Origin of the sequence: Pseudomonas sp. B26(2017) (assembly GCF_002113045.1) — a bacterium.
GTDB lineage: Bacteria > Pseudomonadota > Gammaproteobacteria > Pseudomonadales > Pseudomonadaceae > Aquipseudomonas.
This window is the reverse complement of the sequence record NZ_NEJJ01000010.1, coordinates 56989-114659: the sequence shown is the minus strand read 5'-3', so window position 1 is coordinate 114659 and position 57671 is coordinate 56989. Positions and strand designations below refer to the sequence as shown.

General features: G+C 59.7%; 54 protein-coding genes and 1 pseudogene (2 of these 55 only partly in view). 37 read left to right on the top strand and 18 right to left on the bottom strand.

Annotated elements, in window-relative coordinates:
• A protein-coding gene (locus CAF79_RS16430; protein WP_085698657.1) for a hypothetical protein crosses the window boundary here: on the top strand, positions 1–194 show its end. It extends 373 nt beyond the left edge of the window; 194 of the gene's 567 nt are visible here — the last part of the coding sequence; the start codon falls outside the window, past its left edge; it ends in the stop codon at positions 192–194.
• A 3-nt stretch (positions 195–197) separates the two neighbouring features.
• Here the strand turns inward: CAF79_RS16430 and CAF79_RS16425 are convergent, their stop codons facing one another.
• The 4 genes from CAF79_RS16425 to CAF79_RS16410 form a co-directional block, all read right to left on the bottom strand.
• Positions 198–914: an alpha/beta hydrolase gene (locus tag CAF79_RS16425; RefSeq protein WP_085698656.1), complete on the bottom strand. Its 717-nt coding sequence runs from the start codon at positions 912–914 to the stop codon at positions 198–200.
• Between the two features lie 66 nt (positions 915–980).
• A complete protein-coding gene (locus CAF79_RS16420; RefSeq protein WP_085698655.1) occupies positions 981–2093 on the bottom strand; it encodes a succinylglutamate desuccinylase/aspartoacylase family protein in 1113 nt (370 codons plus the stop codon).
• 127 nt (positions 2094–2220) lie between these two features.
• Positions 2221–3000 (bottom strand): ABC transporter substrate-binding protein, encoded by a 780-nt coding sequence (locus CAF79_RS16415; protein ID WP_085686295.1) that lies wholly within the window; start codon positions 2998–3000, stop codon positions 2221–2223.
• Positions 3001–3254: 254 nt separating this feature from the next.
• Positions 3255–3689: a rhodanese-like domain-containing protein gene (locus CAF79_RS16410; RefSeq protein WP_085698654.1), complete on the bottom strand. Its 435-nt coding sequence runs from the start codon at positions 3687–3689 to the stop codon at positions 3255–3257.
• Positions 3690–3789: 100 nt separating this feature from the next.
• Between CAF79_RS16410 and ftrA the strand changes: the two genes are divergently transcribed.
• Positions 3790–4779 (top strand): transcriptional regulator FtrA, encoded by a 990-nt coding sequence (gene ftrA, locus CAF79_RS16405; protein WP_085698653.1) that lies wholly within the window; start codon positions 3790–3792, stop codon positions 4777–4779.
• On the opposite strand, the gene cobF is transcribed toward ftrA, so the two are convergent.
• Together cobF and CAF79_RS16395 are read right to left on the bottom strand one after the other, a co-directional pair.
• Positions 4748–5503: a precorrin-6A synthase (deacetylating) gene (gene cobF / locus CAF79_RS16400; RefSeq protein ID WP_085698652.1), complete on the bottom strand. Its 756-nt coding sequence runs from the start codon at positions 5501–5503 to the stop codon at positions 4748–4750. The two genes, ftrA and cobF, sit on opposite strands and share 32 nt — an antisense overlap.
• Positions 5500–6057 (bottom strand): histidine phosphatase family protein, encoded by a 558-nt coding sequence (locus CAF79_RS16395; RefSeq protein WP_256579286.1) that lies wholly within the window; start codon positions 6055–6057, stop codon positions 5500–5502. The genes cobF and CAF79_RS16395 overlap by 4 nt, the downstream gene beginning before the upstream one ends.
• Here CAF79_RS16395 and CAF79_RS29475 point away from each other — a divergent pair.
• The 9 genes from CAF79_RS29475 (at position 5942) to CAF79_RS16355 (ending at position 14653) form a co-directional block, all read left to right on the top strand.
• Positions 5942–6187, top strand: a complete 246-nt coding sequence (locus tag CAF79_RS29475) for a hypothetical protein (protein ID WP_227235644.1) — start codon at positions 5942–5944, stop codon at positions 6185–6187. The genes CAF79_RS16395 and CAF79_RS29475 overlap by 116 nt on opposite strands.
• Before the next feature lie 207 nt (positions 6188–6394).
• The gene (locus tag CAF79_RS16390) at positions 6395–7249 is read left to right on the top strand and encodes a MurR/RpiR family transcriptional regulator (protein ID WP_085698650.1); all 855 of its coding nucleotides are present in this window, start codon (positions 6395–6397) and stop codon (positions 7247–7249) included.
• Between the two features lie 2 nt (positions 7250–7251).
• Entirely contained in the window at positions 7252–7896 is a 645-nt protein-coding gene (locus tag CAF79_RS16385; RefSeq protein WP_085698649.1) for an isochorismatase family cysteine hydrolase, read from the top strand.
• Positions 7893–9224: a glutamine synthetase gene (locus tag CAF79_RS16380; protein ID WP_085698648.1), complete on the top strand. Its 1332-nt coding sequence runs from the start codon at positions 7893–7895 to the stop codon at positions 9222–9224. Before CAF79_RS16385 ends, CAF79_RS16380 begins: the two co-directional genes overlap by 4 nt.
• Complete coding sequence (locus CAF79_RS16375; RefSeq protein ID WP_085698647.1) at positions 9208–9960, top strand: N-formylglutamate amidohydrolase; 753 nt, start codon at positions 9208–9210, stop codon at positions 9958–9960. Before CAF79_RS16380 ends, CAF79_RS16375 begins: the two co-directional genes overlap by 17 nt.
• Before the next feature lie 87 nt (positions 9961–10047).
• Complete coding sequence (locus tag CAF79_RS16370) at positions 10048–11397, top strand: APC family permease (RefSeq protein ID WP_085698646.1); 1350 nt, start codon at positions 10048–10050, stop codon at positions 11395–11397.
• 119 nt (positions 11398–11516) lie between these two features.
• A complete protein-coding gene (locus CAF79_RS16365; RefSeq protein ID WP_085698645.1) occupies positions 11517–12533 on the top strand; it encodes an arginine N-succinyltransferase in 1017 nt (338 codons plus the stop codon).
• Between the two features lie 55 nt (positions 12534–12588).
• The gene (gene astA, locus CAF79_RS16360) at positions 12589–13623 is read left to right on the top strand and encodes an arginine N-succinyltransferase (RefSeq protein WP_085698644.1); all 1035 of its coding nucleotides are present in this window, start codon (positions 12589–12591) and stop codon (positions 13621–13623) included.
• A 160-nt stretch (positions 13624–13783) separates the two neighbouring features.
• Positions 13784–14653 (top strand): oxaloacetate decarboxylase, encoded by an 870-nt coding sequence (locus CAF79_RS16355; RefSeq protein ID WP_007956238.1) that lies wholly within the window; start codon positions 13784–13786, stop codon positions 14651–14653.
• Between the two features lie 89 nt (positions 14654–14742).
• Here CAF79_RS16355 and CAF79_RS16350 read toward each other — a convergent pair whose 3' ends face one another.
• Together CAF79_RS16350 and CAF79_RS16345 are read right to left on the bottom strand one after the other, a co-directional pair.
• Entirely contained in the window at positions 14743–15978 is a 1236-nt protein-coding gene (locus CAF79_RS16350; protein WP_085698643.1) for a M20/M25/M40 family metallo-hydrolase, read from the bottom strand.
• 84 nt (positions 15979–16062) lie between these two features.
• Complete coding sequence (locus CAF79_RS16345) at positions 16063–17136, bottom strand: diguanylate cyclase (protein WP_085698642.1); 1074 nt, start codon at positions 17134–17136, stop codon at positions 16063–16065.
• A 190-nt stretch (positions 17137–17326) separates the two neighbouring features.
• Here CAF79_RS16345 and CAF79_RS16340 point away from each other — a divergent pair, with 190 nt between their 5' ends.
• The 12 genes from CAF79_RS16340 to CAF79_RS16290 all read left to right on the top strand — a co-directional run bounded on the left by CAF79_RS16340 (position 17327) and on the right by CAF79_RS16290 (position 32886).
• On the top strand, positions 17327–18781 hold the full coding sequence (locus CAF79_RS16340; protein WP_085698641.1) for an NAD(P)/FAD-dependent oxidoreductase: 1455 nt from the start codon (positions 17327–17329) through the stop codon (positions 18779–18781).
• A gap of 16 nt (positions 18782–18797) precedes the next feature.
• Positions 18798–19736, top strand: a complete 939-nt coding sequence (locus CAF79_RS16335) for an alpha/beta fold hydrolase (protein WP_085698640.1) — start codon at positions 18798–18800, stop codon at positions 19734–19736.
• 111 nt (positions 19737–19847) lie between these two features.
• Positions 19848–21218, top strand: a complete 1371-nt coding sequence (locus CAF79_RS16330) for a VOC family protein (protein ID WP_085698639.1) — start codon at positions 19848–19850, stop codon at positions 21216–21218.
• 310 nt (positions 21219–21528) lie between these two features.
• Positions 21529–22044 (top strand): Hcp family type VI secretion system effector, encoded by a 516-nt coding sequence (locus CAF79_RS16325; protein WP_007949952.1) that lies wholly within the window; start codon positions 21529–21531, stop codon positions 22042–22044.
• 129 nt (positions 22045–22173) lie between these two features.
• Positions 22174–24216 carry a type VI secretion system tip protein TssI/VgrG gene (gene tssI / locus CAF79_RS16320; protein WP_085698638.1) on the top strand — a complete coding sequence of 681 codons (2043 nt, stop codon included), beginning with the start codon at positions 22174–22176 and terminating at the stop codon, positions 24214–24216.
• On the top strand, positions 24206–24949 hold the full coding sequence (locus tag CAF79_RS16315; protein ID WP_085698637.1) for a DUF4123 domain-containing protein: 744 nt from the start codon (positions 24206–24208) through the stop codon (positions 24947–24949). Before tssI ends, CAF79_RS16315 begins: the two co-directional genes overlap by 11 nt.
• Positions 24946–29757 carry an RHS repeat-associated core domain-containing protein gene (locus CAF79_RS29740; protein ID WP_085698636.1) on the top strand — a complete coding sequence of 1604 codons (4812 nt, stop codon included), beginning with the start codon at positions 24946–24948 and terminating at the stop codon, positions 29755–29757. The genes CAF79_RS16315 and CAF79_RS29740 overlap by 4 nt, the downstream gene beginning before the upstream one ends.
• The gene (locus CAF79_RS16305) at positions 29754–30146 is read left to right on the top strand and encodes an Imm50 family immunity protein (protein ID WP_085698635.1); all 393 of its coding nucleotides are present in this window, start codon (positions 29754–29756) and stop codon (positions 30144–30146) included. Before CAF79_RS29740 ends, CAF79_RS16305 begins: the two co-directional genes overlap by 4 nt.
• A gap of 99 nt (positions 30147–30245) precedes the next feature.
• A complete protein-coding gene (locus tag CAF79_RS16300; protein ID WP_085698634.1) occupies positions 30246–30641 on the top strand; it encodes a hypothetical protein in 396 nt (131 codons plus the stop codon).
• 164 nt (positions 30642–30805) lie between these two features.
• Positions 30806–31165, top strand: a complete 360-nt coding sequence (locus tag CAF79_RS16295) for a hypothetical protein (protein ID WP_085698633.1) — start codon at positions 30806–30808, stop codon at positions 31163–31165.
• Positions 31166–31431: 266 nt separating this feature from the next.
• Complete coding sequence (locus tag CAF79_RS28895; protein WP_139832604.1) at positions 31432–31617, top strand: hypothetical protein; 186 nt, start codon at positions 31432–31434, stop codon at positions 31615–31617.
• A 243-nt stretch (positions 31618–31860) separates the two neighbouring features.
• A complete protein-coding gene (locus CAF79_RS16290) occupies positions 31861–32886 on the top strand; it encodes a hypothetical protein (RefSeq protein WP_085698632.1) in 1026 nt (341 codons plus the stop codon).
• A 45-nt stretch (positions 32887–32931) separates the two neighbouring features.
• Here CAF79_RS16290 and CAF79_RS29450 read toward each other — a convergent pair whose 3' ends face one another.
• The 3 genes and pseudogenes from CAF79_RS29450 to CAF79_RS16280 form a co-directional block, all read right to left on the bottom strand.
• Complete coding sequence (locus CAF79_RS29450) at positions 32932–33375, bottom strand: tetratricopeptide repeat protein (protein ID WP_256579277.1); 444 nt, start codon at positions 33373–33375, stop codon at positions 32932–32934.
• Positions 33372–33908: a tetratricopeptide repeat protein gene (locus CAF79_RS29445; RefSeq protein WP_256579276.1), complete on the bottom strand. Its 537-nt coding sequence runs from the start codon at positions 33906–33908 to the stop codon at positions 33372–33374. The genes CAF79_RS29450 and CAF79_RS29445 overlap by 4 nt, the downstream gene beginning before the upstream one ends.
• Positions 33909–33960: 52 nt before the next feature.
• A pseudogene (locus CAF79_RS16280) lies at positions 33961–34412 on the bottom strand (VanW family protein); the annotation flags it as partial.
• A gap of 258 nt (positions 34413–34670) precedes the next feature.
• On the opposite strand from CAF79_RS16280, the gene CAF79_RS16275 reads away from it, so the two are divergent.
• On the top strand, positions 34671–35492 hold the full coding sequence (locus tag CAF79_RS16275) for a glycosyltransferase family 2 protein (protein ID WP_085698631.1): 822 nt from the start codon (positions 34671–34673) through the stop codon (positions 35490–35492).
• Positions 35493–35818: 326 nt separating this feature from the next.
• Here CAF79_RS16275 and CAF79_RS16270 read toward each other — a convergent pair whose 3' ends face one another.
• The 7 genes from CAF79_RS16270 to CAF79_RS16240 form a co-directional block, all read right to left on the bottom strand.
• Positions 35819–36397 carry a hypothetical protein gene (locus tag CAF79_RS16270; protein ID WP_085698630.1) on the bottom strand — a complete coding sequence of 193 codons (579 nt, stop codon included), beginning with the start codon at positions 36395–36397 and terminating at the stop codon, positions 35819–35821.
• An 83-nt stretch (positions 36398–36480) separates the two neighbouring features.
• A complete protein-coding gene (locus CAF79_RS16265; protein WP_085698629.1) occupies positions 36481–36660 on the bottom strand; it encodes a hypothetical protein in 180 nt (59 codons plus the stop codon).
• An 11-nt stretch (positions 36661–36671) separates the two neighbouring features.
• On the bottom strand, positions 36672–36914 hold the full coding sequence (locus CAF79_RS16260; protein ID WP_085698628.1) for a hypothetical protein: 243 nt from the start codon (positions 36912–36914) through the stop codon (positions 36672–36674).
• A gap of 87 nt (positions 36915–37001) precedes the next feature.
• Entirely contained in the window at positions 37002–38081 is a 1080-nt protein-coding gene (locus tag CAF79_RS16255; RefSeq protein ID WP_085698627.1) for a lipocalin-like domain-containing protein, read from the bottom strand.
• Positions 38071–40542: an FtsX-like permease family protein gene (locus CAF79_RS16250; protein WP_085698626.1), complete on the bottom strand. Its 2472-nt coding sequence runs from the start codon at positions 40540–40542 to the stop codon at positions 38071–38073. The genes CAF79_RS16255 and CAF79_RS16250 overlap by 11 nt, the downstream gene beginning before the upstream one ends.
• Positions 40539–41192: an ABC transporter ATP-binding protein gene (locus tag CAF79_RS16245; RefSeq protein WP_085698625.1), complete on the bottom strand. Its 654-nt coding sequence runs from the start codon at positions 41190–41192 to the stop codon at positions 40539–40541. The genes CAF79_RS16250 and CAF79_RS16245 overlap by 4 nt, the downstream gene beginning before the upstream one ends.
• A 173-nt stretch (positions 41193–41365) precedes the next feature.
• A complete protein-coding gene (locus CAF79_RS16240) occupies positions 41366–43063 on the bottom strand; it encodes a sulfatase-like hydrolase/transferase (RefSeq protein WP_085698624.1) in 1698 nt (565 codons plus the stop codon).
• A gap of 390 nt (positions 43064–43453) precedes the next feature.
• On the opposite strand from CAF79_RS16240, the gene CAF79_RS16235 reads away from it, so the two are divergent.
• The 13 genes in view from CAF79_RS16235 to CAF79_RS16175 are tightly spaced (at most 21 nt apart) and all read left to right on the top strand, a layout consistent with a single transcriptional unit that may run on beyond the window.
• Positions 43454–44806, top strand: a complete 1353-nt coding sequence (locus tag CAF79_RS16235) for a UDP-glucose/GDP-mannose dehydrogenase family protein (protein ID WP_085698623.1) — start codon at positions 43454–43456, stop codon at positions 44804–44806.
• Positions 44803–45840, top strand: a complete 1038-nt coding sequence (locus CAF79_RS16230) for an NAD-dependent epimerase (RefSeq protein WP_085698622.1) — start codon at positions 44803–44805, stop codon at positions 45838–45840. The genes CAF79_RS16235 and CAF79_RS16230 overlap by 4 nt, the downstream gene beginning before the upstream one ends.
• Positions 45841–45858: 18 nt before the next feature.
• On the top strand, positions 45859–46605 hold the full coding sequence (locus CAF79_RS16225; protein WP_085698621.1) for a sugar transferase: 747 nt from the start codon (positions 45859–45861) through the stop codon (positions 46603–46605).
• Entirely contained in the window at positions 46605–47252 is a 648-nt protein-coding gene (locus CAF79_RS16220) for a CpsD/CapB family tyrosine-protein kinase (protein ID WP_085698620.1), read from the top strand. The genes CAF79_RS16225 and CAF79_RS16220 overlap by 1 nt, the downstream gene beginning before the upstream one ends.
• A 21-nt stretch (positions 47253–47273) precedes the next feature.
• Positions 47274–48299, top strand: a complete 1026-nt coding sequence (locus CAF79_RS16215) for a polysaccharide biosynthesis/export family protein (RefSeq protein WP_085698619.1) — start codon at positions 47274–47276, stop codon at positions 48297–48299.
• A 17-nt stretch (positions 48300–48316) separates the two neighbouring features.
• The gene (locus tag CAF79_RS16210) at positions 48317–49909 is read left to right on the top strand and encodes a Wzz/FepE/Etk N-terminal domain-containing protein (protein WP_085698618.1); all 1593 of its coding nucleotides are present in this window, start codon (positions 48317–48319) and stop codon (positions 49907–49909) included.
• A complete protein-coding gene (locus CAF79_RS16205; RefSeq protein ID WP_085698617.1) occupies positions 49906–50997 on the top strand; it encodes a glycosyltransferase family 4 protein in 1092 nt (363 codons plus the stop codon). The genes CAF79_RS16210 and CAF79_RS16205 overlap by 4 nt, the downstream gene beginning before the upstream one ends.
• A complete protein-coding gene (locus CAF79_RS16200) occupies positions 50994–52364 on the top strand; it encodes an O-antigen ligase (RefSeq protein ID WP_085698616.1) in 1371 nt (456 codons plus the stop codon). Before CAF79_RS16205 ends, CAF79_RS16200 begins: the two co-directional genes overlap by 4 nt.
• Positions 52361–53329 carry a glycosyltransferase gene (locus CAF79_RS16195; protein WP_085698615.1) on the top strand — a complete coding sequence of 323 codons (969 nt, stop codon included), beginning with the start codon at positions 52361–52363 and terminating at the stop codon, positions 53327–53329. The genes CAF79_RS16200 and CAF79_RS16195 overlap by 4 nt, the downstream gene beginning before the upstream one ends.
• Positions 53322–54458 carry a glycosyltransferase gene (locus CAF79_RS16190; protein ID WP_085698614.1) on the top strand — a complete coding sequence of 379 codons (1137 nt, stop codon included), beginning with the start codon at positions 53322–53324 and terminating at the stop codon, positions 54456–54458. The genes CAF79_RS16195 and CAF79_RS16190 overlap by 8 nt, the downstream gene beginning before the upstream one ends.
• A 13-nt stretch (positions 54459–54471) precedes the next feature.
• Positions 54472–55473: a polysaccharide deacetylase family protein gene (locus CAF79_RS16185; protein ID WP_085698613.1), complete on the top strand. Its 1002-nt coding sequence runs from the start codon at positions 54472–54474 to the stop codon at positions 55471–55473.
• On the top strand, positions 55470–56789 hold the full coding sequence (locus tag CAF79_RS16180; protein ID WP_085698612.1) for a lipopolysaccharide biosynthesis protein: 1320 nt from the start codon (positions 55470–55472) through the stop codon (positions 56787–56789). Before CAF79_RS16185 ends, CAF79_RS16180 begins: the two co-directional genes overlap by 4 nt.
• Positions 56786–57671, top strand: the start of a protein-coding gene (locus CAF79_RS16175) for a hypothetical protein (protein ID WP_085698611.1). The gene runs 1034 nt beyond the window's last position; the window shows 886 of its 1920 coding nt (coding positions 1–886); it begins with the start codon at positions 56786–56788; its stop codon lies beyond the right edge, outside the window. Before CAF79_RS16180 ends, CAF79_RS16175 begins: the two co-directional genes overlap by 4 nt.

Below are 57671 nucleotides of genomic sequence, written 5' to 3'. Positions count from 1 at the left end.
GCCTGACCCGCAAAGGCAATGGCCTGGGCTTGCGTCAGGTCGACAGCACCGCCACCCAGGGCGGCGGCCAGACTCTCAACACCACATTGCTGGCCGGCTCCGGCACGCGCATGGCGCTGGTCCAGGTGATTTCCCGGGTCAGCGACAAGAGCGGTCACGAGGCGCTGGTGAAAACCATCCTCAAGGAAAAGTGATGCTCAGGGATTGAGTTGCTGCAGCCAGTCGTTCAGATCCCGCAGTTCGGCCGCACTGATACTGTGGCCAACGCCGGGGTAGGCATGAAGTTGCGGTTTGTAATCCAGTTTCTCCAGCAGCGCTTTGGCCGCTGTGGCGCCACTGTAAGGCACGCGGTCATCCGCCGTGCCATGGCCGATGAAGATCGCCAGCGGCGGATGCTGTTGCTCTGACTTCAGCTCACCCTTGAGCACCGGCAACACTCGCCCGCTCAACGCGGCGATGCCGCCCACCACCGCCGGCTGCCGCAGCCCGACCTCGTAGGTCATCATCGCGCCCTGGCTGAAGCCGATCAGGTACACCTTGTCCGGTAGCGCGTGATATTTCTGCGCCGCAGCGGCGATAAAGTCCCGCAGTTTCTGGCTGCTGGCCTTCAGATCATCGGTCTCGCCGTTGTAGGCGCCTTCGCCTTTCTTGCGAAACCACTGGAAACGCCCGTCTCCCAATGCCATCGGTGCCTGCACCGACAGGTAGTTGTACTGCTTGGGCAACTGGAATTTCATGCCGATCAAGTCCGCTTCGTTGCTGCCATAGCCGTGCAGGAAAATCACCAGCGGACGCTGTTCGGCGTCCGGGTGCACCTGGGCCAGGTAGTTGAGCGGCAGATCGTTTTGCAGCGAGGTCTGAGCCTGAACGGCAGTGGACGCCAGCAGCGTCAACAGCGCAAACACCTTCAACATAAGCCTTCCTTCACACAGTGCAGGGTTCGGGGCAGAGCCTAACACTGTGATCCGGATGACGGGGTATCAGTCGTTGATCAGCTTGCCCGCCCGGATCGGCTCGCGCCCCGCCACTTTCGCCTGCCAGATACCCGGCTGGGTGTAGCGACCGCGATCGATGGCGAACAACACGCCGCTGGTGCCGGCGCGCACGGTGGTCACGCGGTCGTTCAACGGGTCGACCACTTCGAACAGCGCATCGCCGCGCTCGACCCATTCACCGGCATCGCGCAGGAAACTCACCACGCCGTGGTGCGGGGCGAACAGGTATTCGGTGCCTTCGAACGGCATGCCTTCGCAGCAGGCTTGCGGCGCCTTCGGCCATTCGCCGCTGATGAAGCCCTGCTCGGCCAAAAAGCCCAGGATCGCCTCGCAATTGGCCTGAGCCTGATCGACGCGGGTGTCGCCCATGCTGCCCAGTTCCAGGGTGGTGGCGAGGTTGGCCGGTGGAATCGCAGCGTTCGGGAAGGCCCGGGCCAGGCGCAACCACGGCGAGGAGCACGACTCGTCGAACGAACTGCCGCCGGAGTCTTCACACAACAGTGCCACGCCAGCCTTCAGGCGTGCGGCGAGGGATTGCCACTGCGACCAGTGTTGCGGCAGTGCGTAAAGATGAATCGCGGCGTCGAAATCGCAATGCAGATCGAGGGTGATGTCGGCCTCACAGGCGTGGCGCAGCAACAGGCGGTGCAGCGCTTCCAGTTGCGAGGCTGGCGCTGGCAGTTCGTCGAGGATCTGGCCCATGGTCTGGCGGATCAACGCAATGTTGGCCTGGGCATCACCGCCCAACTGCTCGCCGATACGCTCGGCCACCGGCACGCTGAGTTCGACGAAGGAGCGGTTGAAGTTCTTGCCGCTGCCCAGCTCGAAGCGCCCCATGTGGCTGCCTTGCAGATGCTGATCGAGACCGATCGGGTTGGCCACCGGCACCAGTTCGACCACGCCTTGCAACTGGCCGTTGCTTTCCAGTTCGGCCAGGCGCTTTTTCAGCTCCCATGCGGTGCGCATGCCCGGCAGTTCATCGGCGTGCAGGCTGGCCTGGATGTAGACCTTGCGCGGGCCGGCGCCGTAACGGAACACGCTCAGGGAACGTTCGCTGCCCAGGTGGCTCCAGGGCAGAAGATGGTCGATGCGTTGCATGGGGAACTCCGGAAATTCTGTGGTCGCTGCCAACGCAGTGACCGCATTGAAAATGTGCTGACAGGATAAATCACGGGCGAAAAAAAAGTGGCCACCGCGTCAACGGGGCCACTTTTTCTACGGCGTATTAATGGCCGTACACGTCAAAGTCGAAGTACTTGTCCTGCACTTGCTTGTACTTGCCGTTGGCGCGGATTTCATTGATGGCCGTGTTGAATTTCTCTGCCAGCTCGGTATCGCCTTTACGCACTGCGATACCGGCGCCACCGCCGAAGTACTTGGCGTCTTCGTAGGTCGGGCCGACGAATTCAAAGCCTTTGCCTGCATCGGTTTTCAGGAAGCCGTCGCTCAGGTTGACCGAGTCGGCCAGCATCGCGTCGATACGACCGGAGACCATGTCCAGGTTGGCTTCCTGCTGCGAGCCGTAACGCACCAGCTCGATGCCGGCCGGCACCAGCACTTCGGTGGCGTAACGGTCGTGGGTACTGGCGCGCAGCACGCCGACTTTCTTGCCTTTGAGTTCGACCAGCGGGTCTTTCACGCCAGAGCCTTCCTTCATCACGAAGCGCGCCGGGGTGTGGTAGTACTTGATGGTGAAATCGACGTTTTTCTTGCGGTCGTCAGTGATGGTCATCGAGGACAGGATCGCGTCGATCTTCTTCACTTTCAGCGCCGGGATCAGGCCGTCGAACTCTTGCTCGACCCAGGTGCATTTGACTTTCATCTGCTCACACAGCGCATCGCCGATGTCCACGTCGAAACCGGCCAGTTTGCCGTCAGGGGTTTTCATCGAGAATGGCGGGTAACCGGCTTCGATACCGATACGGATCGGTTTGGCGTCTTCGGCCACGGCGGTCAGGGACAACATCGACAGTGCCAGGGCACCGAACATAACCAGCTTTTTCATTTATTACTCCCGTGTGCGGAGGCTTTTATTGGCAGCTTTCGATTGTCAGGTTCGGCCTTGGGCTGTGTCGCGCAAAGAAACCGAAGTGGCCGGCAGTCTATGGCGGCGCGCACGGGGCAAATTGTTTTTAAGCGACAAATACTTACAGAAAATCGGCGACTGCCGTCACATGGGAAAAGCGTGCGCCAGAGCGGTGCAAGCCTTGTAGGACAAAGCCGACAAAAGCTGCCGCCAAAGCGGCAACTTTCCGATTATCAGCAATCGCAGGCGATCGGGGCGGTGGCGGCGCGTGGTGTCGCAACACTCAACTGGAAGCCTTCATCCAGCCATCCGGTCACCCCGCCGATCATCTCCTTGACCGGATAACCCAACGCCGCCAACTTCACCGCGGCCTTATTGGCGCCATTGCAATGGGGACCGGCGCAATAGACCACGAAAAGCGTGTTTTTCGAGTAGGCCACCAGCCCCTCCGCCGTCAGCAAACGCCCGGGAATATTGATTGCCCCCGGCACATGCCCACGCTCGAAGGCCAGCGGCCCGCGCACGTCTACCAGGACAAAATCGACCTCGCCAGCCTGCTGGCTGCTGAAGACGTCGGAACAGTCGGTTTCGAAAGTCAGACGGTTGCTGAAATGCATCAGGGCAACGGCCGAAGGCGCTGCAGGAATTTCGCGAACCAGGCTGGGCATGTTGAATCACTCCTTTGTCTGTGGGGATGAACAGACTTTATCGAGCCGTCGCTTGCCGCTACAGTGGCGCACAAGACACTCACCGGGAATTTTCCGCCAAATGCCTGATTCACCTGGATTGGTCGCAATTCTGGCCTACGACGGCCTCTGCACATTCGAGTTCGGTATCGCCGTGGAGATCTTCGGCCTGGCCAGGCCGGAGTTCGATTTTCCGTGGTACGAGCACTGCATTGCGGCGGTCGATCAAGGCCCGATGCGTGCCATGGGCGGTATTCAGGTGCTGGCCGATGGCGGTTTTGAGCTGTTGGCAGAGGCGCGCACCATCATCATTCCCGGCTGGCGCGACCGCAGTGCGCCAGTGCCGGAGGCCTTGCTCGAAGCCTTGCGTGATGCGCATTCACGCGGCGCCCGGTTGCTGTCGATCTGCTCGGGCGTCTTTGTGCTGGCAGCCAGCGGCCTGCTCGACGGGCATGGCGCCACCACTCACTGGCGCTACGCCTCGGAGCTGGCCGAGCGCTTTCCGGCCATTGATGTCGACCCGGATGTGCTTTACGTCGATTCCGGCCAGTTGATTACTTCGGCCGGCAGTGCAGCCGGGATCGACGCCTGCCTGCATCTGGTGGCGCGGGACTTCGGCACCCAGATCGCCAACGCGGTGGCACGACGGCTGGTGATGTCGCCGCAGCGCACCGGCGGCCAGGCGCAATTCATTCCCACCCCAGTCAGCCCGACGCCGCGCAGCGACCTGTCGCGCGTGATGCAGTGGGCCCGCGAGCGCCTGCATGAACCGCTGGAGGTGCGCGATCTGGCCAGCGAAGCGGCGATGAGCGAACGCACCTTCCTGCGCAAATTCACGGAGGCCAGCGGCCAGTCACCCAAGGCCTGGTTGCAACACGAGCGTCTGGCCCGGGCCCGTGAGTTGCTGGAAAGCACGCCGCAGAACACCGAGCAGATCGCCCTGCGCTGTGGTTATCGCTCGGTGGAAAGCTTTCGTGTGGCGTTTCGCAGCGTGGTCGGGGTGCCACCGTCGGTGTATCGCGAGCGCTTCGGTCGGGAGGTCAAGGCTTGCGCAACAGATAGGTGTCCATGATCCAGCCATGCTCGGCCCGGGCAGCCTTGCGCACCCGTTCGATTTCATCGGCAACAGCGCCGAGCTTGCCATTGATAAGGATTTCATCCGGCGTGCCGAGGTAGGCGCCCCAGTAAATCTCTGTCTCCCGATCCGCCACGTGGTGGTAGGAATCTTCGGCATCGAGCATCACCACCAGACTGTCCGTGTCACTCACCTTCCCCGCTGCCAGGCGCCGGCCGGTAGTGATTTCAATCGAACGACCGATGGTGTTCAACGGCACCTTGTGCTGTGCCGCCAAGGCCTGAACGCTGGTAATGCCGGGAATGACTTCGAATTCAAACGCACATCGCCCCGAGGCCAGAATCGCCTGCAGGATGCGAATCGTGCTGTCGTACAGCGCCGGATCGCCCCACACCAGAAAACCGCCGCACTGCCCGTCAGACAATTCGTCATTGATCAGGTGTTCGAAGGTTTGCTGCTTGGCACGGTTCAGCTCATCGACACTGGCGTTGTAGTCCACATCGCCGCGCTCGCGCTCCGGGCTGTGGGCTTCGGCGAAACGGTACGTACGATCGGTGATATAGCGCTCGCAGATTTCCCGCCGCAGGTCGATCAACTTGTCCTTGCTCTGGCCCTTGTCCATCAGGAAAAACACGTCCACCCGGTTCAGCGCCTTCACCGCCTGCATCGTGATGTAGTCCGGGTTGCCGGCACCGATGCCGATCACCAGCAATCGCTTCATTGCTCTGCTCCTTCCAGGTTCATGCCGGACAAGCGTAGTCGCCAGCGCCCGGCAAACCGCAGCTCGACCGCCGCCAGCGGTTCGACATCGAGGCTGTGAAACGCCTCGCCCTGCACAACCTGAATCAATGCAGCGCGAATCACGAACGGATGAGTGACCGCCACCACATGCCCCGGCGTGGCTTGCAGTGCAACCAGCCACGCGTCCACCCTTTCACGCAGCTGCGCCACCGACTCACCGCCATGGGGTGCGGCGTGCGGATCTTCGAGCCACGCTTGCAAGGCCTCGGGTTCGTTTCGTTGCAAGTCCTTGAGCGATTGACCTTGCCACCGGCCCCAGTCGCAATCACGCAGGGCCTCATCGACGTGCGCTTCATGGCCAAACCACGCTGCCGTCTGACGGCTGCGCAGCTCCGGGCCACAAATCAGACGAGATGCCATGGCGAAACGCGAAGCCAGCGAACAGGACGCCAACTCCGTTTCTTCAACAGGTTCGTTCGTAGGAAAACACGCCAATTTTTGTGCGACGGTTCTGGCATGGCAGATCAATGTCAAACGGGTGGTCTGCACGGGGAGTCACTCGGCTGGAAGACAGGACAACCATCAACGCAATCGCGGATGGAGCGGCAATTGTGCCGTAAAACAGGAGGCTCCAAGCAAGTCGACCGGATGGCCTGAAGTGTGATAGTGCAATTGTCTGACACCACTATGGGCAATGGACTACAAGACTGATCGACAGCGGTGTAACCCTTGCGTTACGGGCATCCCGCCCCATTTTGGGGCTCGGTCTAAACACCAAAAAATTCGCTAGACATGTAGCGCCAGTTACATAAATACTGTTTTAAAGGATTATGAAGCGAATTCAACACCCCCCCATCCAGCAGGAGCCCGGATGCCCCCTCTAAGAGACCTGATCACCGACCCCGGCCTTGATCTGACGCCGTCGGAGCGCAAAGTCGTTCGCGCCTTGCTCGATCAGTATCCACGCAACGGGCTTGGCCCGATGGCGCGCCTGGCCGAACATGCCGGCGTCAGCGATCCGACCATCGTGCGGCTGGTTAAAAAGCTCGGCTTCGGCGGATACGCCGAATTCCAGGACGCCCTGCTCAGCGATATGGACCATCGCCTGCGCTCACCGCGCACGCTGTTGCAGCCGCGTTCGCATCAGAACAAGGACGATGCCTGGAGCCATTATCTGGCTCACAGCCATAACCTGCTGGCCGAAACCCAAGCCCTGACCCAACCGGAAGACGTGCGGATCCTCGCCGACTGGCTGCTCGACACCCGCCATCAGGTCTACTGCTTCGGCGGGCGCTTCAGCAGTCTGATGGCGACCTACCTGCTCAACCATTTGCGACTGCTGCGCCCCGGCTGTTTTGCGCTGGAGGACAACGCGCAGCTGCCGGATCGCCTGTTCGACCTGCAACGCCAGGACGTGGTGCTGGTTTTCGACTATCGCCGCTACCAGACCCAGGCCTTGCGCGTGGCCAGCGCCGCGAAAAACGGCAACGCCCGCGTCGTGCTGTTCACCGACATCTATGCCTCGCCGCTGCGCGAACTGGCCGACATGATCATCAGCGCTCCGGTGGAGTCGGCTTCGCCGTTCGACACCATGGTTCCGGCGCTCGCTCAGGTTGAAGCGCTGATCGCTTGCCTGACCCTGCGCTGCCCGGACCTGGCCGATCGCCTGGAAGGTATCGATGCCCTGCGCAACGACTTCGACACCCACTTGCTGGAGGATAAATAAGGATGTTCAGTCTTCCCCATCGCTCGCCACGGGACCTGCCGTTTGTCACCGACCACACCGCGCTGTTGCTGGTGGACATGCAGCGAGCCTGGCTTGAGCCCCAGTTCGACCCGCACCTCGAAGGCCCGGACGCCGCGTACTTCCTCAACCGCACGCGCTCGCAAGTGGTGCCCAATCAGGTTCGGCTGCTCAACGCCTTCCGCGACACCCGGCAGAACGTACTGCACACCCTGATCGAAAGCCTGACCGCCGATGGCCGCGACCGCTCGCTGGATCACAAACTGTCGGACATGCATCTGCCCAAGGGCAGCCCGCAGGCACAGGTCATCGCTGAACTGACGCCTGCGGAAAACGAAATCGTGCTGCCGAAGACCTCGTCCGGGGTCTTCAACTCGACCAACATCGACTACGTGCTGCGCAACCTCGAAACCCGCCACTTGATCATCGCCGGCATCGTCACCGACCAGTGCGTGGACATGGCCGTGCGCGACGCCGCCGACCGTGGCTATCTTGTCACCCTGGTGGCCGACGCCTGCGCGACCTACACCGAAGCGCGCCACGACGCTTGCCTGAATGCGATCAAGGGCTACTGCTGGATCACCGACACCGACACCGTGCTTGGCCGGTTGCAGGAGATGCAGCCATGACCGAACGCCTGTCGCCGTTGCCGATGACCACCATCGTCACCACCGACCTGATCGGCGTCACTCGAGGCCGTTCGTTTCCCACCGATGAGCTGGAGCACTATCAGGCCGCCGGTTGTGGCTGGGTGCCCGCCAACAGCGCGCTGACGCCGCAGGACATCATCGCTTCGACCAGTCCGTGGGGCGCTTATGGCGATTTGCGGCTGATTCCCGATCTGGCCAGCCGCGTCACCGTCGGCAACGGCCCGGACGCCGCCGCCCCGGCGCTGGACTTCATTCACGGTGACATCCGCGAGACCGACGGCCGACCATGGGCAGCCTGCCCGCGCACTCTGTTGCGCAACGAGGTCGAGCGCTATCGCGATGAACTCGGCTTGCAGGTCAACGCCGCGTTCGAACACGAATTCAATCTGCACGCCGGGTTTGCCGAACATCTGGCGTTCTCGCTCGAAGCCCAGCGCCAGGGCGCCGAATTCGGTGGATGGTTGCTCAGCGCGCTGCGCGCCGGAGGTGTCGAGCCGGAGATGTTCCTGCCCGAATACGGCAAGCACCAATACGAAATCACCTGCCGCCCGACCCTTGGTGTGGCGGCGGCGGATCGCGCGGTGAACGTGCGCGAGATCACCCGCGAAATTGCCCGGCAAATGGGCCTGGATCTGAGCTTTGCGCCGAAGACCGCCGCCGACGCGGTGTGTAACGGCGTTCACTTGCACGTCAGCCTGCTCGATCCGGCCGGTCAGCCGATGCTCTACGACGCCGGCACCAGCAATGGTCTGTCGACCCTCGGCCAGCACTGGGCGGCGGGCGTGCTGCATTATTTGCCGGCGCTGTGTGCGTTCACGGCACCGACGCCGGTGTCGTACGAGCGTTTGCAGCCGCACCACTGGAGCGCGTCGTACGCCTGCCTCGGCCAGCAAAATCGCGAAGCCGCGCTGCGTATTTGCCCGACCGTGAGCCTGGGCAACACACCCGTGGCAAAGCAATACAACCTGGAATTCCGCGCCATGGACGCCACCGCCTCGCCGCATCTGGCAATGGCCGCGCTGCTGATCGCCGGACGTCTGGGCATCGAACAGCGTCTGGCACTGAACGCGATCACCGATGAAATCCCCGATTCACTCAACCATGAACAACGCAAGGCCCGGGGCATCGTTGCCCTGCCCGCCTCCCTGGCCCAGGCACTGGATTGCCTGCGTCGCAGTGAAGCGCTGATCGAAGCGCTGCCAAGCGCGTTGCTCGAGACTTTTTTCGCCCTTAAAACCGAGGAACTGGCGCTGACGGAACAGCTCTCGCCCGCTGACCTGTGTGAGCACTATGCACGCCTGTACTGAATCCGCCGAGTTGGGGTTGTACACCCGACCGGTCTACAACCTGAGCCGTGAAGATTCGACGCACCCGCTGATTCTGGTGTGCGAACACGCCAGCCGCTACATCCCGGAGGCCCTGAACAATCTGGGCCTGGATGACACCGCGGCGCGCGAACACATTGCCTGGGACATCGGTGCGCTGGAACTGGCCGAGCAACTGTCGGAAAAAATCGGCGCCACACTGCTGAGCGCCAACTATTCGCGTCTGCTGATCGACCTCAACCGCCCCCGGCATGCACCCGACAGCATCCCGGCGCAGAGCGAGATCTATCAGGTGCCGGGTAACCGCGAGCTTGACGAGGCCACCCGCGAATACCGTCGCCAGTGCCTGTTCAAGCCGTTTCACACGCGGCTGCAGCAACTGATCGATGCACGTCTGGCCGAAGGTCGGCCGGTACGCGTGGTAGGCATTCACAGTTTCACCCCGGTGTACTACGGCCAGCCGCGCGAGCTGGAAGTCGGCGTGTTGTTCGGCCAGGCCAAGGCCTATGCCCGACAGATGCTCGACGGTCTCGGCAAGCACCCGCTGAAAGTCGCCGGTAACCAGCCGTACAAGATCGACCCGCTGGGCGACATGACCGTGCCGGTGCACGGCGATGCGCGAGGCCTGGAATCGGTGTTGATCGAAGTGCGCAACGACCTGCTGCGCAGCCCGGAAGCGGTGACCCGCTGGGCGAATTATCTGGCGCCATTGCTGTAAGAATTGTTGTAACCACTGCTGACGCTGTAAACGACGGACCGACATAACAACTAAAACGAACGATTGGCTGACAAGGAGTTGCGCTTCATGGAAATAGAAGAGTTTGGCTACAAACAGGAGTTGAAACGTAGCCTGACACTCACCGACCTGGTGGTGTACGGGATGATCTTCATGATCCCCATTGCCCCGTTCGGGGTGTATGGCTACGTCAACGCCGAGGCACCGGGGATGGTGCCCCTGGCGTACATCATCGGCATGGTGGCAATGGTTTTCACCGCGCTGAGCTACGGCAGCATGGCGCGGGCCTTTCCGGTTGCCGGATCGGTGTACTCCTACGCGCAACGGGGCCTGAATCAACACGTCGGCTTCATCGCCGGCTGGCTGATGCTGCTCGATTACCTGCTGATTCCGCCGCTGCTTTACGTCTACGCGGCAATGGCGCTCAACCACCTGTACCCGGACATCCCTAAAGTCGGTTTCATTCTGGCGTTCCTGGTCAGCGCAACCTTCGTCAACCTGCGCGGCATTACCTTCACCGCCCGCATGAACATCCTGTTCCTGCTGGCGCAGCTCGTGGTGCTGGGGATTTTCCTGTTCTACGCCTGGAACGCCCTGCACAACGGTGGCGGCAACGGTCAGTTGACCCTCGCGCCGCTGTATCACCCGGAAACCTTCAACTTCGCCTTGCTGATGCAAGCGGTGTCGATTGCGGTGCTGTCGTTCCTCGGCTTCGATGCAATCTCCACCCTCGCCGAAGAGATCAAGGGTGATCCGGGCCGCAGCGTCGGCAAAGCAGCGTTGATTACTCTGGTAGTGATGGGCGCAATTTTCGTCGTACAGACCTGGATCGCCACCGATCTGGCCGCCGGCATGGGCTTCAAGTCCGCCGACACCGCGTTCTATGAAATCGCCGAAATGGCCGCCGGCAGCTGGCTGGCGACTTTGACCGGCGTGGCCACGGCCCTGGCCTGGGGCGTGGCGGTAGCGATCACTTCGCAAGCGGCGGTCTCGCGCCTGCTGTTCGGCATGGCCCGCGACGGCAAGTTGCCGAAGGTGCTGGCCAAGGTCCACCCGAAACACAACACGCCTTACCTGAGCATTTATCTGGTGGCGGTGCTGTCGCTGGTGATCTGCTACCTGTTCATCAATTCGGTGGACACCCTGACTTCGCTGGTCAACTTCGGCGCCCTGAGCGGCTTCATGCTGCTGCACCTGACCGTGATCAATTACTACTGGCGCCGGCAGAAGTCCGGCCAGGTGATTCGTCACCTGATCTGCCCGGTGATCGGCTTCATCATCGTCGCGGCCATCATGTACAACATGGGCGTCGATGCACAAAAACTCGGCCTGATCTGGATCGCCCTGGGTCTGGTGTATCTGTTCTTCCTGAACAAACTCGGCGCCAGTACCGCGCTGCCCGACCCGAGCAATGGCTGACAAGAAAAAGGGCGGCGTCTGACAACAAATCAGGCGACCGCCGCTTTAACGCGTGGAAACCGACAGTGATAGTCAGGTTCGGCGAATGGGCCGAACCTTTTTGATACAGGAGTGCATCCATGCTGGTCTTACGTCCAGTCGAGCCAAACGACCTGCCTCAATTGCAACAATTGGCGCGCGACAGCCTGGTGGGCGTCACCTCCCTGCCGGACGACAGCGAGCGTCTGGGCGAAAAAATCGCAGCGTCCTGCGCCTCGTTTGACAGCGATGCGGCGGTCCAGGGCCCGGAGAATTACTTCTTCGTGCTGGAAGACCTGGACAGCCGCCGCCTGGTCGGATGCTCCGAAATTCTCGCCACCGCCGGCCACGACGAACCGTTCTACAGCCTGCGCAACCGCCACTTCACCAGTGCTTCGCGAGAGCTGAACATCGAACACGGCGTGCCGGCACTGTCGCTGTGCCACGACCTGAGCGGACATACGCTGCTGCGCGGTTTTCACATCGATGAAGCGCTGGTCCGCACGCCGTTTTCCGAATTGCTTTCGCGGGCACGCCTGCTGTTCATCGCCGCCCACGCGCCGCGATTTGCCGAAGCGGTGATTACCGAAATCGTCGGCTACAGCGACGAGCAAGGGCATTCACCGTTCTGGGATGCGCTGGGCAAACATTTCTTCGACCTGCCCTACGTCGAGGCCGAACGCCTGTGCGGCTTGCAGAGCCGTACGTTTCTCGCCGAACTGATGCCGCAATACCCGATCTACGTGCCGATGCTGCCGCAGGCGGCGCAGGACTGCATCGGCCGCGTCCACCCGGACGGCCAGGAAGCCTTCGACATTCTTGAGCGCGAGGGTTTTGAAACCAACAGCTACATCGATCTGTTCGATGCGGGCCCGACCTTGTATGCACGCACCGCCAACATCCGTTCGATCGCGCAAAGCCAGACCGCTACGGTTCAGGAAGCTCCCCTGATCGATGCACGCGGCCACTATCTGGTGAGCAACGATGCTCTGCATGGCTTTCGGGCGGTGGTCGCCGAGCTGGATTACCAGCCCGATCAGCCCCTGGCACTGGACCCAGCCCTGTGCGCGGCACTCAACGTCCGCGCTGGCGGCACGATCCGGGTGATCGCCCTGTGAACCGCGCCTCTACCCAACGACAGTGCCCGAGCAGGCGCGCAAAAGGAGTTGCAGCATGATTGTCCGTCCGGTTCAAGTCAGCGACCTGCCTGCATTGATGACACTGGTGCTACAGGCCGGGCCGGGGTTCACCACCCTGCCCGCCAATGAAGATCGCCTGGCCCACCGGGTACGCTGGGCACAGCGCACCTTCGCCGAGCAGGTCGAGCGGGCCGATGCCGATTACCTGTTCGTGCTTGAAGACGACGAACAGCGAGTGGTCGGCGTCAGTGCCCTGGCCGGGGCTGTCGGCCTGCGCGAGCCCTGGTACAACTATCGGGTCGGGCTGACGGTCAGCTCGGCGCCGGACCTGGGCATTCAGCGGCAGATCCCGACGCTGTTCCTCAACAATGAACTGACCGGCCAATCGGAGCTGTGCTCGCTGTTCCTGCGCCACGACCAGCGCCACGGCAGCAATGGACGTCTGCTGTCGCTGGGGCGCTTGCTGTTTGTCGCCGAATTCCCGCACCTGTTCGGCGAGAAAATGATCGCCGAACTGCGCGGCACTGCCGACGAACGAGGCTGTTCGCCGTTCTGGGACAGCCTTGGGCGGCACTTCTTCCAGATGGACTTCAGCCATGCCGACCACCTGTCCGGGCTGGGCAACAAGGCCTTCATCGCCGAACTGATGCCGCGTCAGCCGCTGTACACCTGCCTGCTCACCGAACAGGCCCAGGCCGTGATCGGTCAGGCCCACCCCAACACCGAACCGGCACTGAAAATTCTCCAGTCCGAGGGCTTCGCCCATAAAGGCTACATCGACATCTTCGACGGCGGCCCGGTGATCGAAGCACCGATCGGCAGCATCCGCACCGTGCGTGACAGCCTGGAACTGACCCTGAGCATCGGCACGCCGGACGAACAGGCACCGCTGTGGCTGATCCACAACCGGCGTCTGGAAAACTGCCGCATTACCGTCGCTCCGGGACGCCGGGTCGGCAGCAATCTGGTGGTTGACCGCCTCACCGCCAAACGCCTGCAATTGCAGCCGGGCAACTCCGTACGGGCGGTGCCGCTGCCCAATCAACAGCTGCAGGCAGTGGCGGCCTGAGCGCCTCTGCCTGCAGCAAGAAAGCCTGAACAGGTTTTTCCTGGTTAACTTCCTCGTTAATTCGTCATGATCCTTGACCCATTGGCGTGATAGCCTTTTCACCTTCGGCGTTGACACCTTTGCTCAAGCCTTTCCATTCCTTTGTATTGGTGGAACTCGTATGACCAGGCTTTCTCATCAAGATTTGCGCCGTAACTTCCGTCAGTTGCTGGCTTCCGACACCTGCTATCACACCGCCTCGGTGTTCGATCCGATGTCCGCCCGCATCGCCGCTGACCTGGGTTTTGAAGTAGGGATTCTCGGCGGCTCGGTCGCCTCGTTGCAGGTTCTGGGCGCTCCGGACTTTGCCCTGATCACCCTCAGCGAATTCGCTGAACAGGCCACCCGCATCGGCCGCGTCGCCCAATTGCCAGTGATCGCCGACGCCGACCACGGTTACGGCAACGCGCTGAACGTGATGCGCACCATCGTCGAACTGGAACGCGCCGGCGTCGCTGCGCTGACCATTGAAGACACCCTGCTGCCAGCACAATTTGGCCGTAAATCCACCGACCTGATCACCGTCGCCGAAGGCGTCGGCAAGATCCGTGCGGCACTGGAAGCCCGGGTCGATTCGGAAATGGCGATCATCGCCCGAACCAACGCCGGCATCCTGCCGAATCAGGAAATCATCAGCCGCACCAAGCAGTACCAGGCCGCTGGCGCTGATGGTATCTGCATGGTCGGGATTCAGGACTTCGATCAGCTCGAGCAGATCGCCGAACACCTGACCGTGCCGCTGATGCTGGTGACCTACGGCAACCCGGCGCTGCGCGACGACAAACGCCTGGCCGAACTGGGTGTGCGAGTAACCATCGACGGCCACGGTGCCTACTTCGCGGCGATCAAGGCGACTTACGACAGCCTGCGCGAACAACGCCAGATCTTCACCCAGGCCTCGGACCTGAGCGCCACCGAGCTGACCCACACCTACACCCAGCCTGAGGAATACATCCTCTGGGCCAAGGAATACATGAGCGTCAAAGAGTAACCTCGCAACACGCGACAAAGAGGCAGAGCGGCCCGACGCCATTACGAGTCCCACTCGCATGGCGCCCGCCGCAAAACCGCTAGCTGCCGTTACTGTTTCGCCAACTCCATAATCATCCGCGACAACAGATAAATCCGCGGCGCAACGCTTTCCACCTCCGCATATTCCTCCGGCGTGTGAATGTTGCCGCCAACAATCCCGAACCCATCCAGCGTCGGCGTACCCACCCCGGCCGACAGGCTCGCATCCGCCGCCCCGCCGCTGCCTTCTTCAGTCAACTTGCGGCCGATCTCGCCGTAGATCCCTTGAGCCATCGCCATCAAACGATCCGACTCCGCCGTCTGCGGCATCGGTGGCAGGCCGCGTTGCAATGAAGTCTTCACTTCGGTGTCAGGAATCAGCTTGTCCTGAGACACCCGCGCCAGATCCTTCTCGATCCGGTCGAACTCTTCCGGCACTGCCGCCCGCACGTCAGCCTTGGCCGTGGCCTGATCCGGGATCACGTTGGTGCGATCACCCGCCTTGAGCACGGTGAAGTTGATGGTGGTTTTCCTGGCTTCATCGCCGAGCTTGCCCAGTTGCAGGATCTGATGCGCCGCTTCCATCGCCGCGTTGCGTCCCAGTTCCGGCGCGACACCGGCGTGGGCAGCCTTGCCCTTGACCTCGACCAGTGCGGTGGCGCTGCCCTTGCGCCACACCACCAGCCCATCTGCCGGACGGCCCGGCTCGAGATTGAGCGTCACGTCGTGCAGCCTGGCGGTTTTCTTGATCAGGTCAGTGGCGACGTCCGAGCCGGTTTCTTCACTGGCATCGAGCAGAAAAGTGATTTGCGCGTAATCCTTGAAGTCGAGGTTCTTGAGGATTTTCAGCGCGTAGATGCCGGCGACGATCCCGCCCTTGTCGTCCATCACCCCCGGCCCGTAAGCGCGACCGTCCTTGATGTGGAACGGTCGCTCGGCAGCGGAGCCCTCCTTGAACACCGTGTCCATATGCGCCATCAGCAGGATCTTCGCCTTGCCGGTGCCTTTGAGCGAGGCGAGTACATGGTTGGTCTTTTCCGGGGAGTTGGGCACCAGTTCGATGGTGGCGCCGAGCTTTTTCAGCTCATCGATGGCGATTTCGCTGACTTGTCTGAGGCCTTTTTCATCGCCGGAACCGGAGTCGATATTGACCAGGCGTTCCAGCAGTTTCAGGGCTTCGGATTTGTATTGCTCGGCGTCGGCCAGCACTTGTTTGTGCGGTTCGGCGAAGGCGCCTGCGGTGGTGAAAGAGAGGGTCAGACCGAGACCGGCGGCCAGCAGGGAACGGGGGAATTTGAACGTCATGAATCAATCCTTGTTTCGTGTCGGGTACTGAACCGTACCTCACATACCCCCAAGGCTCTATCCCGGATGCGACACCCGATCCGTTCAGACCGAATCGAATACCTGGCGCCGTGGCTTGTCGTCGCTGCAGCAAATCACCCGGTTACGCCCGCCGGCCTTGGCCTCGTACAGCGCCTGATCGGCGTCATCCAGCCATCGTGTCGCATCACCGTGGGCGGGATCGAGCGCCGCCAGACCGATGCTCAGGCTGACTTTCAGCGCCGGGTTCTGTTCGTACACCAGAAAGGAAAAACGCTCACGCAACGCTTCCATCGCCTGCGCCGCGTTAAACAGCGGCAAGTCCGGCAACATCACGCAAAACTCATCGCCGCCGTAGCGCCCCGCCACATCGGCCATGCGCAGGTTCTGCTTGAGCATCTTGCTCAACTGACGCAGGACGAGATCGCCGGCCACGTGGCCGTAGGTGTCATTGATCGCCTTGAAGTGATCGATGTCGATCAGCGCAATCGTCGCGCCGGTCTGCTGACGTTTGCAGCGTTCAAACTGGATTTCCAGTTGATCCTTCCAGGCGCCGTGATTGAGCAGACCGGTGAGGCTGTCGGTGCGGCTCAGGGTCAGCAGTTCACGTTTATGCAGGCCGAGGGTGTAGGCCTGGCGAAAGCAGATCCAGCCCAGCGCCAGCGGATACAGCATCAGCAGCGGCAGACAGGCATAGAGTTGCGCCGGTGTGGTCATCGGGACGAACGCGGGCGCAAATACCACCAGCCCGACACCGACGCCAAGCAACTGTGCCGCCGCCCCTGCCACCAGAAAACGCAGGCCGCCGATGGCGACGTTGTTCATCGCCATCATCGAAATGGTCATGGCACTGGGCAAGGGATTGAAGTGCATGGCGGCGACCCAGAAGCCACCGAGGAAAGCGTCGATCAACAGGTTACGGTGTTCGGCGTGATAGGGAACCTTGGCCCGGCGGGCCCATTGATACGCAAGGTGCGGCCAGACCAGGCCGTTGAACAGCATCAGCGCCCAGACCCAGGTCGGCGGGACGAGTGGGTACATCGCGACGCTCACGCACAATAGCCCCAGGACCAGCCCGAGGGTTCGCGATGTATAGAGCCTCCTGGCCAGTGAAAGTCCTTTTCCTCCCGATCTTCCCATAGGGGCCTCGACCACTCGACGGCACTGCGCAGACCGCAGACCGTATGTGCTGGGAGTCTAACAGGGCAACGTTAAATAGCCATCACCGGCCAGCGGGCCGAATGCCCCGTCATCGGCGACACACGGCGGGCAAATGATTGGCTATACATGAAAGGAAGAAAATGGAAAAAAGACTCTAAGAAGGAGGCGCATGCAAACCTACCAAGTGCTGATCATCGGCAGCGGTTTTGGCGGCCAGTGCGCGGCGGTCAATCTGCTCAAGGCCGGTATCGACGACTTTCGCTTGCTGGAACGCCGGGACTTCTTCGGCGGCACCTGGTGCCAGAACACTTACCCCGGTGCAGCGGTGGATGTGCCGTCGCCGCTGTATTCCTTGTCGTTTGCACCTTACCGCTGGACCCGGATGTTCGCTGAACAAGCCGAACTGCACCGCTACACCGATCATGTGGTCGAACGCTTCGGCCTGCGCGACCGGGTGGAGTTGCAGGCCAACGTCGAATGTGTCGAGTGGGACGATGCCGAAAAACGCTGGGCCGTCCATACCGGCGCGAAAGGCACTTTTTATGCGCAGTTCCTGATCAATGCCACCGGGCCGTTGAGCCAACCGGTCATCCCACACTTCCCCGGTCAGGATCGCTTTCAGGGCAGGACCTTTCATACAAACAATTGGGATCACAGCTATGACTATCACGGTAAACGGGTAGCGATTGTCGGCAGCGGTGCCAGTGCGGCCCAAGTGATTCCGGCAATTGCACCGAAGGTCGCCCGGATGCACGTGTTTCAGCGTACAGCGCACTGGGTGCTGCCCCGCGCCGACCGCACGTTCGGGCGATTCCAGCGTTGGCTGCTGGGTCTGAAACCCGCCTACAAACTGCTGCGCTGGATGATTTACTGGCAATTCGAAACCCGGGTCATCGCCTTCAAGTATTCGAAACCGGCGATTCACATGGTGCAACGCCAGGCCCTGAAGTTTCTTGAACGCCAGGTGACTGATCCCCAGTTGCGGAAAAAACTGACACCGGACTTCACCATCGGCTGCAAACGGGTGTTGCTCTCCAGCACCTACTACCCGGCGCTGACCCGACCCAACGTCACGTTACACAGCCGCGAACAGGGTATCGCCAGCCTCGACGAAACCGGCATCGTCACCACGGACGGCCAGCACATCGACGTCGATCTGATTGTCTGGTCGACCGGTTACGACGCCACCGACGGCGTGATTTCCTATCCGGTCAGGGGAAAAAACGCCGTGCAACTGCGCGATGTCTGGGCGCAATACCCACGCGCCTACCTCGGCACCAGCCTGCCGGACTTTCCCAACCTGTTTATCGTCACCGGGCCGAACACCGGCATCGGGCATACGTCGGCGCTGTTCATCATCGAATCGCAGATGAACTACATCCTCGACTGCATCCGCACCTTGCAGGCCAAAGGTCTGCGCAGCATCGAAGTTCGCCCCGAAGCGGAACGTACCTACACTCAGATGATTCACCGGGAAATGGAGCGCACGGTCTGGAAAACCGGCGGCTGCCACAGTTGGTATCAAAGCAGGAGCGGTCATGTGATCGCGATGTTTCCCGGCTTCAGTTTCAGCTACCACCGATTGACCCGGGCGCTGAAACCGGCCGACCACATTCTGTCTTGAACAAGGAAGATCCACGATGCTTTTGCTGTTTGTCGCCCTCGCGGTTTTCGTGGCCTGGAGCTGGTTGAGTTATCCGGCGGTCGGCCACTGGCTCTACGATCTGAGTGCGGCCCTGGAGGCCAGGCTGTACCGGTTGCACAAGATTGAAGTGCCGATTACCGAAATGACTGTGTCGACCTGGCAAGGCGGGCCTTATGAAGCGTCGAGCAGCATTTTGATGCTGCACGGCTACAGCGCCGAAAAAAACCTGTGGTTGCGCTTCGCCCGGCATTTTGTCGGCCAGTACCGAGTGATCATCCCGGACCTGGCCGGCCACGGCGAAACCGGCTTCAAGGCCGGCGGTGGCTATGACATTCCGGTGCAAGCCAAGCGCATGATCCAGTTGCTCGACGTCTGCGGCGTCGAGAAGGTCCACGTGATCGGCAACTCGATGGGCGGCTACATCGCCGCGTGGCTGGCGGCGACCTACCCTGACCGCATCGCTTCGGTGGCGCTGATCGACCCGGCGGGCGTCACTGCGCCCGAGGCCAGCGACATGGAGCGTCACCTGGCTCGTGGGCACAATCCGTTCCTCATCAACTCCCGGGAAGAATTCCGACGTTTCTATGCCATGACCATGGCCTCGCCACCGTGGGTGCCGGGTCTGGTACTCGACGCCATTGCCCAGCGCTACGAGCAACAGCGAGACGAACTGGAAGAGATCTTCCGCGATTTTCGCGCCAGCCCGCCGATGGAACCGAAGTTGCCGGACATCAAATGCCCGGCGTTGCTGCTCTGGGGCCGCAAGGACCGGTTGATCGATGTCAGCAGTGTGCCGGTGTGGAGCAAGGGCATCGCCAATCTGAGGGTGGATGTGTGGGATGGCGTCGGGCATATGCCGATGGTCGAGCAGCCCTCGAACACAGCGCGTCTGTACCAGGAGTTTCTGGGGGAGCATTCACGTCAGGACAGGTAAACGGTCAGTCGTTGGCAGAATGAAGTCCGTAGGATTCTTCGTTTGCCCGCGTCGGCGAAGGCTGCGATCTTTTCCGACATCCTTTACGTGACCGTGCCAGGAATTTTTTTCATGACCGTGCAGCCTTTCGTCAGCCCCGACCTGATCCGCCAACGCTTCTCCAAAGCGATGTCCGACATGTACCGCGAAGAAGTGCCGCTGTACGGCGCGTTAATGGAATTGGTGGAACAGACCAATCGCGACGTGCTGGCACGCGAGCCGCAAGTCGCCAATCAACTGCAAAGCACGGGCGAAATCGAACGGCTGGACATGGAACGCCACGGTGCGATCCGCGTCGGCACCGCTGCTGAACTGGCCACCCTCGCCCGCCTGTTTGCAGTGATGGGCATGCAGCCGGTGGGTTATTACGACCTGACGCCCGCCGGGGTGCCGGTACATTCCACGGCATTCCGTGCGGTGCATGAAGAGGCGCTGCAGGTCAGCCCGTTCCGGGTGTTCACTTCGTTGCTGCGACTGGAATTGATTGAAGACCCCGAGTTGCGAGCCTTTGCTGCATCGGTGCTGGATAAGCGTTCGATCTTCACCTCGGCGGCGCTAAAGCTGATCGAACAGGCCGAGTCTGCTGGTGGCCTGAATGAAGCCGAGGCCGGGGAATTTGTCCTGCAAGCGCTGGAGACGTTTCGCTGGCACCACAGCGCTACCGTCACCGCCGCGCAGTACCAGACCCTCAGCGCCCAGCATCGTCTGATCGCCGATGTCGTTGCATTCAAGGGCCCGCATATTAACCACTTGACCCCGCGCACGCTGGACATTGACATTGTTCAGGCGCAGATGCCGCTGCATGGCATTACGCCCAAAGCGGTGATCGAAGGCCCACCGCGCCGGCAACATCCGATTCTGTTGCGTCAGACCAGCTTCAAGGCGCTGGACGAGCCAATCGCCTTCACCGACCAGACGCAAACCCGCGGCAGTCACAGCGCCCGCTTCGGCGAAATCGAGCAACGCGGCGCAGCGCTGACCCCCAAGGGCCGGGCGCTGTACGACCGCCTGCTGAATGCGGCGCGCGATGAACTGGGGGATTTCCCCAACGAAGCCAACGCCTCACGCTACAACGCGCTGATGGCGCAGCATTTCAGCGAATTCCCTGACAGCCTCGAGGGCATGCGCGAGCAGGAATTGGCGTACTTCCGTTACTTCCCGACAGACAAAGTAGGTCGTCCCGCAGATGTAACGCTGCAAGGGTTATTACGCGACGGCTATGTGAAAGCCGAACCGCTGGTGTACGAAGATTTCCTGCCAGTCAGTGCGGCAGGGATTTTTCAGTCGAACCTGGGGGATGCGGCGCAGACGCACTATGGCGAGCATTCCAACCGACAGGCGTTCGAGCAGGCGCTGGGGCGTTCGACCATTGATGAATTGAGGTTGTATGCCGAGACGCAGCAACGCTCGATTGAGGACTGCCTCGCGGTGTTGACTCGATAACGCGGCGATTAGCCATACTGCGCAAGAAGTTGCGCAGTTCTCCGTATTAAACTTCCTACAAAACCTCTGAAACCCTTGCGCTACGAGGCCTCCAGCCAAGTGCGCAAGAAGTTGCGCAGCACTGCGCAACTTCTTGCGCACTTTTTGCCTTAATCCCCGCCCGCTTTCGTCAAAACCGGCACCAATCAGCTCCAACCCGTTGATTTATAAGGCTTCTAAAAAACTGGCACGCTCCTTGATAACAGTCAGGCACCCACCGGGCGATTTCGCCTCCCGGGCACCCTAACTTTATCCGCAAGGAGCACCTCCCATGGCAACACCAGCGTACATGTCGGTTACCGGCGAAAAACAAGGCCTGATCACTGCCGGCGCTTTCACCGCCGACTCCGTTGGCAACACCTACCAGGAAGGCCACGAAGACCAGGTCATGGTTCAGGCTTTCACCCACGACGTGATCATCCCGCGTGACCCGCAATCCGGTCAGCCAACCGGTCAGCGCGTTCACAAGCCAGTTGTGATCACCAAGGTCTACGACAAGGCTTCGCCTCTGCTGCAAGCCGCTCTGACCTCCGGCGAGCGCATGAGCGAAATCGTTATCCAGTGGTACCGCACTTCGGCTCAAGGTACCCAAGAGCACTACTACACCACCAAACTGGAAGACGCGATCATCGTCGCCATCAACAACAAAATGCACAACTGCCAGGATCCAGGCAACGCGCACTTCACCCACCTGGAAGAAGTGCAGTTCACCTACCGCAAAATCACCTGGACCCACGAAGTATCCGGTACTTCGGGTTCCGATGACTGGCGTGCTCCAGTCGTTTAATTACGGCTGATCGTTTCAAGCATCGGCCAGCTCTGCTGGTCGATGTTGTTTACGCCCCTCCAGAATTTCGCGTGCGTTGACCGGTTTTTCCGGTCGACGGGCGCCGCTGTACAGCACGAGGAACAAGGGATGTTCGCGCCGGCCAATGAAACCCACTTTGCCCTGACCATCGAAGGGCTTTCCGCCGATTTCCAGGTGTTTACCCTCACCGGTCGGGAAGCCATCAGCCAGCCGTTTGCCTTCGAGGTGGAGCTGGTCAGTGAGCAGCCGTCGCTGGACCTCGAAACCCTGCTGCACAAGCCGGCTTTTTTGCAGCTGTCGCCCGACGGCAGCGGCATCCACGGCCTGATCTACCGCGCCGCGCAAGGCGACTCCGGCAAACGCCTGACGCGCTACTCCGTGACCCTGCGCCCGCAACTGGCGTATCTGGCACACCGCATCAACCAGCGGATCTTCCAGAACCTCAGCGTGCCGAAAATCATCGGCAAGGTCCTCGAGGAACATGGCATCCAGAGCAATGCCTATGAATTCCAGACCGGTTCGATCTACCCCGAGCGTATCTACTGCGTGCAGTACGACGAATCGGACCTGCATTTCATCCAGCGCCTGTGTGAAGAAGAAGGCATTCACTACCACTTCCAGCACAGCGCCACGGCGCACAAACTGGTGTTCGGCGATGACCAGACGGTGTTTAAAAAACTGCCGCCGGTGGCCTATCAGCAGGACTCCGGCATGGTCGCCAGCGACCCGGTGATCAAGCGCTTCGACCTGCGCCTGGAAACCCGCACCAGTCGCACCACCCGCCGCGATTACGACTTCGAAAAACCGCGCCTGACGCTGGAAAGCGAAAACCGCGGCGACGCTCTGCCCGACCTCGAGGATTACGACTACCCGGGCCGCTTCATCGACCGCGAGCGCGGCAAGCATTTGGCCAAACGCGCCCTCGAACGTCATCGCAGCGACTTCCAGCTCGCCGAGGGGCGTAGTGATCAGCCGTTGCTGGTCAGCGGCCATTTCCTCGCGCTGAAAGAACACCCGAAAGCCAAGTGGAATGATCTGTGGCTGCTCACCGAAGTCCACCACGAAGGCAAGCAGCCGCAGGTGCTGGAAGAGTCGGTCACCAGCGACACCACGGCGCTTAAAGACGATTTCCATCAGGGCTACCGCAACCGCTTTCAGGCCACCCCGTGGGACGTGCCCAACCGCCCGCCCCTGCGCCACCCGAAACCGCGCATCCTTGGCAGCCAGAGCGCCGTGGTCACCGGCCCGAAAGGTGAAGAGATCCACTGCGACGAATACGGCCGCGTGAAAGTCCAGTTCCACTGGGACCGCGAAGGCCAGGCCGACGACAAGACCAGTTGCTGGCTGCGCGTGTCGTCTGCCTGGGCCGGCGCCCAGTACGGCGGCATCGCCATCCCGCGCATCGGCATGGAAGTGCTGGTCACCTTCCTCGAAGGCGACCCCGACCAGCCTCTGATCAGCGGCTGCCTGTACCACAAGGAAAACACCGTCCCCTATGCCCTGCCGGCGAACAAGACCCGCACCACCTTCAAGACCCTGAGCTCCATGGGTGGCGGCGGCTTCAACGAACTGCGCATCGAAGACAAGAAAGGCCAGGAACAGATCTTCCTGCACGCCCAGCGCGACTGGGACGAGAACATCGAACACGACCAGAAAATCCGCGTCGGCAACGAACGCCACGACGTCGTGGAAAAGAACAGCTACACGGAATTCAAGGCCGAGGAACACCACACCGTCTACGAAGACCGCAAAGTCGAAGCCCGCGCCAACGACCATCTGACCGTGGGCGTGAACCAGCACATCAAGATCGGCACGGGGCAATTCATCGACGCGGGGCAGGAAATCCACCTGAGCAGCGGCATGAAAGTCGTGCTGGAGGCCGGGGCTGAGCTGACGCTGGTCGGTGGCGGCAGCTTCATCAAGATCGATGGCGGCGGCGTGACCATGAGCGGGCCGGCGATCAATATCAACTCCGGCGGTGGCCCGGGCGGCGGCTCCGGCGCTGCCCCGTTGCTGCCCGGCGTGCTGAAACAGGCCGACGCCGACAAGGCCGGTGCCGTGCTGACCCCGGCGCAAATCAATACGCTCAAACGCAACGCGCCGTTCTGTGAAGAATGCGAAAAATGCAAGGCAGGTGCCTGTGCCATCTAATCGACTGACACCCAAGGACTGGCTGGCACAACAGCCGCTGAAAAAAGACGAACGCCTGTACCTGATCGTCAGCGCCGCCAGCGATGCCGACGCACTCAAGAACCTCTACCAAAGCGAACCCACCGTCCAGGCCATCCCCATTTGGGGCGGCACGCCCTACGCCACCTGGCAACCGGTGATGCCCTACGTCGCCGAACTCAAGGCCAACTCAGCGTTCCTGCCCTGGATCACCGAAACCGACGCCCTCGACTGGGGCTGGCTGGCCGTCTCCCGCTCCGAACCCAACGAAGTTTTCGAACATCTGCGCAGTTTGACCCAGGTGAAGATGCCAGACGGGACCGAAGTGTTTTTCCGGTTCTGGGATGGACGGCATATCTATCCGATTCTTGAAGGGCTGGGGGAGACGGCCGGGGAAGTGCTGCCGGTGTTTGAGCGGTATCTGATCAATGGCAGAACGCTGGAAGTCGGACCGAGGGTGGTGCCGAAGGTGAGGGATTGGCCGTGGTGGGAGGTGCCGAAAGATCTACTGGACAGCCTGATGGCCGAAAACCCGTCGACCATCATCGGCAACATGATGCAGTGGTTGCAGGAGGAGCATGCAGACCTGTACTTCTCGTTCCCGGAATCAAACCTGCAAAAGAAAGTGGCGCGCTTCGTAAAACGCACGCTACTCACGGAAGAAAATTTTACCGGCCTGCTGAAGGCCCATCTGGAAAGTGAGGTGGCTGTATGAGCATTTTGATGGGTGAGATTGTTGCCAATCTCAATGCAAAACAGCCTGATGCTCAGGCCATCATCAGCGATTTCAAAAAGTGCCTGAAGGATTATCGCGAGCATGCCGAAGCTTGGTACGGCGGCATTCTGGATGCAGAGCAGCAATTCAAGGTCGGTGACGAAGTCGGCACCGCAGACAAGGACAGTAAAAAGGCCAATACCCTTTATGCCAACTGCCCTGCCAACGGCAAACTGAAGCTGGTCCACAGTTTCGAATCTGCGCGTTTTGTCCCTATCGGCAATACGCCTGTGCGGCTGGTGCCGGTGGAGGATGGCAAGCTCTACGGCAAGAACGAAGTCGGTCAAGCCATCAACGTCAAGATCGGCCCAAGCGGAATTCTGGAGGTCACAGGCCTCAAACCGCATCAACAATACGAAATCACTTTCTTCCCCAATCCTACCAAAGCTCAGATCGACAGCCTTTTCAACTCCTATCAAGGCGTCATAGGAGATCTGAGCGCCTGGCTGCAAACCGAGTGGACCACCGATTTTCTGCCGCTCTGGCAAGCGCACACCAATGCATCCATGGGTGGACGGGCATTGCAACAGCTGGAGTCGGCCTGGAAAGGATTCCTCAAGGCAATCATGGGGCTGTGGGGGGACATCAAGAGCCTCTACGACTTGGTTGCGCATCCTCGGGAAAACTACGAGAAACTCAAAAAATTCTTCACCGAAGAACAGATAAAGAAGATCTATAACGCTTCGAAAGAAGCCATCCAAACAGCACTGCTAATTGCCAGTGACGAACCACTCATGTGGATCTACGTCGCGGCGATCGTCGCGTGGGTCAAGATGCTGCCTCCGCAGACCTGCACTGAGGTCTTGTCGGAACTGACCACGGAAGTGCTGCTGAACATCCTGATCGGTATCGTCTTGACGGGCGGGATCGGTCTGGCCGTCCGTATCGGCACCAAAGGCCTGAATGCCGCAAGAAACAGCGGCAAGGTCATGAAGCTGATCGAAGACTTCACCTCGATGCTGATGAAAATCAGCAAAAAGAATGCGACAGGCCACGCCGATACCGCAAAGCCCTTGATGCTCAACGGCAACTCGCCACTCAATCAGGCGCGGAAGGCAAGTATCGAAATCGCGCCTCCAAAACCCGCAGAAACCGCCACACCACCGAAGAAAAAGCCGCCCGTCTCGGGTGGGGCCGTGGAGACGGATGCACAGATCCATGCTCGCGGCAAAAAAGAAAACAACACTCGAGTCCAACAGCAGGAAAAAGTAGACAACGCACCTGATCAGTCGAAAAACCCCGCCGACAAACCCGCTCAGTGCGCCGATAAAACCTGCACCAACGGTGAACCGGTATCGATGGTTACCGGCGAGGAATTGCTGACACTCACTGACGGTGTATTGGGTGGTCTGCTGCCGATTGAATGGACGCGCCTCTACCGCAGCAGCGCGGTTGAAATCGATGGGCGTCTGGGCCATGGCTGGAGTCACTCTCTGTCCCATCGCCTGCAAATCAACGATGAGGGCGTGCTGTGGACTGATAACGAAAACCGTCAGACCCGCTTCCCGATGCCGACGGAACAACGGCCGGCCATCACCAACAGTCTGGCTCAAGCAGCCATTTTTCTGGGCGAGGCACCGGGTGAACTGATCCTCACCCAGGCAGGGGCAAAACCACGCTTTTATCATTTCCGCGCAGACCGCCTGACGACGGTCAGTGACTCATACGGAAATCAGGTGCATATCAGCTATGACCTGGTGGGGCGGATCCAGCGCATCGATAACGGTGCTGGCCGCGCGTTGCTGTTGCGTTACGATGACCGCCATATCATGGCCGTGGATCAGCAACAACAGCGTTCCGAGTATGACGAACGTGGTGAACGCCAGGATCCGTGGCTGACCATTCAGACCCTAGTCACCTACCGCTACAACGCTCGCAATCAATTGATCTCGGCATCCAATGCCGCAGGTGAAACCGAGCATTACCGCTACAACGATCAGCACGTCATCCTTGAGCGGCAACTGGCCGGTGGCGCCAGTTTCTTCTGGGAATGGGAACGTGAAGGCAAACTCTCCCGTTGCGTACGTCATTGGGCCAACTATTCGCAACTGGAAGCTCGCTACGAGTGGGATGACAAAGGCACGGTTACGGTTCACAACGCCGATGGCAGTGAACAGGTTTACGTGCATGACGAAAATGCACGCCTGATCAGTGAAACCGCTGCCGATGGTGCGGAAACGCAAAACGCCTATGACGATGAAGGGCGTCTGGTTGCTGTAAAAGATCCTATGGGGGCCATTACCGAGTATCAATACAGCGATGCCGGACGATTGATGGCTGTCATCCCGCCGGAAGAAGAACCTACCCACTACAACTATTTCGATGGCCAACTGATTGAAGTCAAACGTGGCAAGGCCCGTTGGCAATACGACCGCAATCAACAAGGCGACATTACCCGGCAAATCGACCCTCAGGGCAACGAAACCCATTACAGCTACGACCGCCAGGGCCGCCTGCTGGAAATTCACCATACTGATGGCAGCCGCCATCAACTGGGCTGGAACAGCCTCGGTCAGTTGCTGGAGGAACGTCTTCCGGACGGTGGTCAGCGCAAGTACCGCTACGACGCACTTGGACGCCAGATCACGCGTCAGGACGAATTCGGCGCCATCACCCATTATCAATGGGACGCCGTCGATCGCCTTACCCAGATCACCCTCCCCGGCGGCGCCACCCGTGCTTTCACCTACAACCCGTACGGACGCGTCACCGCCGAACGCGATGAGCTCGGCCGCATCACCCGCTACGAATACGCCGACAACCTGCATCTGGTCAGCCGCCGCATCAATCCCGACGGCAGCCAGTTGCGCTATCGCTACGACAACGCCGGCCTGCTACTCACTGAAATCGAAAACGAGCGCGGCGAGCACTACAAACTCGACTACTACGCCAACGGTCTGATCCAGCAGGAAACCGGTTTCGACGGCCGCCGCACCGCGTACGAATACGACCTCAACGGCCAGTTGCTGAAGAAAACCGAATTCGGCGATGACGGCAGCGAACTGGTTACCGAGTATCAGCGCGATGCTGCCGGTCGACTGCTGGTGAAAACCCTCGCCGATGGCGAAGAAATACACTACAGCTACGATGCCCTGGGCCGTTTGGTGAATGTCGACGACGGACACTGGCCGCTTGCCTACGAATACGACGTGCAGGATCGCCTGATCACCGAGCATCAGGGATGGGGCACCACGCGCTACGAATATGACAGCGTCGGACAACTGAGTCACTGCCGGCTCCCCGACGGCAGCACACTCGACTACCGCCACTTGTACGGCGGACGTCTGAGCAGCATCGACCTCAACGGCTCACGCCTGACCAGCCACCAATTCAGCGCCGGTCGCGAACAGCAGCGCCAGCAAGGCCTGTTGCTCAGCCAATACCAATACGACGAACAAGGTCGCCTGCAAGCGCACAGTGTCAGCCAGCGTGAAAAAAACCTGTTCCAGCGCCGCTATAACTACGACGCCAACGGCAACCTCGCCGGCATCGACGACAGCCGCAAAGGCAGCCGCAGCTACCACTACGACCCGCTCGATCGCTTGATCAGCGTTCGTGGCGCTACGCCGGAGAGCTTCGCCCACGATCCAGCGGGTAACCTGCTCGGCCAGAACAACGAAGGCACAGCCAACCTCGCCAACGTCAAAGGCAACCGCCTGCTGATGCAGGGTGACCGCCACTACGACTACGACGCCTATGGCAACCTGATCCGCGAACGCCGTGGCACCGGACAGAAACTCGTCACCGAATATCGCTACGACTGCCAGCATCGACTGATCGGCGTCAGCCTGCCGGGTGGCAGCACCGCGTCTTACAAATACGACGCCTTCGGTCGCCGAATCGAAAAAAATGTCGACGGTCACACCACTGAGTTCCTGTGGCAAGGCGAACGCCTGATCGCCGAAAGCGGCGATAGCCGTTATCGCACCTACATCTACGAACCCGGCAGCTTCCGCCCGCTGGCCATGCTCGACGGCGAAGGCCCGCGCAAGGCAACGCCGTTCTACTACCAACTCGATCATCTGGGCACACCGCAGGAACTCACCGACTACAGCGGTGAAATCATGTGGTCCGCGAAGTACCGTGCGTACGGCAACCTCGCGGCACTGGATGTCAGTGAAATCGACAACCCGTTGCGATTCCAGGGTCAGTATTTCGATGCAGAGACGGGCCTACACTACAACCGGCATCGCTACTACAATCCGGGGACTGGGCGTTTTCTGACTCCGGATCCGATCAAGCTTGCTGGTGGGTTGAATAACTACCAGTACGTGCCTAACCCTACGGGGTGGGTGGATCCGTTGGGATTGAGTTCTAATTGCCCTGGAAAAAAAGATAATCCAGTAGAAAGCAAACAGAGTGAGCCTTCACCACCAGAACTTTCTCGTAGCGGCGCCTTTAGGCAGGCAAAATCAGAGGCTGGGATTCCAAGATCGCAAAACCCTGACCCAGTATTTGACCCTACGACAGGAAAAACACAACAATACAAGTACGTGCGAATGACGGACAAGTCTGGAGAGAGCATCTTAAACAGTGATGGGAAACCAGTTCTTACTAGAGAATATCAATTCACACGTGCTGATGGCTCCAAAGTAGTCATCCAAGATCACTCAGCAGGGCATCAGTATAATGAGCCGGGAAATAAAGGTGACCAAACAACACACTTCAATCTCAGGCCAATTGAAAATACGAGAACAGGCAAGGTTCCTGGTGCAAGAGATCACTATTATTTCAAGGAAAAAAAATGAATTCCTGGAACGAATTAGACGGAAGCACTTTTTTTAACAAGGTATTCACCTCACCCATCCCAATCGGGGAGATAGAACTGTTCTCCATAAATATTGACAACAGTAGACCAGTTATAATAATGGAGTTTGATATTCCAGATTACCCAGATGCACCGCCAGCCAAATGGAAGCAATCTGGATTTAACACCTGCCGCATAGGTTTAAATTGCAGCAACATCGAAGACCTTTTAATAAAAAACATTCCCACCCATGAAAAAATGACAATCAAAATCACATCCAACGAACAAAAATTCAGAGTAATTGCATCCAGTGAAAATTCATTAATTGAATTCACTACTAAACATCCGCTACTTTGCGGCCCATCCGCTTACTTGAACGCCCCAGAATAACCAAAAACCAAAGGGGACGAATAAATATCAAAACGGGGGCAGATTTATTTTCTTTGAAAAATGAATCCGCGCCCTTCCCAGTTAACTTGAAGAACAAAAATGAGCTTCCAGAAGACAATCCTTAGAAAAACATGGTGGGGTTTGGAGGCAAAATCATATACGGAGATTGCGCAGGAATTACCTTCGCAGGATGAGTCACTTAGAAAGTGGATCGCAATCTACGCTGTTTATCATTTAAACTTTGAAAATAGACACCCTGGAGAGAGTTACTACAAGTTTCTAGAGAATGCAAAAAACTCTAAATACGTCATTATAGAATTCACTCTTCCAATCCACTTTCTCGAAACAAGAGACAGCATTGGCGCCAACGACACAACAATCACAAAGTGCAAAACCATGGAAACAGAGGAAGAAATAAACTCATTTCTTTATGAAAACAACATAAACCCCGAGCTATTTACACCCCCATGGACATGCGAGTACCCGCTAGACTGAACTTAACAAAAATGAAGACAAAGGAGAAGACAAAGGGGACAGACAAAGGGGACCAGACAAAGGGGACAGATTTATTTTTACTCACAACGGTATAAAATTTCGAATATATTTAGATGAAACACTAACAACTGTCACAAACTTTCACCCCTCAATGAAGTGATGACATGACTATGAATACGCTGACCACGGATCAAAAAAACACAATTCACAATTGTTTACTTGACCTCTTGGATTCCTCATCACTGAACAACTCTAGCTTTCTTCCAAAAGCACTGGAAAGCCTCCTCCAGTCACAAGGATTTGGAATTGAGATGTCTGGGATATACATCAGTTCTGATGATGATCTAGATAACATTCCAGAGTATCTAGAGGATGGTATTGCATTTGAATTCATGGAGAGCCACGTTTCGCTGCCCTTTCACGAGGCCGTGGAGTGCATCATGGAGTGGTGTCAAACACAAAAACTTACAGAAAAGTTGCATCTAGAGGCCACACTGAAGGCATCGCAAGAAAAATACAAATAACATTCAAATGCAGACAGATTTATTTTTCTCCTCTCGATATAGAAAATATATTTATCCCCTTTCCAATGACTATACTACTGATTAGGACAAAGCGAAGACTCCCACTGGAATGAAGACATTACAGAACAGGTAGCCAAACAATTTCTAGCAAAGTCCAGAGTCAAAGGGGACAAACACCAAAGGGGACGGATTTTTTATTGAAGAATATGAATCCGCCCCTTTCTCTTAATACAATAAGTTTACGTACACCAACAAGGAGCCGTGACTTGAAAATCATTTCAGTACCACTTTCACTAGACGCGGTGCACCGGCTTGACGTAGATGATTCTCTTCCTGGCGACTTAAAAGAGATTCCCCTTACAGATGAAGCATTTCGAAAATTATCCAATACAGGATTATTTGAAGAATTGAACTCTAAGCTTGGAAAAATAATTGATGAGCATGAAGATTAAAGCATCCAAGGTCAGACCGACCTAACAGCCTCACTAAAGATATTAGAAAACATTAGCAAAAAAATGACATAGAAGTTCTTTACAAAATAAACAACCTCATAAAAACAGCAATAGACAAAAAGACGGGCATCTTCTTTTACTTCTAAAAAACATTTCACAACCAAACTGGACATATTTATTTTTGATTTACACCAGAAAAATTAAACATCGAATCCGTATTTAGCCACCACAAAGGACTGTCTTTTGATACATCCAACACGCCTCCTAACCCTATTTCTCGCACTGTTTTTTTCAGTTAACGCAACTGCCCTGTCTCTACGCTCAGAGCACCGTTCCGACGGTACAGTTGCTTTATTACTGACAAATGATCCCTCTTCGCCAAGTCTGTCGAAACTCAACGATGATCCGGCGATCCGTTCCGCATTGGTTGATTTCCTCGGCTATGCAACAGGCAGCTATACAAACGACAACACAATGATCGTGCAACAGGTTCTCGAATCACTGGATTCAGAACTTTCATCTTTTGACGAAGGAGTTCCTGCCGGAAAATCCATGATCACGGCGATGAACGACGGGAACAACGGCCTCGAACGGGCTGCATTGCTGCTGGATGAAAAGGGTCAGCTGGTTGCGGTTGGACTGGTAAACGGACACTGCACAGTAAAATCCCGAGAAGAAGCGTTGACCTGCAATGATCTACCGAACACGGTGTTGACTATTTTCCAGCCCAAAGGCTCGAAAAAAGATGATGCCGCTTCTCTTGTAACCTGGAGCAAACAGTTACCGCCCATGCTGGCCATCCGCGCCGAAAGTGATGACCCGGAAACACGGGCCAGTGCGCAGAAAATTGCGACTGTCGAATATGTTTCTACAGATCCGGAAAAAGGGGCGTGGACCACCTCTCAACTTCCCGCCGACTTCCCCAAACCCATGCTCTCGATGCTTCCACAACGGGCTCACTTGATCGGAGCCGGAGCACATGGCGAATTCACGACACCCGGCATGGAGGGCACGCCCATGGAGGGTGACAGGGATGAGATGGCTGGCCGGCCTCAACATGAGTTCGAAGTGATCCTGCGTACCTATACCGACTACGCAAGCGTACTGGACTTTTACAAGCAGCAAGCCAAAGACGCCGAGATCAGCGGCAATGACAAAAAAGCACTGGTCGAAGGTTTTATCGGTGGTGGGACCTACAAAGTAGAAATACGCAACAAGGAAAAAGAAGGCACCGTGATAACACTCTCAGCCTGGAAACAAGAAGTCTGATGGCTAACAAGGGGCGACCTCTGTCGCCCCTTGTCGCTTACAACTTCAAAGGCTGTTTAACGCCTCCTCTGCCCCTGGAGCCGAACGTTCAACTGCCTTGAGCATCCAGAATTTCGCCTTGGCTTTGCTCTTGGTCAAACCACCTCTGCCCTGTGCGTACATGTTTCCCAACGCCAATTGGGCTTTGCCATATCCGGCATCGGCCGCCTTGCGATAGAGACTGGCAGCTTCACGTTCATTGCGCTTCGTTCCACGGCCCTGTTCGAGCATCCGAGCCATTTCATACTGGGCGTATTCATTTCCCTGAGCCGCAGACTTGCCAAACCAACCGAAGGCACTGGCTTCATCCTTTTCGACACCACGCCCCTCAGCCAGGACCTCTGCAATATAAAACTGCCCGGATGCATTTCCTGTCTCGGCAAACTTGCGGAACCATTTGGCCGCCGCTTCATTATCCTGTGGAACGCCATCTCCTTCCTGATAGATCATCGCCAATAGCATGTAGGCATTGGGATAACCGCCCCCTCGGCGGACTGGCGGTAGAAGGCCAGAGCCTTGTCCATATCCTTGAGATTTTTTATCGAGCGACCACCACGATGGTAAATCTGCGCCAGTTGGAATTGCGCTTTCGCATTGCCCTGCTCTGCTGCTTTCAGATTCCAGTAAACCCCAGCGTCTTCACCTTCTACGCTCCAGTCTGAACTCAGTTCCTGGGCAAGTTCGGTTTGTGCCTCAGCATTACCTTGTTCTGCGGGTTTGCGAAACCACTCCTCAGGCATACCAGGTGAAAATTGTTCCACCACCCCGCAAAGGTCCTCCTGAATGGCTTTGCCAAATTCCAGTTGTGCTTGCAGGTCGCCCTTTACCGCGTCCTCATGCAAGCGCTCCGAGTTAGGCGAACAAACCCCGCCCTTCATCGCCTCGAACAATGCTCGCGGCGGCTGTGCCCATGTGTTGCCAGCGCTGAACAGAATAAAAATTGCCACGCTGGCAGGGATAAACGTCTTGAAACTACGGTTCATTGAAACGTCCTTGTGAATCGATCAAAGTAAAATCAACTACAAACCAACAGATCTACGTCACCTCAAAAGCCTCCTCTTCAACCTCATAATTAGCCACAACCCGACTCCCATTCAATTTCTCCCGCTTCACCAACGCCCCACCTGCCCCTTCTCCCTCACCTCCCGCCAAATCTCATTCTCCCGATACACCCGCTCCCGATCACACAACAACTCCCCCTCCAACTGCGTCTCCCCGACCGTCAACTTCAGCTGAAAGCTGCGATCCGTCGGGTTGTGCAGCACCAGGTCGATGTAGTTGTAGAAGATCGCCGCGCCGGAGCCGAATGGCAGGACGCGGCCGTCTTCCAGGACCGGGTCGAAGCTGTGGTTGGCGCGTTCGATGACGATCAAGGGTGAGTGAATGGCCATCCAGTGGATGTGGTTGCTGAGTTGGCAGATGCCGCCGCCGATGCGGGCTTAGCCGAATGAGAGTTCCATGCCTTCGACGTAGCCTGGGTGTAGAGAGAAAGTGGTTTCTTCCCTGGCGAACGGCGCGAGCCGTTGTCTTCCTTGAGCTTGTAATGGCGGCGCATCTTACCGTGGAACCGCGCTTGATCGCCAAGCGCCTCGCCTGCGTCGCAAGCCGTAACAAGTCACCCGGACCGGGCGCTCGAAAATTAAGTTTGAACTAAGGTTGCGTCCCTACCATCCGGGCCACAAAGCAACGGTTCTGTGTGCTGATTGCTGTCAGCAGAACCCTTCACCTTGAAGTGAGCCCGGACCATGAGTGCGATCGATTCCACCTCAAAACAACTGCCCGCCTTCAGCCTTGTATTGGTCAATTACAAGACGCCGGAAATAACCCGGATGTGCCTGGAGTTTCTCCAGCAATACGTCAAGGAGCATCAAATTCCGGTGTGGGTGGTGGACAATGATTCCGCCGATGAAAGCCTGGTCTACTTGCGGTCTCTGGACTGGATCAACTTGATCGAGCGCCCTTCCCCCGGCAAGGAAGCGGGGCATATTGCTCATGGCAAGGCACTTGATCTGGCACTTGCAAAAGTTGAAACCGATTACCTGTTTTTGCTGCATACCGATACTTTCGTTTTTGACAGCACTGTCTTTTCGATGATGATGAATGAATGTATGCAATCTTTGGATACAGCAGCGGTCGGTTGCGTCGAGCAATTAGATCGCGGCGTCCTTAGAGACACCTGGCGCTTGTCTTCGCGTTACTTCAAACACTATTTCCGCCGGGCAAAACAGCACTTGGGGTTGCCCTCCCGAGATCCGAAACCCTACCGGGAAACTCACCTGAAAAGCTTCTGCACCTTGTGGAATGCACGGTTGATCAAAGCTCACGGGCTGCATTTTTCGATGGACGACCGGGTCCCGGGATACACGCTGCAGGATCGTTTAAGCACCCTTGGCTACGGCATCAAATGCCTCTCGCCGCGCACCATCTTCCGCTACCTGGATCACATTCAGGCCGGCACCGTTGCCGCAATTGGTGGATACGGCACACAGCACCGCCGCACCACCATGTATCAGGAAACGCTCAAGCGCCTTCAGTTACAACGAGGCATGCGACCTGCCAAATCGTAAGGCAATTAAAAAGGGCGACTTTAAAGTCGCCCTTTTTGCATCTGAATTCTTTGGCCTCTACTCCGAGGAGGTGTTCGCCCAGTGTGATGGCCTGGCAATCCATGCACCGGTAAAGAGCCCTGACACTGGGCGAACGGGAGGGATTTTAATGGAAGTTGGCGGATATGTCGTGCTAATTGAAGATGAATTTTATGTACTGAAAAGTTAAAGAATATTGCTCATCGATATTTCCCGACAAACTTTCTGAATTCACTGCCTCGAACACTTCATATGACTGCTCTCATACAATTACTTGTACAAGAACAGTCACGCTGTAGAGTCAATACTCAACTTTCATGCTGACTGGTCACTTTTAATACATCGGTGTAAGTGACGATGACGCTCTGCCCCACTTTCAGGTTTTTCAGTTTGGCCTGAATCTCAGGCTTTTCGACGTTGAGGGTTTTGGACTGGCCCGACGGGTTTTCCAGAGTGACCCGGTTTGTCGCCAAATCAATTTTGGTGATTTTCAATTGCACCTGAATCTGGCGGAAGGCCTCGCCACCGGGATTGCTGCTGCCCACAGCGTTGCGCAGTTCACCTGTGCGCTCAGTGGAGCCAGGCAGACCTTTATCCACATCGGTGTCCAGGAAAGCGGCGATCGAATGTTGAACCTCGATCTTGACCAGATCACCCACCTTCAGATTTCCCAGGTTTTTCGCCTTGTCGCTGAGCTGAATGTGCACCTGGCGACCTTCTTCGCCTTCAAGGACAACCTGATGATTGGCCGCATCAACTGCCAGCACCCTGGTGGTGACCTGATCCTTCTCGACAGCCGCCGACAACGGAATATCGGCAGCGAACGCCGTGGAAGCAGAAAAAACAGTGGCAAGTGCAATGGCGTGCGTCAGTGCTTGGAGCTTCATAAGCGGTACGTTCCCTGTGATGGATGGCAGCCCCCATCGCCAACGTATTCAGCGATTGGAGTGCCACTGAGCATAGACGCGCATCAGGGTTTGTTCCGCGATCGCTGCGCGGTGTCCTGCGCCGTGGACTCGCCACTGGCGGTGCCTTTCCCGGAACGCTGCCGCTGTTTGGGATCGGTGGGACGCAGTGCATCATTGTCGCGTTCGGTTTCACCCGGCGGACGAGGTTCGTCGGGGTGCTCGTTATCAGGGACAGAATTCATGCCAGGCCTCCTCAGGCTTCGGGGTCATCGAGTTCCCGCGCAACGTTCACGGCGGGCGAGTCCTTGTGCAGTTCATCGGCCTTGGCTTTGAGCAGCTGCCACTGCTCAAGATCGATCGCACCCTGCCCCAACAGATCGTCAGCGATGCGCTGCAAATCAAAGTAATGGGCATCGGGGGATTGTTGCCAGTACGTCTGATCGTCAAACATTTGCTGCCAGGTCGTCAGGTCTGGCGGTTTCAGTTCCTCGCTCATGGATCGGATCCTCGGCCATGTTCCTCGGTAGAGGCGGCATTCTGGAGAGAGTTCCAATCGATTTCTTCTCCGGCCCGGAGCGCGGAATCAGTACCCGGTCATCTCCAGATAGCCCTGCCCGCCCCGGTTGCCGCTCAGGCGCACCGGCCCTTCCCAATACGGAATGCGCAGGTTCATCCAGGCATCGGGATTGATTGCATCGAGGGTGATCTGCAGATCTTTTTCCGGAATGCCGATCGACCAGCGAACCGGCATCGAACGTCCGGCTACCTTCGCAGTGTCCTGCGGGGTCAGCTTGATCTGCCCGGCCTGCAGCGTTTCAGTCTGGCCATCGGCAGCAATCCACGTACCGGTGAGATAAGGCGCACCTTCCTTCTGACGCATGCGGTAGAGCATGACGTGTTCGCCGCTGTCCAGATGCAGGGAGAACCAGTCCCACCCGGTCTGGTTGGCGGTCAGCGGCTGGCTGCTCCACTCGCGATCAAGCCAGGCCGGGCCGTTGACGGTGTAGGTCTGACCGTCGATCTGCAGGGTACCGCTGGCCTGGAAAAACGGCTGGCTGTAGTAATACGACGCCTGCCCCTGTTCGGATTTCTGGCTGAAACCCTTGTCACCCTGCAGCACCAGCGGACGGCTGGAAGTCAGGCGCAGTTGGTAGCTGAAGTTTTTATCCCGAGCGCTGAGTTGCAGGTCGGCCAGCGGATCGCTTGCCTGACTGACGAAACGCCAGTCATCGATCCACGCCTCGAACGGCACTGCCTGCACCCCGGCCTGCCCGACGCCGCCACGGGCGTAACGCTCGGCAGCGTGGTGGACGCTGGCTGAGGTCACCGCCGCATGCCCGAGCCAGATCGTCTGGTTGGCCCAGCCCGGCTGCGGCGGCGAGGCGTTCAGAGCGCTGCGAAACAACGTCCACTGCACGCCGAAATCGTTGCCCTGCGCATCCTTGAGATTGGCCGTCACATACCACCATTCGATACGGAAACCGTCATGGGCGCCGTGATCCGCCGGAAAGCTGAACACTCGCCCCGGCACCACCGGCGTGAAGGCCTGCGCCTGGGCGCCCATCCCGGCGAAGCCCTTCTGTTCCGGTGCGGGGTTGTCGCAACCACTGAGCAACGACGCCAGAAAAACCGCCAGAAACACCACCGCAAACCTAGTCCTCATGGGCAAACGTCCTCAACAAGTCCGCCGGTTGCGTGCGGTACAGCGAATACAGCGGCCACGCCGAGGCCAGCAACGTCGCCAGCAGCGCCAGCCCCATCAGTTGCAGCAACTGCAATGGAAACACCCGCAGCGGCAGACGCCAGCCAAAGGCCTGCACATTGATGACCGCGTCCAGACACCACGCCAGACCGATGCCCAACGGCAAGGCCAGCACCAGCGTCAACAGCGCCAGCAGCCACGTTTGCCCAAGGTTGAGCAGCATCAACTGGCGTCGCGTCACGCCCAGGGCCCACAACGGCGCGAGCTGGCCGAGGCGGCTTTGGCTCTGGGTCAGCAGGCTGATGAACAGCGCCACACCGGCGACGGCCAGCGTCAGGCTATTCAAGGCGGCGGTCGCGGCAAAGGTGCGTTCGAAGACTTGCACCGACCAGCCTTTGAGCCGAGCCTGATCGACGATGCGGCTGTCATCAAGCTGAAAGCGCGCCTGCAAGGCACTGAGCAGCGCCGGGATATTCGGCGGGTCGATGCGCAGGTTGAAACGGTTCGGCGTCAGTTGCGGCCAGCCGCGCAAAAGATGATTGCTGTTGACCAGCACATGGCCCTTGGGGTTGCCGTAGTCGGCGTAGATGCCGACGATGCGTGGCGACCACGACCCGCCCGGCGTGGGAATCGTCAGGTGATCGCCCGGCCTCACTTTCAAGCGACGCGCCAGTTGTTCGCTGAGCATCACTGCATCGTCCTTGGCCAGCGCCGCCCACGGGTCATCGCCCCGCGCTTCGAGCAACGGCCAGTGCTGACGATAGTGCGGATGATCGATGATCCCGAAGACGTCCGCCGGCCAGCCTTGCAGCGTCACAGAGACCTGCCAGTTGGGCATGATCGCGGTGACGCTCGATTGCTGTTTGAGCCAGGTGTACAGCTCCCGCGCCTGAGCCGGGTTGCTCGGGTTCAGATAAAGCTCGGCGGTGAGCCGTTGTTCGAGCCAATCGTCGAAGGTCTGGCGGAAACCGGCGGTCATGCTGCCGGCGCCGATGTTCGCCGCCATTGCCAGCAGCAGCGCCATCAACGCCAGACTCAGCGCCGGCAATTGCTGGCGGCAATCGGCGAGAAACCACTGCCCGAGCACCGAGCGACTGCGCCCGAGCAACCCGTTGAGCAACGCACTGAGCAACACTGGCAGCGCCAGCGCGGCGCCGAGCAACAATCCCGCCATCAACACAAAACCGCTGGCGAGACTGTTGCCCCACACCAGCGCGGCCAACGCAATCGCCGCACATACGCCGGCCACCCAGCCCTGACGTCGCAACCAGCGCGCATGTTGTTGATGCCAGGCCTGCGGATCCGCCACCGCCAGCAACGGCAGACGCGCCGCCCGCAGCAAACTGTTGGCCCCGGCCAGCAACGCGCCGAGCAGGCTCAAACCGATGCCGCTGAACCACCACCATGGACTCAGACGCAACTGCCCCGCCACTTCCGCGCCGTAGAGACCGCGCAGGCTGGCCGCGACGTCCGGCAACAGCACGCTCGCCAGCCAGTAACCGCTGACCACGCCGAACAACCCGCCGATCAACGCCAACGCGCCGAGCTCGACGATCAGGCAAGCGATCAGCATCCGCGCGCTGACACCGCAGGCTCTCAAGGTGCGCAGCAATCCCCGGCGCTGTTCCAGCGCCAGACCGATAGCCGCGTGAACAATGAACAAACCGACAATGAACGAGAGAAACCCGAGGGCATCGAGGTTGAGGTGGAAGCTCTCGGTCAGTCGCGCCAGATTGTTTTCCTCGCCGCTGCTCTTGAGCTGTAACTGGCTGTTGAACGCGGCCGGCACCTCGGCGTGAAAATCCTTCGGCAGCAGCAGACGTGACAGCTGATCGGGTTGTTCGAGCACGCGCTGAGCGACGCCGATGTCCACCAACAGCACGCCGGGGGCCATGTCGGTTTGCGCTCGCAGCGGCGGCAACGTCTGCCCGGATTCGGTGGTTGGCGTCGCGCCGTCGGCGAGGTTCAGCGCCCGCAAGGTTTCGGGAGAAATCCAGGTGCTGCCCGGCGGGCTGAAGAACTCGACAATCCGCTCGATCGGCATCGCCTGCCCGGCCACCGCGCTGTCACCGGGCAAGGACACGGGCTCGATGCCCATCAATTGCAGACGCTGGTTTTCGTGATTCTTGAGCGTCAAGCGACCTTGCAGCACCGGCGACACCGGCCAGCCCTGACGCCGAAGGTCAACGAACCATTGTTGCGGGAAGGTCGCGCCGTTCGGCGTGCTGAGGCTGGCCTGGGGTTCGCCGCCGATCAACTGGCTGGCCCGGGCGTAACTGTCCCGCGCCTGACTGTTGAGCGCTTCGACTCCGGTCAACAGGCTGGTGGCCAACCACAACCCGGTCAGCACGCTGAAAAACTGCACCGGATGGCGCCGCCAGTGACTGAGCAGCGCCGTCAGCGCGTGGCGGAAAACCTTCACGTCAATCGACCGCTGGACAACACCACCCGCTCCGCCAGCCGCGCTGCCACGCGCTGACTGTGGGTGACCATCAGCAGCGTGGTCGGTGTGTCGTCGAGTAATTCCAGCAACAGCCGCAGCACTTCATCGCTGGTGTTTTCGTCGAGGCTGCCGGTGGGCTCGTCGGCCAGTAGCAGTTTCGGTTGTGCGGCCAGTGCCCGACCGAGCGCGACCCGCTGTTGCTGGCCACCGGAGAGTTGTTCGGGATAGCGCTTGAGCAATTCGCCCAGCCCCAGGCGTTGCACCAGATGATGCTGCCAGCGCGGGTCATGCCGACCGGCGAGCCGCGCCTGGAACGCCAGGTTGTCCTCGATCCGCAGACTGCCGATCAGGTTGAACTGCTGGAACACCAGACCGATTTCGGTGCGCCGCCAGTTGGCCAGTTGCGCCTCGTTCATCCGGTCCAGACGGTGCTCGCCGCTGCTGATGCTGCCGCTGTCGACCTTGTCGAGCCCGGCGATCAGGTGCAGCAGCGTGCTCTTGCCGCTGCCCGACTCGCCCATCAGCGCCAGGCTGCTGCCAGGCTTGAGCGTCAGGTCGATGCCTTGCAGCACCGGCAACGGGCCTTGCGGGGTGAGGTAGCTTTTGAAGACGTTTTGAACCTGGAGCATGCCGCCATCCGATCGATCCGTGTCGGCCAAGGATAGCGGATACAAGGAATGGATCTGAACTCTGCTTTGTCTGATCCGCCCTCATCGCGAGCAAGCTCGCTTCCACAGGAAACTGCATTCCAAATGTGGGAGCGAGCTTGCTCGCGATGAGGCCAGCCTGGACAACCCATAAATCACTGACCCACCGCCACACTCGTCGGCGCCTCACCCGGCGTCACGATGCTGCTCAGGTCGATGTGTTTCCACTCGGGTTTGGCCCCCAGCCGCGCGTTGAAGCGGTAGTTGAAGGTGAATTCATCCGCCGTCGCCACGCTCAGCGGTTTGCCGTACACCGCTTCGATTCCCGGCAGGTCGTAGCCCATCAACTGCAGCAGGGTCGGGAAGATGTTGTAGTGACTGGAACGGTCCTTGTTCGCCGCCAGTTGCGCCGACCAGTCGAGCGTCTGTAACTGATCGCCCTGGATCACCACCAGTGGCACCAGCCCTTCTTCTTCCACCGGATCGCCGCCGCAGTGGGTGTTGAGTCCCGAATTCCCACGCTCGTGCAAATCCTGGCCGTGGTCGGAGGTGTAGATCAGCAGCGCGTTGTGCAGATTGGCCTGGGCAAATACCCGCGAGAAGAACTCGCCGACATTCCACAGCACGGTGTTCTTGTAGGCGTTGCGATACAGCACCCAGTCATCCGGCTGGCCGTTGAAACCGGTGCGTTCGCCGGTATCGGCGACTTCCGTGAACTGCCCGCGAGGCAAGGTCGGGCGGTAGGCCATAAAGGCGTCGGGGTATTTGTCGTGCACCGGGAAATGCGCGCCGACCTTGTTGATCAGCACCAGCTCCGGCTTGTCGTCGTTAAGCAGTTCGATCAGCTTGGCCGCGGCGGCCATGTCGCGGTCGCGCACGCTGGTCTGGTCAAATTGCACGAATTCGTCGATGTCCTTTTTCTCGGCGTCGTTCATCAGATTCTGCAGGTTGCCGCCGGTGCGCTGCGCGTCGATGTAGACCGTGCGCATACCGGCCTTTTTGGCGTACTGCCAGATTGACGGCAGTGTGCTGTTGATGCGCATGTAGTCGGCGCGGGTGCCGCCGTAGCGCAAGGTGATGTTGGTGTCTGCGCTGCAATTGGCGATGGACGCCGCGTAACCGTAATTAAAGATTTCGACGCCCGGACGGGCCTGCTTGAGGTTGCTGTGCACACCGAACGGCGCATTGATGTCCAGGTAATTGCCGGAAATGCTTTCGTCGATGATCAGCACGATGTCATGACCGACCGCCGGGCCATTGCGTGCCAGGGTCACCGGCTCACGCGGGCCGACGGTGTTGTGCAGCGCTTCGTAGCCGAACAGGTTCAGATAGGCCAGCGGCGTATACATGATCGGCAATCCGCGCGCGCCCTCGCCGGCCCGCACGAACAACACGGCGCTGAGCAGCAACACACCGCACACCGGCGCAGCGATCCGCAGGGCATTGGGTACCGCAATCGCGTGCCGTGGCTTGAGGCCGATCCCGAACAACAGCAACAACCCGTTGAGCAGCCCGTGGATGATCGCCCCCCGGTACTGATACGCCGCTTCCTGGATGAAGCCGCCGGAGTACACCAGCGAAACGAAACTGCTGTAGGTCAGGTAATCGGCGGTCACCCTTGTATACACATCGAAGAACACCGCCGAAACAAACATTGTTAATGCGAACAAATGCCGAATGAAAGTCTGACGTATATAGGCCGTTAGTAATAACGCAAACGTCAGCGTCAAAAACATCGCGCCAAAAAGAATTACTGCCAACCCCATACCCATCGCATTTAAGCGGTCAAGGTAATATTCGAAATAAAGCAGCAGATAAATAATTAAAAGCAGTTCTTTCAGATATCGAAACATGGCAATTCCGGGCGTTTCCGACGAAGCATTGTCAAGGGATTGTCGGTCAAAATCTGACACTAGCACCGGGCCATCAAAGCGCAAGAAATGTCGGACATAATCAAAAAGCGTCAAAAAACTGTTGACTCAAATCTGACACACCCAAGTCGTTAAAACCCTTGAATTTCGCGGCCTACGACCGTTTATCGTTTTCTTCGAATTGTGAAAAACATGTCAAGGACGGGACAAATCCATCTACAGCAAGCACTTGATGGCCATTCGCCCCCAAAATTGGGGGTGTTATACACCTGCAACATGTCATTTTGCTGACACGCTTTTCCCACGCTGCGCTATACCCCTTTTGACAGTTCAATTTCGATCTTCCATCACCGTCTTACGAGGCACGCCAATATGGACGTGAGCGTATTTGGTACGGGCTATGTTGGCCTGATACAAGCAGCCGCACTTGCCGATGTCGGACATCGCGTATTGTGCGTCGATATTGACCCGAACAAAATTAAACAACTGCAACAGGCAGTACCGCCTATTAGCGAACCGGGTCTCTCGGCAACTTTGGAAGAAAACATCAAGGCCGGGCGTTTGTTATTCAGCACCCAGGCCAGCGATGCGGTAGAACATGCCGGACTGATCTTCATCGCCGTGGGCACGCCAGCCGACGAAGACGGTTCCGCCGACCTCAGCCACGTGCTCAACGTGGCACGGCAGATCGCAAGCTTCATGGAGGACGATCGCACGCTGATCATCAAATCCACGGTGCCGGTCGGCACGGCGGATCAGGTGCTGCACACCGCTGAAGAAGAACTGCAACGGCGCGGCAAAAGCGCTCTGGCGGTGCGAGTGGTGTCCAACCCCGAATTTCTCAAGGAAGGCAGCGCCCTCGCCGACTGCATGCGTCCGGACCGGATCATTGTCGGCACCCGCGACGACCTGGCCCGCGAGCAAATGAGCGAGCTGTACGCGCCGTTCTGCCGTAACCACGAAAAACTGATGTTCATGGACAACCGCAGCGCCGAGCTGACCAAGTACGCGGCCAACGCGATGCTCGCCACCCGCATCAGCTTCATGAACGAGCTGGCCAACCTCACCGAACTGCTCGGCGCCGATATCGAAGCGGTGCGCAAGGGCATCGGTTCCGACCCGCGCATCGGCTATCACTTCATCTACCCCGGCTGCGGTTTTGGCGGTTCGTGCTTTCCCAAGGACCTGCGCGCCCTGCTTCACACCGCCGAACACAACGGCATGCCGCTCAAACTGCTGCGCAGCGTCACCGACGTCAACGACAGCCAGCGGCACATACTGTTCAGCAAGCTCAAGGCGCAATTCCCTCAAGGCCTGGCCGGCAAGTCAATCGCGATCTGGGGTTTGGCGTTCAAGCCGAACACCGATGACATGCGCGAAGCCCCCAGCCGTTATCTGATGGATGCGCTGTGGGCCGAAGGCGCCAGCGTGCAGGCCTACGATCCGGAAGCAATGTCCGAATGCCGGCGCATTTACGGTTACCGCAATGACCTGCACCTGTGCGCCACCCGCGACGACACCCTGGAAGACGCCGACGCACTGGTGATCTGCACCGAGTGGAAGAATTTCCGCGTGGTGGATTTCGAGCTGCTGGCCAGCAAGCTGCGCTCGAAAGTCATCATCGATGGGCGCAACCTCTACAACCCGGAACAAGTCGCAGCCGCCGGCCTGCACTACAGCGGCATCGGTCTGCGCCACATCGCGCCTGACGGGTTGCGGCCATGAAAATCCTCGTCACCGGTGCGGCCGGGTTCATTGGTGCTCATTGCGTGCTGCGGCTGGTGCGCGACGGGCATCAGGTGATCGGCCTGGACAACTTCAACGGCTACTACGATCCGCAGCTCAAGCACGATCGGGTGGATTGGGTGCGCGAGCAGATCGGCGACTTTCAGCTCGCCATGATCGATCTGGCGGACGCGTCGGCTCTGCAAGCGTTGTTCGCAAGCGAACGGCCGCAAGTCGTGGTCCACCTCGCGGCGCAGGCCGGGGTGCGTTATTCGCTGGAAAATCCACGGGCCTATCTGGACAGCAACCTCGACGGTTTCCTGAACATCCTGGAGTGCTGCCGCCGGCACCCGGTCGAGCACCTGATCTACGCCTCGTCCAGTTCGGTATACGGCGCCAATCAGCACACGCCTTACTCGGTACAGGACGGCGTCAATCACCCGCTGTCGCTGTACGCCGCGACCAAGAAAGCCAATGAATTGATGGCCCACAGTTACAGCCATCTGTTCGGCATCGCCTGCACCGGGCTGCGGTTTTTCACGGTGTACGGGCCCTGGGGCCGGCCGGACATGTCGCCGATCCAGTTCGCCAGGGCAATCAGTGAAGGCTCGCCGCTGAAGCTGTTCAACTACGGCGAGCATCAGCGTGATTTCACCTACATCGACGACATCATCGAAAGCATCGCACGCCTGATCGAGCGCGCGCCCCGGGCCAATCCCGAGTGGAACCGCGAACAGCCCGACCCGGCCAGCAGCATGGCCCCGTGGCGCCTGTTCAACATCGGCGGCCAGCACCCGGTCGAGCTGAAGACCTACCTCGCACTGCTGGAAAAGCACCTCGGCCAGAAAGCCGTGGTCGAGCTGCTGCCGCTGCAACCGGGCGACGTGCTCAACACCTGCGCCGAGGCCGGCGATCTGGCCCAGGCCACCGGGTTTCAGCCCCGGATCGAGCTGGATGAGGGACTGGGGCGGTTCATCGCCTGGTTCCGCGATTACTACCCCACTGCCTATCGCCCACGCGCCGCACGCGGCTGACCATCAGCGGAGGACTCCATGACTGGACATGAAAAAGGTGTACCGATCCAACATCTGGTGCGTGACAAACGCATGGATCCGGAACAGCGAATGCGCCTCGACGCGGCGATCCATCGTCAGGGCCAGGGCTGGGTGACCGGTCGCGAAGGTGGCCGGCCGTGGCAACTGTCGCGCACCAACCGGGTGGTGGCCTGCCTCGGCGCACTGATGATTCTGCTGCTGATTTCGCCGCTGCTGATCGGTCTGGCGCTGGCCATCAAGTTCACCAGCAAAGGCCCGGTGATGTTCGTGCAGAAACGCACCGGCTACCGCGGCCGCAAGTTCGGCATGTACAAGTTCCGGACCATGGTCGCCAACGCCGAAGAGCTCAAGGAGTCGCTGCGCCATCTGAACAAGCACGGTGCCGACGCCATCGATTTCAAGATCGACAAGGACCCGCGCATCACCGGGATCGGCGGTTTCCTGCGGCGTACCAGCCTCGATGAATTGCCCAACCTGATCAATGTAGTGACCGGCGACATGCGCCTGGTCGGCCCTCGCCCGACCTCGTTCAACGCCTACCGCTACAAGGACAGTCACCTCGCTCGTCTGGCGATCTACCCCGGCATGACCGGCCTGTGGCAGATCTCCGGACGCAGCAACATCGACTTCGACCAGCGCGTTGAGTTGGACCTCAGCTATATCGCCGAGCAGAGCCTTTTGCTTGATCTGAAGATTCTGTTGAAAACCCCCTTCAAAGTATTCAGCGGCCACGGAGCAAGCTAATGGACGGTTCAACCAACAAAAGCCTGAGCATTGCCAGCCCCAGCGAGTCGAACCTGACTTCGACCGTGCTGGACCTGGATCTGCGGATCCTGTTCCTGACCGCCGCCAACCCCGGCGCCGGCACCACCACCAGCGCGCTGGCACTGGCCAGTCAACTGGCGCAAATGAGCAGCGGCCAGGTGCTGTACGTCGACGCCAGCCAGTCGGCGAGCAACCTGACCCAGCAACTGAACCTGAGCAAGGAGCGCGGCCTGCGCGACCTGCTGTTCAATCCGGACAATCCGCCGCTGTTGCAGGACTGCGTGGTGCAGGTGTCGAGCCTGCCGTTCCACGTGCTGCCCAACGGCCGGCCGATCCGCACCATGGAACACCTGACCGCCGAGCGCCTGAGCCCGTTGCTCGATCAACTGGGCAGCCAGTACCGCTTTGTGGTGATCGACGGCGACGCGGTGTATTCGGCTGCCGACACGCTGGTCATCAGCACCCAGGTCGACGGCGTGGTGTTCGTGGTACGGGCCGAAGACACCCGCTGGGAAGTCGCGCAAGCGGCGGTGCAGCGGTTGACCCAGGCCGGGGCGAAAGTGGTCGGCAGCGTGTTCAACCGGCGCAAGTACTACATGCCCAAATGGCTTTACAAAAACCTGTAAGCAACCGCGAGGGATGACGCCATGAACGCCAAGATACTAGTTCTGCTGATGCTGCCGCTTGCAGGTTGCTCAAGCACTTCCGAAACCCAGAACATGCCGGTGAATATTCTCACCGCCACCCCGGCCAACGCCCAGGCGACCGACATGCCCAAGGTCGAACAGACCCTGCGCCCGCAAGACGTCCTGGACGTGATCTTCCACATCAGCACCAGCGGCTCGGACGCCTACCGCGTGCAGTCGGGTGACCAGATCGGCCTGAACTTCACCGCCGCCAGTCAGCTCAACGGCAACCAGTTGGTGCTGCCGGACGGCACCATCGAACTGCCGGGCGCCAACACTTCGGTGAAAATCGCCGGGCTGACCAGCGACGAAGCGCGCCAGGAAATCCAGCGCGCCTACCAACGCAAACAGCTGTTCCAACCCAACCGCAATCAGTTGACGGTGCAGATCATCAGCCCGCTGACCAACGAGCAGAATCTGAAAAACGCCCTCAACCACCCGGCCACCGGCATGAGCCGCGAGATCACCGTCGGCACCGACGGCTACGCGAGCTTCCCGGAAATCGGCGCGGTGCCGCTGCAAGGCATGACCGTCAACCAGCTCGAAACCTTCCTCAACAAGAAGTACGCGCAACTGCCGGGCCGGATGACCGTGGACGTGCTGCTCAAGTCCACCGCCGGCAACGAGATCTACGTGCTGGGCGAAGTCGGTCAGCCGGGCTCCTACCCGATCCGCCGGCCAGTGTCGGTGCTTGAGGCGCTGACCCTGGCGCGCGGCACCAACGTCAAGGCGCGGCTCGATTCGGTGGTGATCATGCGGCGCAACGGCAATCAGGTGCAGGCCGTGCGTTATGACGTCGAGAAAGCGTTGTCGGGCGAGGCGCCGCAAATCGCCTACCTGCAACCGGACGACATGCTGTACGTGCCGAAAACCAAACTGGCCAGCGCCGGCGAACTCGCCCGGCAACTGGCCGACGTGGTGCTGTTCCAGGGCGTGGGCTTCAGCTTCGGCTACCGCGTCGACAACAAAGACAGCAACAACAACTGACTCTCAGGTGACCGACCATGAATCCAAAGGAAAACTACCTGCATGAGTTCTTCAGGATCTTCTTCGCCAACAAGCAACTGGTGAAGCGCGTCTTCCTGATCTTTGCAGTGATCGCCCTGGTGCTGCCGCTGCTGCTCAAACAGAGCTTCGATATCACCGCCCAGGTGATCGTGCAGTCAAAAAAACTCTCCCAGGGCGACGCCACCACGTCGCTGACGGTGGACAACGCCACCTTCATCCCGCCGTCGCTGGCGGACATGGAAACCGAGAGCAATATCCTGCGCTCGCCGGCGCTGATCCGTCAGACCATCAGCGAGCTGCGCGACAAGGGCGAATACACCCCGTCGCCGGGCCTGTTCAGCAAATTGGTGGGCGAACCGTTCAAGCGCTACATCAGCTCGCCGCTGCGCCAGTACGTGATCAACCCGGTGCGCAACACCCTCGGGCTTGAAACCGATCCGGTGCGCGACACCGCGCTCGATGCGCTGACCCAGCAAGCCATCGACAGCCTGAAAATCGAGACCCTGCCCGGCTCCAACGTGATCTCGATCGTCTACAGCTTCCCCGATCCGCATCAGGGCACGAACTTCGTTTCTGCCCTGCTGCAAAACTATCTGGTGAGCCGTCAGGCGCTGCAATCGATCGATCTGCCGCAGTCCTTCTACGAGACCAAGAAGCATCTGTATCAGGTGCGTCTCGATGGTCTAGAGGGCAATCGCCAGGCGCTGCTGGAAAGTGTCGGCGCGTCGGATCCGAAGGAGGAAATCACCTTCCGCCTCAACGCGATCAACACCGAGGAGCAGGCGCTGAACCTATACCGCGACCGCCTGCTGCAGAGCCAGCGCTGGCTCGAGTACCTGAAGACCGCGCTGGCCGCCGCCAGCAACAGCAAACTCAACGACTACACCTTCCCCTACACCTTCACCACCACCGTCGACAACGTGGCGTTCGAGGACCGGGAAATCAAACAGATGGGCGAGCAACTGACCACCCAGGTCAGCCGCTACATGAACGATCTGGCGGTGTTCCAGCCCGGCAGCGAACCGATGCTGCTGACCCGCGAACAGATTGCCCGCACCCGTCAGCAGTTCCTCAAAGTGGTGAGTAACCGCATCCAGGAACGCACCAATGATCTGGCGGTGGTCCAGCAGGTGATCGATCAGAAAACCGCGCGCATCGCCGACTTCAAGGCGCGTATCCATGAGTTGCAGCAGACCCAGAGCAAGCTGCGGCAGATGGACACTGAAATCGATGCCCTGCACGCCGCGTTCTCGACCTACGCCCAGCGCTTTGCCGAAAGCAGCACCACCCGCTCGCTGAGCGACGACTTGTCCAACGCCCGGGTGTTGAGCCCACCGTTCGAGCCGACCGAAGCAGCGTTTCCCAAACCGATGCTGATCATTCCGTTCGGTTTGTTCACCGGCCTGTTGCTGGCGATTGCACTGGTCTACGTGCGTGAGTTCTTCGACCACCGCTTCAAACACCCGGCGCAAATCAGCCACGAACTGGGCCTGCCGGTGCTGCTGGTGATCAACGACCAGAACGCGCAGCCGAGTAATCCGCACAAGAACTGGACCGTGCCAAGCTTCGTGCACTGGGTGCGCAATTGAACACGCCCGCCACCCCGAACGCCGCCCTGCCGATCGTGCATTTGCTCAGCAGCGGCGGGTTCTACGGGGCCGAGCGGATGTTGCTCGATCATTGCCTGGCGACGCCGGGGCAGCACCAGGTGCTGTTCCTCGATGCGCCGCCGGAACTGATCGCGCGCTTTCGCGAAGCCGGCGTCGATGCACAAGGCTGCGCAGGGCTCGCTGCCCTGCTGCGGCACTTGCGTCAGCGGCGCGGTGAACGTCCGTTGATCAACACTCACAATTTCAAAGGCCTGTTGTTCGGCTGGGTCGGCGCCACGCTGTTGCGCCTGCCACTGGTGATCACCCAACACGGCTTCACCCCGCGCAGCCGCAAGCAAAAGTTCTACACCTGGCTGAGCCTGCAACTGTGCCGCACGGCGTCGGTGGATCGGGTGGTGTGCGTCGCCGAAAGCATCGCGCAGTTGCACCGTCAGGCCAGCGTGCGCGCGGAGAAGTTGCAGGTGATTCCCAACGGTCTGCCGGCAGCCGCCGCGCTGCTTTCCGAAGCGCCCCGGCAACGCTGGCTCGCCGGTTACGTCGGGCGTCTGAGCAGTGAAAAAGGCCCGGATCTGTTTCTCGACGCGCTGATTCCGCTGTCTCACCAACACCCGCAACTCGATGCGGTGATGCTCGGCGACGGCCCGGAACGCGAAGGCTTGCAGGCGCGAATCGACGCCGCCGGGTTGCAACAGCGCATCCGCTTGCCGGGTTATCAGACCGACATGCGGCATTGGTGGCAGCAACTCGATGCGCTGGTCATCAGCTCGCGCACCGAAGGCACGCCGATGATTCTGCTGGAAGCGATGCAGGCCGGGGTGCCGGTGGTGGCATTCGGCGTCGGCGGAATTCCCGACGTGCTGGAGAACCGCCACAACGGTTTGCTCGCTGCCCCGACCGATAGCGCCGCCCTCGCCCGCCAGCTCGACACGTTGCTGTCCGAGCCAGGCCTGGCACGGCAACTGCGCGACAACGCAAAACGCACGCAACAGGACCGCTACGACCTCAAGGCCCTGGCCGAACGCTGGTCGCAGCTGTACATCCGCACGGCACGGGAGGCACGCGCATGATTTTCCCGCTCTCGATCGTCAGTCTGCTGGGCCTGGTCTGCATCGCTCTGCTGGCCAGCCCCTGGCCCTATCTCGCGCCGGGCGCCGTGCTCGGCCTGGTGGGGTTCGCGGTGTTGTACCGCAAACCGACCTGGGGCCTGCTCGGCATTGCCGCCCTGGTACCGTTCGAGGGTTTCTTCAAGGACAGCTCACTGTCCGGCAGCAAACTGATCGGCGCTTCGCTGGCGGTGATCCTGATGCTGCAACTGGCGATGCACCAGATTCCCTCGGATCGTCTGCGCAGCAATATCTGGCGCTTTCTGATCGCCTTCATGACCCTGTACTTTCTGAGCCTGCTCGACACCGATGACATGGGCATGTCGCTCGGCCACCTGCGGGAAATCAGCGTCGGCCTGATCCTGTTTGTCATCACCCTGCTGATCGGCCGCGAGCTGAATCTTGACCTGTTCGCCCGGCTGGTGACCCTGGCCGTCAGCATGACCTGCGCCATGGCCATGTTCTCCACCAAATTCCAGGATCAGGGCCGCGCCGCCGGTCTGCTCGAAGACCCCAACGCCTTCGCCCTGCTGATCGCGTTTGCCATTCCATTGGGGCTGCTGCTGGTGATCCGCAGCCCGAACTTGCTGCATCGGCTGTTCTGGGGCGGTTGCTGCCTGCTGCTGCTCGGCGGCATGACCAAGACCGAATCGCGCTCCGGGCTGGTGGTGCTGGCCTTGAGTCTGGTGATCGGTTGCTGGCACTACCGCGCACAACTGACGCGCATTCGTCCCCGTCACCTGGGCTTTGCCATGCTCGGCGCGGCGATCGTGATTCCGCTGGCGATCTATGCGATGCCTGCCGGTTACATCGCGCGCATCCAGTCGCTCAGCGTATTGAGCGCCGGGGCCAAGGGCCACAACGACGAATCCCTCGGCCGCCGCGCCTCTTATATCGTGGTCGGCAGCCAGATGATTCGCGAGAACCCGCTGCTCGGTTCCGGCCCAGGCACCTTTCCGCTGCACTACGCCACCACCGGCTACGCCAAGGCATTTTCCGCCAACCGCAAGATCGGCGACCTGTATCGCCGGGCGCACAACACCTACCTGGAAATCTTCAGTGAACTGGGGGTTCCCGCCGGCCTGATGTTCGTCGGCATGCTCGCGCTGGGCCTGTACAACCTGATGCGGGCACGCAAGGAATGGATGCAGCGGCGCAACTGGCAACAGGCGGATCTGATGACCCACCTCGGAGTGAGTTTCCTGTCGCTGACGCTGTTCCTGATGTTCCTCAGCGCGCCGAACCAGAAATACCTGTGGATCATGCTCGCGCTGACCAGCGTCCTGCGCCTGAAAGCCGAGCAGGCGCCGATGACGGAGGCCAAAGCATGAGCCGGATCAGTATCGTCATCCCGATGTTCAACGAGGCGCGGCACATTGGTCGCACCCTGCTGGCCGCGCAGAAAGCCGCCCACGCCGCCGATGTCGAATGCGAGCTGATCGTGGTCGACAACGGCTCCAGCGACGACGGCCCGCAGATCGCCCGGCAGTTCGGCGCCCAGGTGCTGGTGATGCCGGGACTGCTGATCGGCGCGTTGCGCAATCGCGGCACGGCCATTGCCACCGGGGAATGGCTGGCGTTCATCGACGCCGATATCGAGATGCCGGAAGACTGGCTGCGGCCGTTGTTCGACATCGAAGCCAGCGGCCAGGCCGACGTCTTCGGTCTCGATCTGCACACGCCCGCCGCCGCGCCGTGGTACGCCACCGCGTGGCAGCGCCGTACCTTGCGCCCGACCACGCACACCAGCCATGTCGTCGACTGGCTGCCCAGTGCCAACCTGCTGCTGCGCCGGCGCTGGTTCGACAAGGTCGGCGGTTTCAATGAAAACCTGCGCACCGGCGAAGACAAGGAATTCACCCTGCGCCTGCACGAACACGGCGCGCGGCTGCTGTCGATCAATGAAAACGTCGCGCTGCACTGGGGCTATGAAATGAACTGGCGCGAATGGATGGGCAAGGAACTGTGGCGTCAGGGCAGTCATCTGCAATTGCTCCGTACCCACGGTTTCAGCCTGCGCCTGCTGCGGTTTCCGATGCTGTCGATCCTGGTCTGGATTCTCGATTTTCTGGCGATATCCGCCCTGCTCGACGGTTTCCCCCATCACGCCGCGGTCATGGTGATGCTGACGCTGCTTCCGGGGCTGTTACTCAGCGTGCGCCAGAGCCACCGGCAACATGACCTCGGTTTCACCCTGCAACTGTGGGGCCTGCACTGGATGCGCCTGCACCTGGCGGGCGCCGCGTTCATTCTCAGTCTGTGTCATTGGAACGCCAGGAGGCCTGCCCGTGGCTGAATTCATTTTCTGGATGTGCCTGCTGCTGCCGGTGTACGCCTATGTCGGCTATCCACTGCTGCTGACGCTGCTCGCTCCGCTGTTCCCGGCGTGGCGCCACAGCCCGGCACCGCCGCTGAACATCAGCATCGTCATCGCCGCCCACAACGAGGCGCGGCACATCGAACACAAGCTGCGCTCGCTGCTGTCGCAGGACTATCAGCCCGCCTCCCTGCAAATCATTCTGGCCAGCGACGGATCCACCGACGACACGGTGGCCTGCGCGCACAAAGTCGTCGACCCGCGAATCACCGTGCTCGACCTGCCCCGCCAGGGCAAGGCTGCCACGCTGAATGCCGGTACAGCGCTGGCCACGGGCGACATTCTGGTGTTCACCGACGCCGACAACCAATGGTCGCGGGAAACCCTCGGCTACCTGCTGGCGCCCCTGAGCGATCCGCAAGTCGGCGCTTGCGCCGGGCACATGGTGATCCCGGTTACCGGTGGCGGCTTGAGCGTCGGTGACAGCCTGTACCGGCATTACGAGGGCTGGTTGCGCCGGGTCGAGAATCGCACCGGTTGCATGGTCTCCGCCGACGGCGCCCTGCTCGCCCTGCGCCGCGAACTGTTCGAGAACGTACCGGCGGAGGTCAACGACGATTTCTTCATCAGCACCTGCGCGCCGGTGAAATTCAAACGCATCGTCTACGTGCCCGAAGCGCAAGTGATCGACCACGGCGTTGATGAAGCCGACAAGCAGTTTCGCCGTCGCCAGCGGGTCACCGTCGGTGGCCTGCAAAGCCTGGCGCAACGCAGTGAACTGCTCAATCCGTTCAAGCATGGGCTGTATTCGATTGCGTTGATCAGCCACAAGTTGATCCGCCGCCTGGCGCCGATCCTGTTGCTGCCACTGCTGCTGAGCAATTTATGGCTGTGGGAAGAGCACGGTTTCTATCGCGTCTGCCTGATCGCGCAACTGGTCGGCTACGCCATCGCGATTGCCGGCCTGCTGGATTCGCAACACCGCTTGCCCAAACCGTTTCGCCTTGCGGCATTCCTGCTGGTGACACTGGCGGGCATGAGTATCGGCCTGTGGCAGTTCCTGCGCGGCCAGCGTTACGCCCAGTGGAACCCTGACCAAAACCGTTGAGAGGGACAGCGCCATGGCGATCAAACAACTGATTAAACGCACCAGCGGCTGGCTCTATCTCAAATCGTCCGTGGGACGAAACCAGTTGCACGGCGCCGGCGTGATCCTGATGTTGCACCGGGTGCTGTCCAACGACCGCGCCGCCGACCTGCCGCACCGCAACGAACTGTGCGTCGGGCCCAAGGCCTTCGAACATTTGCTGGTGTGGCTGCGCAGGCATTTCGATTGCGTGCCGCTGATGGAGATCCTGCAGCCCAACGCCTTGCGCACCGAGCGTCCGCAAGTGGCGCTGACCTTCGACGACGGCTGGCGCGACAACGCCGCCAACGCCTTCGCGCTGCTGCAGAAACATCAGGTGCCGGCGAGCATTTTTCTCTCCACCGATTTCATCGGCAGCCGTCAGCGTTTCTGGTGGGAAAGCATCGGCGAAACCCTGTGGGGCAGCCATGGCGAAAAAGCCCGCACGCACCTGATCGAATGCCTGCGATCGATCGGCCAGCCGTTGCCAGTACTGCTGGACGACATCGACGTGGATCGGCGCAGTCTGACTCTGTTGCATTACCTGCAAGGGCTTAAGGCACTTGACCCGATGATGCTCGAACACCTGACCGACCAGTGCCCGCAAGAGTCGCAACCCCAGGCGCTGGACTGGCATCAGGTGCGTTTGATGGAGGCTTCAGGCCTGGTGCGTTTCGGCCCCCACGGCGCCAGTCACGCCATCCTCACCGGCCTTGACGATGTGCGCCTGGGCGAAGAAATCAGTCGCAGCCGCGATGCCCTGCTCAATGGCTGCAACCGGCCATTGCCGGTGTATTGCTACCCCAACGGTGACAACGACGCACGGGTTCGCGAACAGATTGCCAGTCACGATTACCCGTTCGCGCTCGGCACCGGCAGCGGCATTTATCGTGGCAACAGTGATCCGCTGAATCTGCCGCGCTTCGGCGTCAGCCAGCGCACCGCGCGCAATCCGGAACTGCTGTCGTGGCGGATCTATCGCGGGGCGCGGCCATGAGTCGAGGCAATTACCTCAAGCACCTGGCGCTGAGCATGGGCACCAAACTGGCGATGATCGGCCTGCGTCTGCTGAGGAATGTGCTGCTGGCGCGGATCCTCGGCCCCAGCGAACGGGGCCTGTTCGCCCTGCTCAGCACCCTGCCCGATCTGATCAGCGCGGCCACCAGCGGCGGTCTTAATTCGGCGGTCGGTTATCAGGCGGCCAAGCAACGGCCGATGGGGTTGCTGCTGGCTCAGGTGCTGGTGTTCGGTTGCTTGCTCGCGGGTTTGTTGACCTTGCTGGTGGTGGCGCTGGTGCGCGAGTTCGGCAGTGAACTGGACGTGACCATGCAACTCGGTCTGCTGGCGTGGCTGTTGCTGTTGGCGGTGCCGTTGACCGTACTCAAAAGCGGCTTGCTGACCTTGCACAATGCGTCCGGCGGGGTGGTCGCGTTCAATGCCTTGCGCCTGGTGGAATCGTTGGCGCCGCTGCTGCTGTTTCTCGCGCTGTTCTGGATGTGGAAAGAAGCGGCGCTTGAAGCGGCGCTGATCAGTTGGCTGGCCGGCATCAGTCTGGTGGTACTGGTCGGCTGGCTGTGGCTCAAACGCGCGCAGCCGTTGCAGTTGCAATGGGACCGCGCCAGCCAGAACGAACTGCTGCGCTTCAGTGCGCGCAGCCATCCCGATCTGCTGTTCCAGCAGGTGATCCTGCGTTCCGATTACCTGTTCATCGGCGCCCTGCTCGGCAGCACCGCCCTCGGGCATTACGCGATGGCCAGCGCCGCCGCCGAGTTGCTGCTGATCGTCCCGGAAGCGGTGACCACGCCGCTGATGAAACGCCTGCTGCAACAGGACGAAGGCATGGACAAGGTCACCCCGCTGGCCCTGCGCCTGACCGCCACGGTGATGCTCGGCGCCTGCCTGACCATGGCCGTGATCGGCGAATGGCTGATCGTCACCCTGTTCGGCGTCGCCTACCAACCGGCGTATCCGGCGCTGCTGGCGTTGCTGCCGGGGCTGCTGGGCCTGTGCTACGCGAGCATCCTGCGCCTGGACCTGATCGGCAAGAATCGCCCCGGCACGGTGTCGTTGATGATGGGGATCGGCGCGCTGCTCAACCTTGCGCTGAATCTTTTGCTGATTCCGGCCTACGGCATCGTCGGCGCGGCGGCGGCTTCGTCGATTGCCTATCTGGCGGTGACCGTGGCGATGCTGGTGTTGTACTGCCGGTTGAGCGGCGTAGCGTTCTGGCAAACCCTGATCATTCTGCCCAACGACCTCACGCCGATGTGGCTGATGTTGCAGCGTCGCTTTTTACAGCGGAAATCGGCATGAAAGGCCTGGCCCTGCTGCTCGGTCTCGGTCTGTCGCTGGACGCCTTCGCGGCGTCGATGCGCTGGGGCGACATTCGCGACGGCAGCCTGTACCTGCAAGCCGATCGCCCCGATACGGTAACCGTGCGCTGGGCGCCGGCGTGGCAGGCGCAGGCCAACGAAGAGCACATTTACCTGCTCGACGGCCGGGGCCAATTGCAGGGCGACCGCTTCATAAAAGCCAGCGAAACCCGTGGCAGTCAGAGCTGGCCATTGGCGCCGGGCGCCGCGAGTTATCAGCTGGAAATCCCCGGCTACAGCTTCCGCATATACCGGGTCGAACACGACGAAAACACCGTGGCGCTGTTCGCCCCGGCCAAGGTGCATTTCAGTGCGCAAACCCGTAACGGCGATGAACTGTATTTCAAGGTCGCTGCGGGTGAGCATGCGATATTGGCGGGCAAGTTCCACGGCGGTGTCAGCGGCCTGCAGGCGCAGCGAATCGGCGATGGACAACAGCTGTCATTGGCACTCAAACCCTATCGCGCCTATTGGCAGTTTGATCAGGTGGCGTTGCCGGTCAGCGAACGCGAACAGGTCTGGCGCCTGCGTCTGCAAGGCAGTGGCAAAGCGGCGTTCTGGCTCGATGGCACGGCCAATCTGTTTGCACAGACCCCGCAACAGCTCAAACCGCTGCGCGAAGACGACGGCCAGACGCGCCTGACCCTGCACGACAAAGTCCTCGGCCGCACCCCGGATCTGGGCATCGCCCTGCCCTACGTGATGCCGCCGCCGGCCAGTCATCCGCTGCTCGATGCGCTGAAACCGACAGCCGCCAGTTACTACAGTTTTGTCGACGTGACGGCGAAAAATCCGCACTTCGAAGATGCGTTTCGCCAGGTCT

What these genes read in the sequence shown, in the direction of transcription:
- CAF79_RS16425 (WP_085698656.1), bottom strand. Translation starts at nt 914, where the DNA reads ATGTTGAAGGTGTTTGCGCTGTTGACGCTGCTGGCGTCCACTGCCGTT.
- CAF79_RS16420 (WP_085698655.1), bottom strand. Translation starts at nt 2,093, where the DNA reads ATGCAACGCATCGACCATCTTCTGCCCTGGAGCCACCTGGGCAGCGAA.
- CAF79_RS16415 (WP_085686295.1), bottom strand. Translation starts at nt 3,000, where the DNA reads ATGAAAAAGCTGGTTATGTTCGGTGCCCTGGCACTGTCGATGTTGTCC.
- CAF79_RS16410 (WP_085698654.1), bottom strand. Translation starts at nt 3,689, where the DNA reads ATGCCCAGCCTGGTTCGCGAAATTCCTGCAGCGCCTTCGGCCGTTGCC.
- ftrA (WP_085698653.1), top strand. Translation starts at nt 3,790, where the DNA reads ATGCCTGATTCACCTGGATTGGTCGCAATTCTGGCCTACGACGGCCTC.
- cobF (WP_085698652.1), bottom strand. Translation starts at nt 5,503, where the DNA reads ATGAAGCGATTGCTGGTGATCGGCATCGGTGCCGGCAACCCGGACTAC.
- CAF79_RS29475 (WP_227235644.1), top strand. Translation starts at nt 5,942, where the DNA reads ATGGCGAAACGCGAAGCCAGCGAACAGGACGCCAACTCCGTTTCTTCA.
- CAF79_RS16390 (WP_085698650.1), top strand. Translation starts at nt 6,395, where the DNA reads ATGCCCCCTCTAAGAGACCTGATCACCGACCCCGGCCTTGATCTGACG.
- CAF79_RS16385 (WP_085698649.1), top strand. Translation starts at nt 7,252, where the DNA reads ATGTTCAGTCTTCCCCATCGCTCGCCACGGGACCTGCCGTTTGTCACC.
- CAF79_RS16380 (WP_085698648.1), top strand. Translation starts at nt 7,893, where the DNA reads ATGACCGAACGCCTGTCGCCGTTGCCGATGACCACCATCGTCACCACC.
- CAF79_RS16375 (WP_085698647.1), top strand. Translation starts at nt 9,208, where the DNA reads ATGCACGCCTGTACTGAATCCGCCGAGTTGGGGTTGTACACCCGACCG.
- CAF79_RS16370 (WP_085698646.1), top strand. Translation starts at nt 10,048, where the DNA reads ATGGAAATAGAAGAGTTTGGCTACAAACAGGAGTTGAAACGTAGCCTG.
- CAF79_RS16365 (WP_085698645.1), top strand. Translation starts at nt 11,517, where the DNA reads ATGCTGGTCTTACGTCCAGTCGAGCCAAACGACCTGCCTCAATTGCAA.
- astA (WP_085698644.1), top strand. Translation starts at nt 12,589, where the DNA reads ATGATTGTCCGTCCGGTTCAAGTCAGCGACCTGCCTGCATTGATGACA.
- CAF79_RS16355 (WP_007956238.1), top strand. Translation starts at nt 13,784, where the DNA reads ATGACCAGGCTTTCTCATCAAGATTTGCGCCGTAACTTCCGTCAGTTG.
- CAF79_RS16350 (WP_085698643.1), bottom strand. Translation starts at nt 15,978, where the DNA reads ATGACGTTCAAATTCCCCCGTTCCCTGCTGGCCGCCGGTCTCGGTCTG.
- CAF79_RS16345 (WP_085698642.1), bottom strand. Translation starts at nt 17,136, where the DNA reads ATGGGAAGATCGGGAGGAAAAGGACTTTCACTGGCCAGGAGGCTCTAT.
- CAF79_RS16340 (WP_085698641.1), top strand. Translation starts at nt 17,327, where the DNA reads ATGCAAACCTACCAAGTGCTGATCATCGGCAGCGGTTTTGGCGGCCAG.
- CAF79_RS16335 (WP_085698640.1), top strand. Translation starts at nt 18,798, where the DNA reads ATGCTTTTGCTGTTTGTCGCCCTCGCGGTTTTCGTGGCCTGGAGCTGG.
- CAF79_RS16330 (WP_085698639.1), top strand. Translation starts at nt 19,848, where the DNA reads ATGACCGTGCAGCCTTTCGTCAGCCCCGACCTGATCCGCCAACGCTTC.
- CAF79_RS16325 (WP_007949952.1), top strand. Translation starts at nt 21,529, where the DNA reads ATGGCAACACCAGCGTACATGTCGGTTACCGGCGAAAAACAAGGCCTG.
- tssI (WP_085698638.1), top strand. Translation starts at nt 22,174, where the DNA reads ATGTTCGCGCCGGCCAATGAAACCCACTTTGCCCTGACCATCGAAGGG.
- CAF79_RS29740 (WP_085698636.1), top strand. Translation starts at nt 24,946, where the DNA reads ATGAGCATTTTGATGGGTGAGATTGTTGCCAATCTCAATGCAAAACAG.
- CAF79_RS16305 (WP_085698635.1), top strand. Translation starts at nt 29,754, where the DNA reads ATGAATTCCTGGAACGAATTAGACGGAAGCACTTTTTTTAACAAGGTA.
- CAF79_RS16300 (WP_085698634.1), top strand. Translation starts at nt 30,246, where the DNA reads ATGAGCTTCCAGAAGACAATCCTTAGAAAAACATGGTGGGGTTTGGAG.
- CAF79_RS16295 (WP_085698633.1), top strand. Translation starts at nt 30,806, where the DNA reads ATGACTATGAATACGCTGACCACGGATCAAAAAAACACAATTCACAAT.
- CAF79_RS29450 (WP_256579277.1), bottom strand. Translation starts at nt 33,375, where the DNA reads ATGATCTATCAGGAAGGAGATGGCGTTCCACAGGATAATGAAGCGGCG.
- CAF79_RS29445 (WP_256579276.1), bottom strand. Translation starts at nt 33,908, where the DNA reads ATGAACCGTAGTTTCAAGACGTTTATCCCTGCCAGCGTGGCAATTTTT.
- CAF79_RS16275 (WP_085698631.1), top strand. Translation starts at nt 34,671, where the DNA reads ATGAGTGCGATCGATTCCACCTCAAAACAACTGCCCGCCTTCAGCCTT.
- CAF79_RS16270 (WP_085698630.1), bottom strand. Translation starts at nt 36,397, where the DNA reads ATGAAGCTCCAAGCACTGACGCACGCCATTGCACTTGCCACTGTTTTT.
- CAF79_RS16265 (WP_085698629.1), bottom strand. Translation starts at nt 36,660, where the DNA reads ATGAATTCTGTCCCTGATAACGAGCACCCCGACGAACCTCGTCCGCCG.
- CAF79_RS16260 (WP_085698628.1), bottom strand. Translation starts at nt 36,914, where the DNA reads ATGAGCGAGGAACTGAAACCGCCAGACCTGACGACCTGGCAGCAAATG.
- CAF79_RS16255 (WP_085698627.1), bottom strand. Translation starts at nt 38,081, where the DNA reads ATGAGGACTAGGTTTGCGGTGGTGTTTCTGGCGGTTTTTCTGGCGTCG.
- CAF79_RS16245 (WP_085698625.1), bottom strand. Translation starts at nt 41,192, where the DNA reads ATGCTCCAGGTTCAAAACGTCTTCAAAAGCTACCTCACCCCGCAAGGC.
- CAF79_RS16240 (WP_085698624.1), bottom strand. Translation starts at nt 43,063, where the DNA reads ATGTTTCGATATCTGAAAGAACTGCTTTTAATTATTTATCTGCTGCTT.
- CAF79_RS16235 (WP_085698623.1), top strand. Translation starts at nt 43,454, where the DNA reads ATGGACGTGAGCGTATTTGGTACGGGCTATGTTGGCCTGATACAAGCA.
- CAF79_RS16230 (WP_085698622.1), top strand. Translation starts at nt 44,803, where the DNA reads ATGAAAATCCTCGTCACCGGTGCGGCCGGGTTCATTGGTGCTCATTGC.
- CAF79_RS16225 (WP_085698621.1), top strand. Translation starts at nt 45,859, where the DNA reads ATGACTGGACATGAAAAAGGTGTACCGATCCAACATCTGGTGCGTGAC.
- CAF79_RS16220 (WP_085698620.1), top strand. Translation starts at nt 46,605, where the DNA reads ATGGACGGTTCAACCAACAAAAGCCTGAGCATTGCCAGCCCCAGCGAG.
- CAF79_RS16215 (WP_085698619.1), top strand. Translation starts at nt 47,274, where the DNA reads ATGAACGCCAAGATACTAGTTCTGCTGATGCTGCCGCTTGCAGGTTGC.
- CAF79_RS16210 (WP_085698618.1), top strand. Translation starts at nt 48,317, where the DNA reads ATGAATCCAAAGGAAAACTACCTGCATGAGTTCTTCAGGATCTTCTTC.
- CAF79_RS16200 (WP_085698616.1), top strand. Translation starts at nt 50,994, where the DNA reads ATGATTTTCCCGCTCTCGATCGTCAGTCTGCTGGGCCTGGTCTGCATC.
- CAF79_RS16195 (WP_085698615.1), top strand. Translation starts at nt 52,361, where the DNA reads ATGAGCCGGATCAGTATCGTCATCCCGATGTTCAACGAGGCGCGGCAC.
- CAF79_RS16185 (WP_085698613.1), top strand. Translation starts at nt 54,472, where the DNA reads ATGGCGATCAAACAACTGATTAAACGCACCAGCGGCTGGCTCTATCTC.
- CAF79_RS16180 (WP_085698612.1), top strand. Translation starts at nt 55,470, where the DNA reads ATGAGTCGAGGCAATTACCTCAAGCACCTGGCGCTGAGCATGGGCACC.